This is a genomic window from Clostridium beijerinckii, assembly GCF_018223745.1.
GTDB classification, from domain to species: domain Bacteria; phylum Bacillota; class Clostridia; order Clostridiales; family Clostridiaceae; genus Clostridium; species Clostridium beijerinckii.
This window is the reverse complement of sequence record NZ_CP073653.1, coordinates 2,815,073-2,872,743: the sequence shown is the minus strand read 5'-3', so window position 1 is coordinate 2,872,743 and position 57,671 is coordinate 2,815,073. Positions and strand designations below refer to the sequence as shown.

General features: G+C 29.0%; 50 protein-coding genes and 1 riboswitch (2 of these 51 running past the window's edge). Of the genes, 9 read left to right on the top strand and 41 right to left on the bottom strand.

Annotated features, from left to right (window positions below; genetic code table 11):
* The 8 genes from KEC93_RS13070 to KEC93_RS13035 all read right to left on the bottom strand — a co-directional run.
* A protein-coding gene (locus tag KEC93_RS13070; RefSeq protein WP_039770935.1) for a bifunctional 4-hydroxy-3-methylbut-2-enyl diphosphate reductase/30S ribosomal protein S1 crosses the window boundary here: on the bottom strand, positions 1–1,345 show its 5' portion. Its footprint begins 563 nt before the window's first position; the window shows 1,345 of its 1,908 coding nt (coding positions 1–1,345); its start codon is at positions 1,343–1,345; the stop codon falls past the left edge of the window.
* Between the two features lie 13 nt (positions 1,346–1,358).
* Positions 1,359–2,012 carry a (d)CMP kinase gene (gene cmk, locus KEC93_RS13065; RefSeq protein ID WP_039770933.1) on the bottom strand — a complete coding sequence of 218 codons (654 nt, stop codon included), beginning with the start codon at positions 2,010–2,012 and terminating at the stop codon, positions 1,359–1,361.
* Positions 2,013–2,105: 93 nt separating this feature from the next.
* Positions 2,106–3,323, bottom strand: a complete 1,218-nt coding sequence (locus KEC93_RS13060) for a BaiN/RdsA family NAD(P)/FAD-dependent oxidoreductase (RefSeq protein ID WP_023976902.1) — start codon at positions 3,321–3,323, stop codon at positions 2,106–2,108.
* An 85-nt stretch (positions 3,324–3,408) separates the two neighbouring features.
* A complete protein-coding gene (queF, locus tag KEC93_RS13055) occupies positions 3,409–3,912 on the bottom strand; it encodes a preQ(1) synthase (protein ID WP_041897047.1) in 504 nt (167 codons plus the stop codon).
* A 37-nt stretch (positions 3,913–3,949) separates the two neighbouring features.
* Positions 3,950–4,603: a 7-cyano-7-deazaguanine synthase QueC gene (gene queC, locus KEC93_RS13050; RefSeq protein WP_012058752.1), complete on the bottom strand. Its 654-nt coding sequence runs from the start codon at positions 4,601–4,603 to the stop codon at positions 3,950–3,952.
* Positions 4,604–4,674: 71 nt separating this feature from the next.
* Positions 4,675–5,268 (bottom strand): GTP cyclohydrolase I FolE, encoded by a 594-nt coding sequence (gene folE / locus KEC93_RS13045; RefSeq protein WP_017211627.1) that lies wholly within the window; start codon positions 5,266–5,268, stop codon positions 4,675–4,677.
* A gap of 89 nt (positions 5,269–5,357) precedes the next feature.
* Positions 5,358–6,023 carry a putative 7-carboxy-7-deazaguanine synthase QueE gene (queE, locus tag KEC93_RS13040; RefSeq protein WP_065417946.1) on the bottom strand — a complete coding sequence of 222 codons (666 nt, stop codon included), beginning with the start codon at positions 6,021–6,023 and terminating at the stop codon, positions 5,358–5,360.
* A 12-nt stretch (positions 6,024–6,035) separates the two neighbouring features.
* Positions 6,036–6,464, bottom strand: coding sequence for a 6-pyruvoyl trahydropterin synthase family protein (locus KEC93_RS13035; protein ID WP_012058749.1), 429 nt, complete (start codon positions 6,462–6,464; stop codon positions 6,036–6,038).
* Between the two features lie 354 nt (positions 6,465–6,818).
* Between KEC93_RS13035 and KEC93_RS13030 the strand changes: the two genes are divergently transcribed.
* Complete coding sequence (locus KEC93_RS13030) at positions 6,819–7,778, top strand: DUF1189 domain-containing protein (protein WP_077869882.1); 960 nt, start codon at positions 6,819–6,821, stop codon at positions 7,776–7,778.
* A gap of 303 nt (positions 7,779–8,081) precedes the next feature.
* On the opposite strand, the gene KEC93_RS13025 is transcribed toward KEC93_RS13030, so the two are convergent.
* The 6 genes from KEC93_RS13025 to KEC93_RS13000 all read right to left on the bottom strand — a co-directional run bounded on the left by KEC93_RS13025 (position 8,082) and on the right by KEC93_RS13000 (position 13,485).
* Positions 8,082–8,603, bottom strand: coding sequence for a metal-dependent hydrolase (locus tag KEC93_RS13025; protein WP_065417945.1), 522 nt, complete (start codon positions 8,601–8,603; stop codon positions 8,082–8,084).
* Between the two features lie 150 nt (positions 8,604–8,753).
* Complete coding sequence (locus KEC93_RS13020) at positions 8,754–8,942, bottom strand: FeoB-associated Cys-rich membrane protein (protein WP_077306835.1); 189 nt, start codon at positions 8,940–8,942, stop codon at positions 8,754–8,756.
* A 78-nt stretch (positions 8,943–9,020) separates the two neighbouring features.
* Positions 9,021–10,829, bottom strand: coding sequence for a ferrous iron transport protein B (gene feoB, locus KEC93_RS13015; protein WP_077869881.1), 1,809 nt, complete (start codon positions 10,827–10,829; stop codon positions 9,021–9,023).
* Positions 10,830–10,882: 53 nt separating this feature from the next.
* Positions 10,883–11,107, bottom strand: coding sequence for a FeoA family protein (locus KEC93_RS13010; RefSeq protein ID WP_017211634.1), 225 nt, complete (start codon positions 11,105–11,107; stop codon positions 10,883–10,885).
* A 610-nt stretch (positions 11,108–11,717) separates the two neighbouring features.
* A complete protein-coding gene (locus KEC93_RS13005) occupies positions 11,718–12,536 on the bottom strand; it encodes a C40 family peptidase (RefSeq protein ID WP_017211637.1) in 819 nt (272 codons plus the stop codon).
* 34 nt (positions 12,537–12,570) lie between these two features.
* Entirely contained in the window at positions 12,571–13,485 is a 915-nt protein-coding gene (locus KEC93_RS13000; RefSeq protein WP_077869653.1) for a S66 peptidase family protein, read from the bottom strand.
* Between the two features lie 802 nt (positions 13,486–14,287).
* On the opposite strand from KEC93_RS13000, the gene KEC93_RS12995 reads away from it, so the two are divergent.
* From KEC93_RS12995 to KEC93_RS12980, 4 genes are all read left to right on the top strand, one after another.
* Positions 14,288–14,695 carry a GtrA family protein gene (locus KEC93_RS12995; protein WP_077869652.1) on the top strand — a complete coding sequence of 136 codons (408 nt, stop codon included), beginning with the start codon at positions 14,288–14,290 and terminating at the stop codon, positions 14,693–14,695.
* Positions 14,696–14,839: 144 nt separating this feature from the next.
* Complete coding sequence (locus KEC93_RS12990; protein ID WP_077869651.1) at positions 14,840–16,576, top strand: ATP-dependent metallopeptidase FtsH/Yme1/Tma family protein; 1,737 nt, start codon at positions 14,840–14,842, stop codon at positions 16,574–16,576.
* 50 nt (positions 16,577–16,626) lie between these two features.
* Positions 16,627–16,713, top strand: a riboswitch (glycine riboswitch).
* Positions 16,714–16,862: 149 nt separating this feature from the next.
* Complete coding sequence (locus KEC93_RS12985) at positions 16,863–17,465, top strand: trimeric intracellular cation channel family protein (RefSeq protein WP_023974678.1); 603 nt, start codon at positions 16,863–16,865, stop codon at positions 17,463–17,465.
* A 167-nt stretch (positions 17,466–17,632) separates the two neighbouring features.
* Positions 17,633–18,235, top strand: a complete 603-nt coding sequence (locus tag KEC93_RS12980) for a DUF2238 domain-containing protein (RefSeq protein WP_023974677.1) — start codon at positions 17,633–17,635, stop codon at positions 18,233–18,235.
* Between the two features lie 97 nt (positions 18,236–18,332).
* On the opposite strand, the gene KEC93_RS12975 is transcribed toward KEC93_RS12980, so the two are convergent.
* The 4 genes from KEC93_RS12975 to KEC93_RS12960 all read right to left on the bottom strand — a co-directional run bounded on the left by KEC93_RS12975 (position 18,333) and on the right by KEC93_RS12960 (position 24,027).
* Positions 18,333–20,798 carry a bifunctional diguanylate cyclase/phosphodiesterase gene (locus tag KEC93_RS12975; RefSeq protein ID WP_077869650.1) on the bottom strand — a complete coding sequence of 822 codons (2,466 nt, stop codon included), beginning with the start codon at positions 20,796–20,798 and terminating at the stop codon, positions 18,333–18,335.
* Between the two features lie 520 nt (positions 20,799–21,318).
* The gene (locus KEC93_RS12970; protein WP_077869649.1) at positions 21,319–21,894 is read right to left on the bottom strand and encodes a 3D domain-containing protein; all 576 of its coding nucleotides are present in this window, start codon (positions 21,892–21,894) and stop codon (positions 21,319–21,321) included.
* Positions 21,895–22,233: 339 nt separating this feature from the next.
* Entirely contained in the window at positions 22,234–23,019 is a 786-nt protein-coding gene (locus KEC93_RS12965) for a Cof-type HAD-IIB family hydrolase (RefSeq protein ID WP_077869648.1), read from the bottom strand.
* Positions 23,020–23,178: 159 nt separating this feature from the next.
* Positions 23,179–24,027, bottom strand: a complete 849-nt coding sequence (locus KEC93_RS12960; protein ID WP_039770907.1) for a ferredoxin-like domain-containing protein — start codon at positions 24,025–24,027, stop codon at positions 23,179–23,181.
* A 513-nt stretch (positions 24,028–24,540) separates the two neighbouring features.
* Between KEC93_RS12960 and nrdJ the strand changes: the two genes are divergently transcribed.
* The 3 genes from nrdJ (at position 24,541) to KEC93_RS12945 (ending at position 29,966) form a co-directional block, all read left to right on the top strand.
* On the top strand, positions 24,541–26,634 hold the full coding sequence (gene nrdJ / locus KEC93_RS12955; protein WP_077869647.1) for a ribonucleoside-triphosphate reductase, adenosylcobalamin-dependent: 2,094 nt from the start codon (positions 24,541–24,543) through the stop codon (positions 26,632–26,634).
* Positions 26,635–26,968: 334 nt separating this feature from the next.
* Positions 26,969–28,501 carry a sigma-54-dependent transcriptional regulator gene (locus tag KEC93_RS12950; RefSeq protein ID WP_077869646.1) on the top strand — a complete coding sequence of 511 codons (1,533 nt, stop codon included), beginning with the start codon at positions 26,969–26,971 and terminating at the stop codon, positions 28,499–28,501.
* A gap of 97 nt (positions 28,502–28,598) precedes the next feature.
* On the top strand, positions 28,599–29,966 hold the full coding sequence (locus KEC93_RS12945) for an MATE family efflux transporter (RefSeq protein ID WP_012058731.1): 1,368 nt from the start codon (positions 28,599–28,601) through the stop codon (positions 29,964–29,966).
* A 121-nt stretch (positions 29,967–30,087) separates the two neighbouring features.
* Here the strand turns inward: KEC93_RS12945 and KEC93_RS12940 are convergent, their stop codons facing one another.
* Positions 30,088–30,492 (bottom strand): hypothetical protein, encoded by a 405-nt coding sequence (locus KEC93_RS12940; protein WP_039770901.1) that lies wholly within the window; start codon positions 30,490–30,492, stop codon positions 30,088–30,090.
* A 444-nt stretch (positions 30,493–30,936) separates the two neighbouring features.
* Here KEC93_RS12940 and KEC93_RS12935 point away from each other — a divergent pair, with 444 nt between their 5' ends.
* Positions 30,937–31,569, top strand: a complete 633-nt coding sequence (locus KEC93_RS12935; RefSeq protein WP_023974668.1) for an aldehyde dehydrogenase family protein — start codon at positions 30,937–30,939, stop codon at positions 31,567–31,569.
* A gap of 404 nt (positions 31,570–31,973) precedes the next feature.
* Here KEC93_RS12935 and KEC93_RS12930 read toward each other — a convergent pair whose 3' ends face one another.
* The 22 genes from KEC93_RS12930 to KEC93_RS12830 all read right to left on the bottom strand — a co-directional run.
* Entirely contained in the window at positions 31,974–32,336 is a 363-nt protein-coding gene (locus tag KEC93_RS12930) for a TSUP family transporter (RefSeq protein WP_012058728.1), read from the bottom strand.
* Positions 32,337–32,767: 431 nt separating this feature from the next.
* Positions 32,768–33,130 (bottom strand): response regulator, encoded by a 363-nt coding sequence (locus KEC93_RS12925; RefSeq protein WP_012058727.1) that lies wholly within the window; start codon positions 33,128–33,130, stop codon positions 32,768–32,770.
* A gap of 51 nt (positions 33,131–33,181) precedes the next feature.
* On the bottom strand, positions 33,182–36,037 hold the full coding sequence (locus tag KEC93_RS12920) for a response regulator (RefSeq protein ID WP_039770899.1): 2,856 nt from the start codon (positions 36,035–36,037) through the stop codon (positions 33,182–33,184).
* A 15-nt stretch (positions 36,038–36,052) separates the two neighbouring features.
* Positions 36,053–37,123, bottom strand: coding sequence for an HD-GYP domain-containing protein (locus tag KEC93_RS12915; RefSeq protein WP_023974665.1), 1,071 nt, complete (start codon positions 37,121–37,123; stop codon positions 36,053–36,055).
* Positions 37,124–37,567: 444 nt separating this feature from the next.
* On the bottom strand, positions 37,568–38,440 hold the full coding sequence (locus KEC93_RS12910) for a cysteine ABC transporter substrate-binding protein (protein WP_017211655.1): 873 nt from the start codon (positions 38,438–38,440) through the stop codon (positions 37,568–37,570).
* Between the two features lie 24 nt (positions 38,441–38,464).
* Complete coding sequence (locus KEC93_RS12905) at positions 38,465–39,214, bottom strand: amino acid ABC transporter ATP-binding protein (RefSeq protein ID WP_077868732.1); 750 nt, start codon at positions 39,212–39,214, stop codon at positions 38,465–38,467.
* A gap of 11 nt (positions 39,215–39,225) precedes the next feature.
* A complete protein-coding gene (locus tag KEC93_RS12900; protein ID WP_012058722.1) occupies positions 39,226–39,903 on the bottom strand; it encodes an amino acid ABC transporter permease in 678 nt (225 codons plus the stop codon).
* Complete coding sequence (locus KEC93_RS12895; RefSeq protein WP_017211658.1) at positions 39,884–40,549, bottom strand: amino acid ABC transporter permease; 666 nt, start codon at positions 40,547–40,549, stop codon at positions 39,884–39,886. Before KEC93_RS12895 ends, KEC93_RS12900 begins: the two co-directional genes overlap by 20 nt.
* A 447-nt stretch (positions 40,550–40,996) precedes the next feature.
* Complete coding sequence (locus tag KEC93_RS12890; RefSeq protein ID WP_023974663.1) at positions 40,997–41,410, bottom strand: 3D domain-containing protein; 414 nt, start codon at positions 41,408–41,410, stop codon at positions 40,997–40,999.
* Between the two features lie 299 nt (positions 41,411–41,709).
* Positions 41,710–43,182: a protein adenylyltransferase SelO gene (locus tag KEC93_RS12885; protein WP_077868731.1), complete on the bottom strand. Its 1,473-nt coding sequence runs from the start codon at positions 43,180–43,182 to the stop codon at positions 41,710–41,712.
* 378 nt (positions 43,183–43,560) lie between these two features.
* Positions 43,561–43,860: a hypothetical protein gene (locus KEC93_RS12880; protein WP_012058718.1), complete on the bottom strand. Its 300-nt coding sequence runs from the start codon at positions 43,858–43,860 to the stop codon at positions 43,561–43,563.
* Positions 43,861–44,145: 285 nt separating this feature from the next.
* Positions 44,146–45,207, bottom strand: a complete 1,062-nt coding sequence (locus KEC93_RS12875; protein WP_077868730.1) for a galactose ABC transporter substrate-binding protein — start codon at positions 45,205–45,207, stop codon at positions 44,146–44,148.
* Between the two features lie 181 nt (positions 45,208–45,388).
* On the bottom strand, positions 45,389–45,517 hold the full coding sequence (locus KEC93_RS26705; protein ID WP_017211662.1) for a hypothetical protein: 129 nt from the start codon (positions 45,515–45,517) through the stop codon (positions 45,389–45,391).
* Between the two features lie 81 nt (positions 45,518–45,598).
* The gene (locus KEC93_RS12870) at positions 45,599–47,041 is read right to left on the bottom strand and encodes an ATP-binding protein (RefSeq protein WP_017211663.1); all 1,443 of its coding nucleotides are present in this window, start codon (positions 47,039–47,041) and stop codon (positions 45,599–45,601) included.
* Positions 47,042–47,578: 537 nt separating this feature from the next.
* Positions 47,579–48,625 carry a glycerol-3-phosphate dehydrogenase gene (locus KEC93_RS12865; RefSeq protein WP_023974660.1) on the bottom strand — a complete coding sequence of 349 codons (1,047 nt, stop codon included), beginning with the start codon at positions 48,623–48,625 and terminating at the stop codon, positions 47,579–47,581.
* A gap of 135 nt (positions 48,626–48,760) precedes the next feature.
* A complete protein-coding gene (locus KEC93_RS12860; protein ID WP_012058714.1) occupies positions 48,761–49,576 on the bottom strand; it encodes an HAD-IIA family hydrolase in 816 nt (271 codons plus the stop codon).
* Positions 49,577–49,748: 172 nt separating this feature from the next.
* A complete protein-coding gene (locus KEC93_RS12855) occupies positions 49,749–51,128 on the bottom strand; it encodes a sn-glycerol-1-phosphate dehydrogenase (protein ID WP_238892907.1) in 1,380 nt (459 codons plus the stop codon).
* Between the two features lie 226 nt (positions 51,129–51,354).
* The gene (locus KEC93_RS12850; RefSeq protein ID WP_012058712.1) at positions 51,355–52,629 is read right to left on the bottom strand and encodes a PTS galactitol transporter subunit IIC; all 1,275 of its coding nucleotides are present in this window, start codon (positions 52,627–52,629) and stop codon (positions 51,355–51,357) included.
* A 407-nt stretch (positions 52,630–53,036) separates the two neighbouring features.
* On the bottom strand, positions 53,037–53,321 hold the full coding sequence (locus tag KEC93_RS12845) for a PTS sugar transporter subunit IIB (RefSeq protein WP_012058711.1): 285 nt from the start codon (positions 53,319–53,321) through the stop codon (positions 53,037–53,039).
* 51 nt (positions 53,322–53,372) lie between these two features.
* Positions 53,373–53,849, bottom strand: coding sequence for a PTS sugar transporter subunit IIA (locus tag KEC93_RS12840; protein WP_077868729.1), 477 nt, complete (start codon positions 53,847–53,849; stop codon positions 53,373–53,375).
* A gap of 411 nt (positions 53,850–54,260) precedes the next feature.
* Positions 54,261–57,248 (bottom strand): sigma 54-interacting transcriptional regulator, encoded by a 2,988-nt coding sequence (locus KEC93_RS12835; protein WP_077868728.1) that lies wholly within the window; start codon positions 57,246–57,248, stop codon positions 54,261–54,263.
* A gap of 296 nt (positions 57,249–57,544) precedes the next feature.
* Positions 57,545–57,671 carry the 3' end of a copper homeostasis protein CutC gene (locus tag KEC93_RS12830; protein WP_023974656.1) on the bottom strand. 482 nt of this gene lie beyond the right edge of the window, so 127 of the gene's 609 nt are visible here — the last part of the coding sequence; its start codon lies beyond the right edge, outside the window; it ends in the stop codon at positions 57,545–57,547.

Below are 57,671 nucleotides of genomic sequence, written 5' to 3'. Positions count from 1 at the left end.
TCTTTAGAGAAAAATCTATCAATTTAACTTCTAATTTCTTCCCAACATATTCACTTTTATCTTTAGTAAACTTTATGTCAATTTGTGATGCTGGAATAAATATTCTAGCTCCCTTATAATCTGCTACTATCCCTTTTTCTCTAGCTTCTTTAACATTAACTTCAAATGTTGTTCCTTCTGAATATATTTTTTCAAGTTCTTTAAAAGCTTCTTCTCTTTCATATTCTAATCTTGATAATACTACATACCCATCATTATTTTGTAGTTTTATAACTTTTGCATTAATAGTATCACCTATATTAAGTTTATCTGCAAATGTTAGTGGATCTTCTTTTGCAGATAACTCTGTAAATGGAATCACTCCATCTGACTTGTATCCAACAAGTGAAACTATAACTGAATCTCTAGTCTTTGAAAGTATTTCTCCTTGTACCTCATCGCCAATAACAAATCTTTTGTCTAATTCGTTCATTAATGATAATTGATCTTCAAAATTATTATTTTCTGTGTTCATAATATCTAGTACCTCCCTAATAATCCAATCTGGTGTTGATGCACCAGCTGTAACTCCTATTTTGTTTATATTATTATTTTTTATAAAACTTATTGGTAGATCTTTTGCGTTTTCAATATGAATTGTATTTTCACAATTTTCTTTAGCAATTTGATATAACTTAGTAGTATTCGAACTATTTTTTCCGCCAATAACTATCATAGCATCTGTTTTTTGGGATATTTTATTCGTACTTCTTTGTCTAACATCAGTAGCTGCACAAATTGTGTTAAAAGCTAATATTTCTCTTGCATAACTTAAGTTTTTCAGTGTTTCTTCCCAATTCTTCATCTTTTCAGTTGTTTGAGATACAACACATACCTTATGCGGCATATTTTCTTCATCAAAAGTACCATCTTTAGTGATAATTGCTTTATCATCACACCATCCATTAATTCCAATGACTTCTGGATGATTTTTATCTCCTAATATTACTATATGATATCCTTCTTTTGAATATTTCTTAACTTTTTTTTGAATATTAGCAACAAAAGGACAAGTCGCATTTATGACTTTTAGTTCCTTTTGTTCAAGTGTATCTAAAACTGTTTCAGATACACCATGAGATCTTATAACAATAGTATCCCCTTTATTTAATTTATCTATTTCTTCAAATTCTATAGAAAATATATTATTTTCTTCTAAATATTTTACTACATCATTATTATGTATTAAAGGACCTAAAGTATAGATTTTCGAATTATGTTCTTTTTGAATCCGTATAGCTTCATTTACAGCTCTTTGAACTCCAAAGCAAAAACCTGAATTTTTTGCTAGAATAACTTTACTCATTACTATCTCCTTGTTACTTTCCTTTTCCTATGTACTCTGCAATTACATTAACAACACCATTAATGTCTAAATTAGTAGAATCAATCTCAATTGCATCCTCTGCTTTTTTCAGCGGATCTGTAGCCCTATGAGTATCCTTATGATCTCTATCTATTATATCTTTTAGTATTTGATCATAAGAACACTCTATATTTCTTTCTTGCAATTCTTTAAATCGCCTAGTTGCTCTTTGTTCTGGACTAGCTGTTAAGAAAAACTTAAAATTTGCATCTTTTAGAACAACGGTTCCAATATCTCTTCCATCCATTATTACACTAAATTTGCTTGACATTTCTCTTTGAAGTTTTACAAGAATAGCTCTAACTTCCGAAATACTAGCATATCCAGATACAATACTACTTATGTTTGGAGTAGTTATTTTATCCTGTATATTTTCGCCATTTAAAATCAAATCATCATTTTCAAAATGCATTTCCATAGTTTTTATTATATTACAAATTTCTTGAACATTTTCTGGTTCCAAGTTTTGTTCTTGTGCTTTTAGCGCCACAGCTCTATACATTGCTCCTGTATTTATATACATAAGATCAAACCTCTTAGAAACCAATTTTGCTATAGTGCTTTTTCCTGCTCCAGCCGGTCCATCTATTGCTACTGAAATTTTCAAAACTTTCTCCTCATTTCCAAATCCTATAAATTTATGCCTTCATTAAGATTATATAATTTTTTACCTTTCCAAACAAGGAAATATTTTTTTATATCAAATATTACTTCCTGCTATAAATCCTGTAGAAAAAGCTATTTGTACATTATAACCACCTGTAAAAGCATCTACATCCATAACTTCTCCTGCAAACGAAAGATTTTCTATTATTTTAGACTTCATGGTAGACGGATCAATTTCTTTTATATCTACACCTCCTGAAGTTACAATTGCTTCATCTATAGGTCTTAATCCTTTTATATCAAAGCTTAAATCCTTAATAGCATTTACTAAAGTCTTTCTTTCCTCTCTCGTTATTTCATTTACTTTTTTATTTTCTAATATTCCTGAGTTATTTATAATCACGGGAATTAATTTTTGTGGTAATAACTCGTCTAAAGAATTTTTGAAATCTTTATTTAAATATTTATTAAAATCCTTTTGGATACGTTTATCTAATTCTCCTAAATTTAATGCAGGTTTTAAATCTATATGCAAAGTATATCTTTTTCCTTTTTCTATAAATCTACTTCCACTTAATATAAGGGGCCCTGAAACTCCAAAATGGGTAAATAACATTTCACCAAAATTCTTATAAACTACTTTCTTGTCATTTTCTTTAATTATAACTTCCACATTTTTTAATGACAGCCCCATCAATTCTTTTGTTTTGGAATCAACAACTTCTATCGGAACAAGAGCTGGCATTAATTGAGTAACATTATGGCCAAGCACACTTGCGAATTTTTGCCCTTCTCCTCTTGAACCAGTAAGTGGATATGATGCACCACCTGTCGCAAAAATAAAATGATCTCCATATAATCGTTCTTCATTATTAATTTCTACTGCTATAATTCTATTACTTTTAAATTCTATATTAGTAACCTTTGACTTTAATCTTATTTTTACATTAGTTCTACTTAAAGCGTTTGATAATCCTCTTATTATATCTGAAGACTTATCAGATTCTGGGAAAACTCTGTCTCCTCTTTCGATTTTTAATTTAATTCCTTCGTTTTCAAAAAAATTCATTGTATCATTATTGGTAAAACTATATAATGAACTATAAAGAAAATGAGGATTACCTGGAATATACTCAAAAAACTCAGATATATCTTTTGCATTTGTAACATTACATCTGCCTTTTCCAGTAATAAAAAGCTTTTTACCTATTCTTTCATTACCATCTAATAATATTACATCATGTTTCTTTGCTGCTTGTATAGCAGCCATCATTCCTGCGGGCCCTGCACCTATAACTATTACTTTACTCAATTTAAATATCAGCTCCTTAATAAAAATGTATTGCAGTCATTACTTTGCTAATTAACATAAATCATTTATGCAATACATTAGGTTATTATCTATTATCTACTTTCTCAGGATACATATCATGATTCATCATTCTATAATTAGCCATTTCCTCAAACTTAGTTCCTTTCATTCCATAATTGCAATAAGGATCTATGCTTATACCACCTCTTGGTGTAAATTTTCCCCATACTTCAATATATTTCGGATCCATAAGTTTTATTAAGTCTTTCATTATGATATTCATACAATCTTCATGAAAATCTCCATGATTTCTAAAACTAAAAAGATATAGTTTTAGCGATTTACTTTCTACCATCTTTATGTTTGGTATATAACTTATATAGATTGTTGCAAAATCTGGCTGACCTGTAATTGGGCATAAACTTGTAAATTCAGGGCAATTAAATTTTACAAAATAATCATTATCTGGGTGTTTATTTTCAAAAACCTCTAATACTTCAGGGGTATATCCATAATCATATTTTGTTCCTTGATTTCCAAGCAATGTTATCCCTTCAAGTTCTTTTGATTTTCTTCCACTTTCACTCATTGTTCTTTCTCCTTAAATTCGTTTTATATTTTATATTTTAATTTTTCTTACTTTCTAAATACTTATCTAAACCATTTTTTCTAAGCTTACAAGCAGGGCATTCTCCACAACCGTCGCCAACAATTCCTTTATAGCAAGTAAGAGTCTTTTCTCTTATATAGTCTAACTTGCCAAAATCATCTGCCATCTTCCATGTCTCAGCTTTATCTATCCACATTAATGGGGTATGAACTACAAAATTATAATCCATTGCTAAATTTAAAGTTACATTAAGAGATTTTATGAATATATCCCTGCAATCAGGGTATCCACTAAAATCAGTCTCACACACTCCTGTTACTATATGTTTTGCGCCTTTTACTTTGGCCAATACTCCTGCAAAAGTTAAGAATAGCATATTACGACCTTCAACAAATGTTGATGGAAGAGAACCATTTTCTCCAGCTTTTATTTCTATATCATTTCTTGTAAGCGCATTAGGGGCTAATTGATTAAGAAGCCCCATATCTAATATATGATGCTCTATTCCTAACTCCTTTGCTATACTAGTTGCACACTCTATTTCTTTTCTATGTTTTTGATTATAATCAAAAGTTACCGCTATAACCTCATCGAATTCCTTTAATGCCCAAAATAGACATGTAGTAGAATCTTGTCCTCCACTAAATACAACTACTGCTTTATTACTCATATTCAAAACCTCCTAAAATAAATTAATTAAATAGAAATATACCAAATCACTACTGCTTCTTCGTTCGTTACTTATTTCATAATTAGTAAAGCTTCTTGTCTTAATAAATCATTGGTTTGAAATTTTCCTGTAAAAGTAGTTGTTGTAGTCAATGTTCCAGGTTTTTTTATTCCTCTTGAAGTCATACATCCATGCTCTCCAGTTATAAGTACACCAACATCACTACTTTTTGTAACCATAGAAACTATTTCTGCTATATCTGTTCCAATACGTTCTTGAAGTTGAAGTCTTCTCCCAACCATATCTGCAATTCTTGAAATTTTACTAAGACCAATTATCTTATCTTTGGGTATATATACTACTGTAACCTTCATATTATACATAAGCGCTAAGTGATGTTCACAATAACTATGAATTGGTATATCCTTAACCACAACCATATTATTATGAGTTTCTGAATCATAATCTTCATTCTCAAATGTGGTTCCAAACGCTTCTGCTATTTCTCTGTTTGAAAGTGTCATTCCTTGAAAAACTTCTTCATACATTTTTGATACCCTTTTAGGTGTATCTAGTAATCCTTCCCTATCAGGATCATCTCCTAAAGCAACAATAATTTCTCTTATACATTCCTCTATCTTTTTTGTATCTATCTTCTTTGGCATAACTTAAACCTCCTTGTATTTCTAAACCTTTTGTAAAAATAAAATTTACTATAAGCTAGTCTATATTATATATAATAACCACTCAATTATTAAACTCCGCGTGCATTTTTATCCCAGATAATTTTATGTAATTGTACTTGCAATCTTACTTTATTCAAATTTTTATCTTTCATAAATTCTACAATTTCTTGCATTTCTATATTTCCCGAAACTGGACTCAAATAAACAAAGCATTTTGATGTTAAATTGTGCTTACATATTATTTCGTATGCTATTTGTAAATCTTCCTTACTTCCTATCACAAATTTATAAACATCATTGGATTCTACAATACTTAAATTGTTGAAATCCATTCTATCCATCATATTACTGCTAGGAAGTTTAAAGTCTACAATATAGCTGATATTATTTATAAATTTATTTTTAAAAGGTCCTATGTTAACAGCACCATTTGTTTCTATATGAACTTTTAAGTTATCATCCGAGTTCAAAAGTTCTAGTAATTCATATATATTTTTTTGAATAAGTGGCTCTCCACCTGTTAAAGTAACATTAGTAACTTTATTTTCTTTTATATACTTGTAAATTTCTTCTGCAGTTAGAACTTCTGAAGTATTTTCTTTATCCCATGAATAAGTCGTATCGCACCAAGAACATCTTAAGTTACAACCTTGAAATCTTATAAATGTTGCAAGTTCACCAGAAGTAGGACCTTCCCCATCTATTGATAAAAATTTTTCAATTATATTAAACATAATTTCCCTCCATTAGTCCTCTGTATAAATGCAGCTATTATTAGGAGTTTCAAATAATTCTACTTCACACACTGACAATCCTTTAGCTTTTAATCTATTAAAAATATCTCTAGACATTTCTTCTGCTGTAGGTCTATAGTCAACTAAATAAATGTTGAAATTATTTTGTAGTTCTTCCAAATTCTTAACCAAAGCTTTCCCATCTTCATTATTTTCAATAATTAATTTATGGTCAAAAGTTTCTGCAATCTCTTTTAATATGTTTTTAAAATTTCCGAAATCATCTACCATTCCCCTAAGCTGACCATCTTGATGTAACTTTTCAGATTTTAGTTTTGCAATTAATTTATATCTATGGCCATGGATGTTAGAACATTTTCCTTCATACCCACTTAAATAATGTGCCATATCAAATTGTACTTCACTTTTTATTTTAAACATATTTTTCTCCTCACATAATTTCTATAAAATTTTCGAAATCAGTTTTATAAGGCTTATCCATAAATTAACTTTCCATTTAAATATAAAAAAGATTAATTTTGTAACATCTAAAACTAGCGCAACAAAATTAATCTTAAATTAAAATAATTCAAAATTAAAATGCCTAGTTTTTTTTAATGACAGGATGGTCTTAATGAACTGTCCGTATTTAATTTTTCATAAATTTTTTTGATATTGGTAATGATAACATATTTCATTTAATTATGCAAACTTTCTATTGTATTTTTATCCAATGTGTTATAATTATCAAGAATCAGTTAAATTTATCTAACTTTTCTTTTAGGAGGTCTTTTTTTGAAAAAAATAATGGGATTTAAAGATAAATTCGCTTATAGTTTCTTTAATTTTGAAGCATACAGCGAATTCTTAGCACAAGGGCTTAGAAAGTCAATATTATATGTTTTTCTTGTTACATTACTATTTTCAGTAATAACTAATGTTAAGGAAATAAATATGATTGCTAGCGAAATATCGGTAGTACAAAATGATCTTTCAAATAATGCACCAAATTTTGAATTTAAGAATGGCGTATTATCTGTTGATTCAGATGAAACTATTTACAATAAACATGAAGGTGATTTTCTATTTTATTTAATATCAAGTTTTATTGGAAACATAAATACAGTAAATTCACTTGACTCTGATGCCATAAGCATTCAGGACAACCTTGAAAATGATTCCTCAACTTTTAGTATCGATGACTCAATGCTAAGCGTAAGTACTGATCAATCAAATTATTATACTTTTATTATTGATACTAAAGGTAAAATTGACAAAAATATTCTAAATTCTTACAAAGATGCTGTGTTTCTTGATTCTAATAACATATATCTTAGAAAAGATTATAGAACAGTTGGAACTATCAACTTTTCTGATTTTTCAAGTATAAATATTAATAACGAAAATTCAGGATACTATCTTTCCATAATTAAAATACTTACACCGATAGTTTTTTTTGTTGTTAATCCTATTAATTCCTTTATTACTAATTTGATTTTAGGATTCTTAATATTTGGTCCATTTGCTGTTTCTATAGGTTCATTTATGGGAGTAAAACTAAAATACTCTAGAGCTTGTACTTTAAGTTTCTATGCGATGACTTTACCTCTTTTACTTGAAGCCTTAATACATGTTGCTGGAATAATAATGCCAGAATTTTTCCTTATATTCTCCATTATTACATTAATCTATTGTAGCTTGGCTATAAGAGAAATTAAAAATAGTGATAAATCTGAATTGAATTTTATGAAGTAAAATTATATCATATGCTATTAAATACTTAAAATATGCTACTTGTTGTTTCCAACATAATGCACCTTATAAAAATATCCTAAAGATTTACTAATCAATCTTTAGGATATTTTTATTCTTTAGGGAATTATAATGCAATTAAATCTGTTGATAACTTTATAGTAGTATATTTTACTAGGGTTAATAACTATAAAAGAATAAAAAACAAATCATATTCGCCTGCCAAATTTTTCTCACATGCGTTCGAAAAGGCAGATGCGTGAAAAAAATCTTCAGCTCCACAGTCGCCTGCGATTTTTTTATATTTTATCTATGAGTGAATGTAAATATTGAGGTTATGTGAAGCATGTCAAGTAGCATTACTATATTAATACATATAAGCATTCCACATAATATATCCTCAATTTTACTATTTGTCTTTATCATACAAATAGAAAACCTCTTTTTACTAAACGGGTAAAACCATGGCAATCCTCCAATCGTTAGGCTATCTAGAACTAAATGAGAAAATATTCCTAAGAATATCCCCTTTATTCCAATTAACATAAGCTTATCTGTAAACATACCAATGGCAGTCGAATATAAAAACAAATATACAAGTGGCGCATGAAATAACTTTCTATGACCAGCCAATTTATTTATTGCTTTTGATACCCCTTTAGTTTTTTTCCCAATATAACTATTTCCATGATCTATATCTGGGAATATACTACCAACAAAAGCTCCTCCAAGTAATACTGCCGTAGACATAAGTGGCATATTTGCCAATTGGCAATTCGTATACAATCCTACTAGTATTCCACCATTTATATGTGTTTTGTAATTCATTTTTTAATTCCTACTTTCGGTTTCTTATTTTATCTTAGGTTTAAATTTCTTCATTTTGTTATTATACTATAAATCATTTTATAGTTTAAAGAAAAATCCACTAAAACGCTATGCTTTTAGTGGATAAGTTAATATATTTAATATTTTTTATTATTCATTATTAGGCTTATTTGTTTGAACAATTTTTATACCTGTATTACTTTTGTCTGAACAGATTTTCTCAGATTTACAACCCTTACATCCACAGTTGCATTTTCCTTTTGAAGAATTCTTAAAAGATTTAAAGATTATAAATCCAGCAAAAGAAATTATTATAATCGTGATTAATATTTCTATCATTTAAGCTTCACCTACCTGCTATTATAAAAGTATGATTTAAGTCTTGATAATGATACTTAATCATATTCTTAACAATTATTAAAAAAACAAACTATTCATTTTTAAAAATAAATGCACAAGGTTATAAAGAAAACCACCCAAATTAAATACTAAGAAAGAAGCAATCCATGCGACAATTAACTGAAAGAAAATTGAAAACAAAGTTAATTTATTTCCATATTCTTTTTGCATCGTACCAATTGTTGATATACATGGAGTATATAGTAGTATAAAAACTAAAAATGCATATGCAGAAATATTAGTGAAATGAATTGGTAAAATCACCGATAAATCCCCTGCAAAAATTACTTGCATAGAAGCTAAAACTGATTCTTTAGCTAATAGTCCTGAAAGTAATGATACTGCGGATTGCCAATTACCAAAACCTAAAGGTTTAAAAACTGGTGCGAGAACATTGCCTATTGATGCTAATATACTATCATCAACTTGATTCACCATACCATGAAGATTAAAGTTAGATAAAAACCATACTACTACGCTCATTGCAAAAATAATAGTTGCAGCTTTTTGTAAAAAACCGCTAGCTTTATCTAATGTTTGTTTATATATAGATGATATTTTAGGCATCTTATACTCAGGAATTTCAATTATAAAAGGTTCTTCATCTTTTTTGAAATATGTATTTTTGAATAAAATACCAAGCAAAAATGCTACTAAGACTCCAAGTAAATATAGTGAAGATACCACTAATCCTCTATGAGATTCAAAGAATACAGCCGCGAATACAGTATAAACTGGAAGTCTAGCGTTACATGACATAAATGGAACTAGCAATGCTGTAAGTTTTCTATCTTTTTCACTTTCTAAAGTTCTAGCAGTCATAATTGCTGGAACTGTACATCCAAAACCTATTATCATAGGAATAAAAGCTTTTCCAGAAAGCCCCATCTTTCTCATCAATTTATCCATCATAAATGCGACTCTAGCCATATAGCCGCTATCTTCCAAAATAGTTATACATATAAATAATACTAATATTATTGGAAGCAACACTATAATTCCTCCAACACCTGAAATAATACCATCTACAATTAGAGAACTAAACCAATCAGAAGAATTGGATAATAGTTGGTGAGCAGTCGGTATAATAATATTATTTAAAAGGTCATCTAAGAAATCCGAAATCGGTTGTCCAACCCAAGAAAACGTCAACTGAAACATTAAAGCCATAAGTAAAAGAAAAATAGGGTATGCTAGAACTGGATGTAGAACAAACTTATCAAGTTTCTCAGTAACACTTTCTTGCAGGTTTTCCTTTATTGCCACACACGATTTTAATACATTTTCTATAAATTTATACGCTTCTTTTTCAGATGAAAAATCAAACTTTCTATGATTCAATGGTTTAGTAAAGTTTCCTTCTTTAAGTCTTTCCTTAACTTTATCTACTCCTATATTTTTTCCTGCAATAATTGGAATTACTTCAACATCTAGTTCTTTAGACAACTTATCATAATCAATAACAATTCCTTTATTTTCACAAACATCAATCATATTTAAGGCTAATATTATGGGTTTATTAAATTGTTTAAGTTGAGTTGTAAGATATAAATTTCTATTTAGATTAGATGCATCAACAATATTTAATATTAAATCAACATCACCTTCTTCTAAAAATTGCTTGGACACTTTTTCTTCATTTGAGAAAGTGTCCATTGCATATATTCCAGGCAAGTCAACAATTTTTATACTTTCAAAAAGAAAACCCTCTTTTTTATCTACAGTTACACCTGGCCAATTACCAACATACTGATTAGAGCCAGTGAGTAAATTATATAATGTAGTTTTTCCTACATTAGGATTACCAAGTAAAGCTACGTTTATCATTTATTTAAGTCTCCCCTATTTTGCTAATAATTAAAATATTTAAGCCCAAATTATTATAATTTTTTTAATAGTATATTCTTAGCATCCTTTTTTCTAATAGCTAAATCAAAACCTCTAAAATTTATAATAATTGGATCACCAAGTGGCGCTGTTCTCCTAAGTTCAACCTCAGTTCCTTCGATGCATCCTAACGCAAATAATCTCTTAACTAATTTTGAATCTCCTTTAATAGATGAAATTATTCCTTTCTCCCCCGGATTTAAACTGCAAATACTCATAATAATGACACCTCCTAAATGAAATTATTTATCATATAATTAAGAATATCATTATTGTCTATAATAATCAATACGAAATTGGTATATTTACTCATATTTTTAATATATTTAAGTTGCTTTTTTCTCATACAGCAATGCGAAATTAATTTGCATACAATTTAGCATAAATAATATTTTAGATTAAATAATCAATTGTATATATTTAGCAATTTATATTGCTATTCTATTACTTATGATTCTATAAATCAAATATATAAGTATATTTAGAAAAATTGCTTAAAATTTATAATTATTTGATTTTCTATAAATAGATATATTTCAAAATTATTGATTAAATTACTAACTATTTCAAATATTTCAATGATCATTTTATTTAAAAATTAATATTTATTTAAGTACTTAAAAAAGGCGCCTTAATATTACAAATAGGCACCTTTCTTGAAATCTTTTTACTATTCTTTGATCTCGCTAATTATATGCTTTGATTCACTATAAGAATTTGCTAATTGTTTAAGTGGCGAATCATAAGGATTTATCCATCCTCTGTTAACAGCTCTTTGCATTGCTAATCCATTATACCATCCAAATTACATGATTTATGAAATCAGTTTTAAAATATACTTCCAAATCGTTTTAAACTTCTATCTAGATCTTCATTATAGTCATTTGAATTTTTATTAAAACTATTTATTTTTACTACATCATTACTTGTTGATGAATGTATATATTTGCCATCGCCTAAGTACATAGCAACATGTCCTGGAAAAAATATTAGATCTCCTTTTTTTATTTGCTTAAATGTTATTTCTTTAATAGGAAAACCTTCTTTAATCTCTGCATCTCTATAAATTAGAATCCCATTCAACATATATGCCATAAAGCAGAGGCCCGAACAATCAATTCCAAGAGGAGTTTTCCCTCCCCACCTATACTGTGTTCCAATATAGGATACAGCCGATGACACTAAATTATTCCTAAGACCTTCTTCATCATTTATATCATAACCGCTCTTCAAATTGGATATGAAACTACTTCTTATCCAGCCCATACTAAGATTAGGTAATATAACTTTTGTAAACTTATTGTCTTTGCTATATTCAGAAGTAGAAATTAAATTAGCACCTCTTGTCAAAGTTGCAATTGGAAATCCAGATGCTTGAGGATTATTAAGAATATCTGCAAAAGAATTAATAACTATTGAATTTTTTTCTGTTTCCCATTTTTCCGATAATTTATCATTTATTATTAAATCAATACCATTAATATATCCTTCGTATTTGTAGTGAGTTCTTACATAAAACCAATTATTAAACGCCTCTTTGAGTATTTCAACATTCATTCCAAATAGTACTTCATCTACGCTTTCCGAATTATTTTTTGGCTCACGTTTTAACATTCCTATAGTATTATTAACTATTGCATTTTTCATAAAATCACTCCAATGTATAATGTTTGATACTCAACTAAAGAATAACTATTTCGCTTCTTTCTCCGTTTATCTTTACTTTTGCTCCTAATGGAATACTTATAGTAGGAGAACAATGTCCGCAAGCCAAATTATAAATTGTCGGAGTATTTTCTGGCTTTATCAATTCTTCAAATATCTCCATTAATGTTAAACTGTTATTCCCTTCTATTGGATCACAACCAGTCCATGACCCTAAAATAATTCCCGCAGCATCTTTAAATTTTCCACACTGCTTTAATTGAAGTAACATCCGATCTATTTTATATGGATATTCATCTACATCCTCTAAGAATAGTATCTTTCCTTTTGTATCGAGTTCATATGGAGTTCCCATAGATGAAGCAACTAAAGACAGATTTCCTCCAACCAATTTGCCTATTGCTTTTCCATTTACTAAAGTTTTTATTTCTTGTCCATCTGGATTTTTTAATATTCCTAATGGCCTATCACTAAATATATTTTTTATAAAATAATCCATTGTGTAATCATCTACACCTTTATAAAATTCGGTTGATATCATTGGAGTATGAAAAGTTATAAATTTACATTTTTCATTAAATACAGTATGAAGAGCTGTAACATCACTATATCCTGCAAAAACTTTCGGATTTCTTTTTATCATATTGTAATCCAGCATGTCCAAAAGTCTTGCTGCTCCATATCCGCCCCTTATTGCAAAAATACCTTTTATAGTCTTATCATCAAACATTTTATTAATATCATTTGCTCTTATTTCATCACTTCCAGATAAATATCCATGATAACACTTGCAACTTTTCCCTAAAACAACTTCAAATCCCAGCTCTTCCATAGCTTTAATTGAGGGTTTTATTCTATCTGGTTTTGTTGGACTTGAGGCTGCAATTAATCCTATTCTATCACCTTTCTTTAAAGGCCTTGGTCTTATCATATATATACCTCACTTGTATATTTTTATATTCAAATTTAAATAAAACGATCATTGTATTTAATATTGTTTACTAAAAATTACATGAATGACATTTTGCAATACAATGATATTTCATAATCATTTGCCAAATCTATTTAATTATATGAATAACCAATATACTTTATAATATATACTTAAAATTTTTGTAGACTCTAAGACTCTAAGATGTAATATAACGTAGAAATATCATAAATAAAGCTAGTTCTTGAAATCTGTTCAGCGTTTATTCAGAAATAATGTATATAGTTAAAATATACATAAGTCTTTTAGTAATCTATGTTTAGGTTAACGCTACTGTATATTAATATAGATTTACAATAAATATATCAATTTTATTGATATATTTGTTTAACAATATTATAGTTGAAGTAATATTGATTACTGAATAAGACACTTCAGCCAGCGTAACTCTTTTCTTAAAATGGTAATAAACAACTTTAATTTCTATACACTGATAGAGTATCTTTGAGTTGATATAATGCATAATCATTATAATGATAAACCTATTGATAAACGCTCTTTATAATTATTAATACAAGTTTATAGATACTAGTTTATTTTTAAGGGGATTGTTCTATTGGACTTATGTTAATTATAAGTTCATTTTTTCATCAATATGGTTTATAGTAAGCTTCAACTCTTATTCACTTGAATAATACTAAAATATATTCAGAAAATACATAATGAAATTAAATAAAAAATAAGATTTCTCATCTTTAATAAATTAATTAGCATAGATGAGAAAATTTGCAGGAGGAAACTTATGGATAATATAGTTCAAAAATTCAAAAACACTTTCTATACAAAAGAATTTGTTACTTTTTTAATAATAGGGGTTATAAATACATTTAACGGAACTGTTTTTTCTTATATATATTCAAGTTTTTTAAATGAGAATATAGCATTTATAGTTGGCTATATTTCGGGTTTGATTATATCGTATTTATTGAATAGTCTTATAACTTTTAAAGAAAAACTACAATTAAATAAATTTATAAAATTTGCAATATCCTATATCCCAAATTTTATTATCCAAAATATAGTTGTAATAATAGTTTTTAATTTCATGGGATTAAATAAACTTATTGCTTATTTATTAGCCGCAATCATAGGCGTTCCAATCACATTTATATTAATGAAATTTTTTGCATTCAGAAAAAGAGTTGATTGAGTATTTCTCCAAAAATTACATTGGTAAAATCAATGAAAGAAATTAGACTTCTAATTTTAAACCTGTATAATCAATATTAGGCTTACAAAATAAGTTATAAATATGTATGCCTTAAGTCATCTTTTAAGAAATTGGAGGTACTTAATGAATAAGATAAAAAAATACTATATTATTATTCCTATAATAACAGCTATCCTGTCTCTTATAGTAATGGTAGTAACATCAATAAATTCAAAGGTAGTTAATAAAGGTTATTCTTATTTTACTGAAGATCTTAATTCTAATAAAATATCAACTGTAATAGTTGATACTTCTCCTAAAATGACTGTAATACTAAATAGCGGTGATAAATACTCTACAGATAATCCGCATACTGATACTTTAAAAGAAAAGCTATTACTAAATGGAATAGAAGTTAAGGACGAGACCACTCCCCCTATTTCAAAAACTATTCCTTCTGGAATTTTAGGATTATCACTTTTTGCAATAGTTGCGATGCTTGTATATAAATCAAAAGGTGGCGTTTCTTCTGTAACATCGATGGAAATGCAAGATTTTAGCAAAGATAAGAAAGCAGCCCTAAATTTTGATGCTGTAGCTGGAAATGAAGAAGCTAAAGAAAGTTTAATGGATGTTGTAGATTTTCTTAAGAACCCAGAAAAGTATCAAAAGTATGGTGCTAGAATGCCAAAGGGCGTTATTCTTTACGGTGATCCAGGTACAGGTAAGACATTACTTGCAAAAGCAGTTGCAGGTGAAGCGGGAGTTCCATTTTATGCGCTCAGTGGTTCTGATTTTGTCCAAGTATATGTTGGAGTTGGTGCTGCAAGAGTAAGAAATTTATTTAAGAAAGCAAAATCTCAAGGAAAAGCTGTAATATTTATTGACGAGATCGATGCTATAGGTAAAGCAAGAGGTAATGGAAAAAATGGATCTAGTAACGATGAAAAAGATCAAACATTAAATGCGCTTTTAACTGAAATGTCTGGATTTGGACAAGAAGAAGGAATTGTAGTAATTGCAGCTACAAATAGACTTGATATGTTGGACAAAGCTCTTCTTAGACCAGGAAGGTTTGATAGACATATAGAAGTTGCATTGCCAGATGTTAATGCAAGAGAAAAGATCTTATCTCTTCATTTAAAGAACAAACCACATGAAAATATTGATATTAAAGATATAGCTAAAAAAACAGTATATTTTTCTGGTGCAAAGCTAGAAAGTTTAGTTAATGAAAGTGCTATATTAGCAGCCAAAGACAACAGTGATTATATAACTTATGACCATATAGAAAACGCATATTCTATAACTTTAGCTGGCCACGAAAAAAAAGAAAGAAGTTATCTTAAAGAAGAAGATAAACTTCTTACTGCATATCATGAGGCAGGGCATGGATTAGTTAATATGCTATTACTTCCACAGGATAAAGTTTCTAAAATAACAATTATACCGACAACAAAAGGTGCTGGAGGTTATACATTATCTATTCCTGAAGATACCAATTACCACAGAATAGATTATTTGAAAAATAAAATTAAAGTTTCACTAGGTGGTAGAGCTGCAGAAGAAATAATTTTTGGTAAAGATAAAATTTCTACTGGAGCGCATGGAGATATATCTCAAACTACTGATATTGCTTTAAAAATGGTTACTGAGTATGGTATGGGAGAAACCTTAGGGCTTATAAATCTATCAAGTGTAGGTCCTTTATATAGTAGTTATGGAAATCCTGTTATTGAAGAATGTAAAAATATTGTTAACGATCTATACAATGAAACACTGAAACTTTTAAATAAAAATAGAGCTTCTCTTGATAAGATTGCTATAGAATTATTAGAAAAAGAAACTTTACACGAAGATGAATTGAATAAATTAGTTTGACATGCTATTAAAACTAATTTATAATATTTCTGATTAATTATAGTAATCGTGTGACGAATTTGGGAGATGCTACAAGCAATGTAGAGCCGAAGGTGAAATCGCAACAAACTCTCAGGCAAAAGGACCGAATTCTGACGAAACTCTGGAAAGTCTTATGACACCCAAGAAGCAATCTTTTTAGTTAACTATTAAAAGAGAATCTTTCAGGTAAAATAACAGAGGCGAATTGTTTATGCAATTCGTCTATTTTTATGCATAAAATTTAATTGAAAGAGGTGTTTGATTTATGAATGATATTAATATATTGGAGTATCTAGGCATATTTGCATTTGCAGCATCTGGGGCTCATGTTGCAATTGAGGAAAAATTCGACTTATTCGGTATATATATTCTCGCTACTGTCACAGCTATGGGAGGAGGAGTTCTCCGTGATATTGTAACGGATGTTGGAATTCCATTATTTTTTGAAAACTATACAACTATTCCTTTTATCATTTTAGGTGCAACAATTCCTGTTATACTTCGTGGAAAACTAAAATATAATAATATGTTTGTGATAATAGATGCAATAGGGCTTTCAGCTTTTTCTGTCTCTTCTGGAATTAAAGCTCTTGAAAGTGGCTATAATTTAATGCTATTTCTATTTGCTACAAGCATTACTGGGGTTGGTGGAGGCGTACTTAGAGATATAATTACCAATAGAAAGCCTGAAATTTTTAAAACTGATGTTTACTGCATTGCATGTATCCTTGGTTCAATTTTACTGTGGTTTCTATATCCTCTTTTAGGAACTCATGTATCCCAGCATATATCATTAATCGTTATTTTTTCAATCAGAATGATTTGTTATATAAAAAAAATAAATCTTCCTGTAATTCATAAGAATTAATTATAGAAAGGCCTCCTACTAGAGTAAATTAATATAAAAGCAATTTACTCTAGGACAAGCCTATTCCTAAATGCACATATTTTTATATAAAAAAGGAAAAGATATCATTAGATTTAGACTCCCTATAAATATTTATAAGTATATACATTAAAAAGGGGTTGATTTTAATGATTAACAAAAGCAGTAAAATTGGCGTAATATTAGCAATATTACTTGAAATATTAATTATTATTACGGCTATTAGGACCGCCTCATCAAATCCGTGGAGTTATCTACTTTTTTTACTCTGGGATGCTATAAGCATATTTATTCCTTTTATCGTTCTTAAAGTTGCTAATTCTAACAAAATAATCCTTCCATCTAGTTTTTTATCAGCATCAATAATATTTATATTTGCTACTTTATATCTAGGAGAAACTTTAAAGTTCTATAGTATGTTCTGGTGGTGGGATTTATTTCTTCATGGTATATTTGGTGTATATGGGGTTATAATTGGAGTACATCTTTTACAGGGAATTATAGAAAAAACTAAAAATACAACCAAGGAAAAATTTTCTAAATTCACCTTAATATTTGCCTTTTGTTTCACAATTGCAATAGGTACCATCTGGGAGATATATGAATTCTTAGCAGATTATTTTTTTAAAACTGATATGACAAATGGAAGTCTTGAAGATACTGCAACCGATCTTATGATAAAGATTACATGTGCCTTTATTACATGCTTAATATATTATTTTTCTAAATTAAAAAAGGCAAATAATGTTTAACAACTTAATAAGTTCATTAAACATTATTTCCCCAACTACAAAAAGTATTATTAATTATTATTAAGTCAATCATTCTTAAATATAGGGTGCCTAAAAATCACCCTATATTTTCTTTTGGTTCTGAAAAATAATATCCCTGAGAATAATCTACATTCAAATCTTTTATTTTATTATATATTTCTTCTTCAGATACAAATTCTGCAATAGTTTCTATCCCCAACTCTTTTGCAAATAATACTATAGTCTTTGTAACAATTTCTGCTGACTTATCTTTATGAACATTTTTAATAATTGATCCATCAATCTTTATATAATCTACATTTAGCTTCATAAGATAGTTAAAATTTGAATAACCAGTTCCAAAATCATCAATTGCAATTTTTGATCCATATTTTTTTACTTCTTTTATAAATTCAGTAACTTCATTAAAATTTTCAATACCTTCCGATTCAACTATTTCAAATACAATCTTCTCAGGGTTTCGTACCTTCTTTAATTTTTTTATAATTAGGGCTCTAATTTCGCTGTTCATTATATCCTGAAGAAGAAGATTTATAGATATTTCATAATTAGTTTTATTTAAAACTTCAAAAGTTTTTTCTAGCATTATTATCGTTAGTTCTTTATATAATCCAGCTTTTTTTGCTATATCCAAGAAAAAATATGGAGATATAACTTTTCCGTTTTCATCAATCATACGAATTAAAGCCTCGCATTTCTCAATTGTCTTTAAACTATTATTAACTATTGGTTGAAAAAATGGAACTATTCTATTTTCAGCTATAGCATCTTTAATTTTTTTAGTCCATATTATATTTTCCTTGATTCCCTCATATATGTTAAGATCTTCCCTATATATTTGAAATAATTCTTTATTTTTTTTTGCATAATTTAAAGCCATTTCTGCTTTCTCAAATAATAATTCTTCTTCTAACGCAACTCCCATTACAATTGTTAAGAAAATCTTACCTTCTTCGTAAACGAAACATTGATTGTTTATTTCATTTTGTAAAAATTGTATTCTTGCAATGAACTCTTCTTTTGCTATATCACTACTTGCTATAGCAAATATATCCGAATTCACTCTGTAAGAATTTAATTTATTCTCATTACAGTAACAACTAATTAACTTAGAAATATCCTTCAATACCTTATCGCCTATTGTATTTCCATAAAAATCATTTATATCATTAAAGGACCTTATATCAATAATTGTAAGTTTAGTGTATTTTTCTACACACAAGTCATTAATTAGTTTATTTCTATTTTCTAAACCCGTCAACTTGTCCGTATAATATTGTTTTTCTAACTCATCTGTTTTTTCTTTTATTTTTTCCTCTAATTTTATATTTAATTGATTTAATTCTTCCCCAGTATTCTTTATCAGGTTGTATAATGCTGAATCCTCCTCATTAAAATAAGAGTATTCATCATCAATTTCTGATATAATTTTAATTCTTGCATTGACATCTTCTGAAAGTACTAATACGGTCATTGTTTCAGTGTAAAACATATTTTTATTATTAACATTATTAAATTCACCAAAGGTATAAAAACCACCTACAGATAAATCTTTAAACGGTATTATTTCCTTTGCATTTACTTTCTTAAATATATTTTTTCTTGAATCACATGAATATATTAATAAACTCTCACATGGGCACCTTGTAATCTCGCTATACATTTCCTTTGCACTTTGCAAAATCTCTCTTAAGTCACCAAAACCAATCCTTATTTTTTCACCAATATCCAGCTTTGTAGATATAAGCGCTTCTTCTGCATTTATGAATTTTAATATGTGAGCACTAAAATATCTGTTATTTCTTTTTACCATTAATGGAAACTTATTTCCCATACGTAGAATTTGATCATTATTGTTAGTACCTAAATACTTGTTATAAAATTCTTTTACTGATATAGTTCCTATCTTTTTTACTATGTTATCTTCTACCAATGTTATCTCGTGTTCTTTCCCTATAGGTATGCAATTAAAACTACTTCCGTTATTTACATTTAAAAATTCACCTTTTAATGCAACTGCAGCTACTGCGTTTTTTTCTACTCCCTCTTCTGTAAAAACATATGTTTCATACGCTGGATCGCTCTTCCCAGCAATTCCACCAGCTACCAGAACATGATCATTTACAGAATTTATCCCATTTAAAAGTTCCTCGCCCATAATGCTTGAATCGCCAAAAGATATTATTGCCTTCGTATCTGTACTAATTAGACAATTAGCTATTTTCACACCTTTACTAAAATCAGATATATTATCCTTAACTAAGATGGATTTAATTATGGTTTTCTCAAAAACACTTATGGAGATTATGCACTCCCGTTCAAATATATCTCCATTTAGTATTTCACCTGACGACGTAGCCCCAACTATTTTGCATTGAGGAATTAATAATTTTAAATTTCTTATTACTTCATTTATAAACTCTTTATTGCATATCCCAGAAAACACCTGTACTAATATATTATTATATTTCATTATGTCATTGCTATTTACATATAATTGTAAAGTTTTAAAGTCCCTATATTTAACATTATAGGTTTTCATAATTCACCTCAATAATCTGATATTAGATTTTTATACACATATATTCAATTATACCATTTAACGAGGTCTTATTCATTATTTTTCTACATAATTTAGCAGAATTTTCGTTTTGAATCATAAAAGTTAATACAACAATATTACATTTATTTATAATATTAAATAATTTGAGAAAGTTAGTCTTATTAAGATTATATTATTAGTATACTATGTACTATTAAATATTACATTATGCTTCCATTAACATATCCTTATAATATACAAAATTTATTATAAAACAAAAAGATATAAGCGAACATTCCACCTATATCTAAATTAATACATAGCAAATTCACTCTAAGCTTGTAATAATAAAATCATTATTATATTTTTTCTAAAAGTTCCTAAGGGTTTCATCCAATTGAATATTAACAATATTACATATAATTTTATAAATATTTAAATTGAAAGATGTAACTTCCCTTAGGATATTTGTGTAAATAAAATCACAGATATTAAAGTAATTTTAAATTTATACTTATTCTTATTCTAATAGATATATAGTAGTAGTTTTTCTACCAAATTGTTTAGCCTCTTCATATGACGGGACCCAAACATCTATTACATAAGTGCCATCTTTTTTTACCTTAATTGCTCCACCTCTATCTTCAACATCAAACATGCCATCAGGCTTATAACTTTCCAACTCCGGAATATACATCTTGCTTCCAAGCGGTATATTAGATGGGGCCGCAATAACACCTATTCTTGTTGTTGTCTGCATTGCTGTTTGTGACTTCCATTTTCCCGAACATCTAGGATCATCACTATATGCAGTTAATTCTGCTTTAATAGGTTTACCTATTTGCTTTTGCTCTTTTACCGATGATGCATTTACTGAATCAGATGAACCTTCATCTGATTTCTTTACTGATTCTGCATATTTCTCAATATCGGCACTTTCTTTTTTGAGATTAAAGTCTTCTTTATAGCTACCTGTAACAATTCTATTTATTTGAATATTTTTAGTTTGCTGATCTAAAAAGGTTGTTTCAAATCCTAGCAAACATACTCCTAGAAATATACAAGTTTTTATAACATTTATTTTTAATTTAATCAAATTACCACTCCTTGTGTTTTATTTGTGACCTAATAATATTCTAGGTTACTTTCCCCACCGATATGGTATTGCCCTATTATAGGATAAGAATGTATCAAACACAAAAGTAATTTTTGTTACATATAGATATAATTTTCATAATTGCATATGAAAAGGTTATATATGTTGTATTCTCGCATATTTCTTGGTAATATAGGCAGCAAATAATATTTGAAAAATTTTAATTTTAGTATTCTTTAGGTTCATTAAATAAATCATATGATTTTTTAGATTAGTATAAATAATAATAAAATTTACTAAAATAGACCTGCATTTTAATAAATAAAATGCAGGTCTATTTTAGTAGATAAATCGCTCTATTCCTAAAGCTACTCCATCATTTTGTACAGTATCAGTTACTTCCTTAGCGTGTTCTTTAACGTAATCCTCGGCATTCCCCATAGCAATTCCGCATCCTACTGTAGACAACATTTCTATATCATTCTTACCATCTCCAAAGGCATAGCTATTTTCTATTGGAATATCTAAAAAGTCCAATACTCTTAATATTCCAGTTGCCTTTGTATTTGATTTTGAATATAGTTCAAAAGATTTTCCCTCTATATTATGAATATAATCGTAATCATCATTCGCTAAATTCAAGCAATAATCCATTCCACTTTTATCATTATATAACATCTCAATTTTGTACGTCTCTACTTTTTCTAGATCATATTCAGATTGGAAATATTTTTTAGATATACTAAAAGAATCATAGAAAGAATGTAGTTTTTTATATTCATCTTTAATGTATGAATATGTTTCTCCTTGCAAAATATATTGAATATTACGCTGCTCAAAATTATACACTAATTCTTTTATGGAATCCCTTTTAAGACATTCTTTATATATACATTTTTCCTTAACTTTTACATATGCCCCATTGGTAAGGACAAAGCCATCAAATCCAAAATTATACAAAGACTCATTTAAAAAGGCATATGGTCTGCCCGTTGCAATAAATACATAATCTCCATTTGCTTGAAGTGAGCGAATTGTTTCTTTTACTCTAGGCCTAATATCTGTTATTCCATTTAAACAGTCCATTAAAGTTCCATCTATGTCAAAAAAAACTGCTTTATTCATGATTACATCTCCCCCATAGTAATTCATTCTCATTTAATATACTTTATTATCGTTTAATATCATTCTATTTTATTTATTCATCATTGTCAAACCATTTGATTATGTTTTAATAACATAATCATTAAAATAATATTAAACGAGAATTAACTATAGCAACATCTATATATCTAGTGCGTTCTTTATATGATTAAAACCTAGTCTACTTATTGTCATTCCTAATCTTTCACCTTTGATAGCATTATTTTTATAATACTCAATAACCATTTCTGTAATAACTTCCAATTCATCAGGCTGGTAAAGTTTTTTAAGACGATTTCCTATTCTTAAATTTCTTCCAAACTTGCCACCTAAATATACTGCAACTCCTTCATTATCTAACTTCATAGCTTTAAAAGGACATGCTTTGATACATTGCCCACAAGAAATGCATTTATCATAATCTATTACTGCTTTTTTATGTACCATTGATATCGCGTCAACTTTACAAGTACGTTCGCAAATCTTACATCCTTTGCACATATCTGTCTCAACCTTTGGTTCATTTTGAGCTAAAAAACCCAAATCACTGATTGGAGCTTTTACACAATTATTAGGACATGCTGCTACTCCAATTTTAAATTTACCTGGAAGATCTATTCCTAAAAACTTTCTATCGAGATTTTTAGCTATTTCTTGTGAATCTAATAATCCGAACCTACAAAGTGCTCCTTTGCAAGCAGCTACAGCTACAACCCTTGTACCAGTGCCTCCTGTCTTGATTCCTGCGTTTAATATCCTTTTCTTAACCTCTGGAATCAAATCTTCTCTAATCCAAGGTATTTCAACACATTGCCGTGTTGTAAATCCCATGTATCCATTTCCATATAATTCAGATATTTCTGCTAGACAAACCATTTCATTAGAACTTAAATTTCCTGCATCTGTCAATATTCTAAGTGAAAAATATTCTTTATCTTGTTGCTGCATGAAACCTTCTAATTTTAATGCTTCAAGCTCATTTTTAGTCATTGTTTTTTATCTATCCTTTCTGCGCAAGCGGTCTATGTGCTAATTTTAGCTAAAAGTAATAATTTATATTATGAAACTTTTGAGCGCAATAAAAAACCTACAGTTATACCTGTAAGTAACTGCATATAGCTTATATTTAGATCTATAGCTAAAGCCGCTTAAAATTTATATTACTAAATTACAGTATCACGATTTATTATATAAAACTGTGATTGATATCACGTTTATGCAATTACTCATATAATCTCTTTATAAAATTACATTTTATTTTATAAGTCCTTCCTTAAATATACTTAATTAAATTTTCATATTACTTGTCAAAATCAATCATTATAGCGAATGGGACAACTCTATATATTGTATGAATACTTTTTTATAAATACAACATATTGTATTTTATCATAAAATGATTTAAAATAATGTTATTATAAAACTTGAAGATATTATAATTCAAAAGAATATAAGGATTAGAAAGAAATTATTAGCTTATTAAGTAAAACTGGAGGAATATATATGAGCGAACTATTATCAGAATCATTTTTAAACAAATACAGAGAAATTAGGAATACGCCTTTAAGCAATATCGGTGAATTTGTTTATTTACGAACTTATTCTAGATATTTAAACAATAAAAAACGAAGGGAAACTTGGTTTGAAACAGTTCTTAGAACAACAGAATATAATATTGAACTTGGCATAGAATTTAAAAAGAAACAGGGATTAAGCATAAATTTACAAGATGAAGTAAAAGAAGCTGAACTGTTATTTGATAATTTATTCAATTTAAGGACCTTTACATCAGGTAGAACTCTTTATATGGGGGGAACTGATATAGTAAAAGAATATCCACTTTCAAATTATAACTGTGCATTTACAATGGTTGAAAAATTCCATGATTTTGTAGACATATTTTATCTTCTCATGATTGGTTCAGGTGTCGGTGTTAGAATAGATAAATCTCTAATATCAAGAATGCCTAATATAAGGAGAATATATCTAGACAGCGAATATAATGAAGATATTCATAAGTTCATTCCAAAAGAATATATGGAAAACACCAAACTTATTTTAGACGATGGAGATCCATCAGTCGCTAAGATTAAAATTGGTGACAGCAAAGAAGGCTGGTGTAACGCCCTAGAAACTTACTTTAATTTGATTACAAGTCCTGAATATATTAATATTAAGAAAATTACATTTGATTACAGTTATGTAAGACCTGAGGGTGAAAGATTAAAAAGGTTTGGTGGCAGAGCATCTGGTCATAAATCGTTAAAAAGAATGTTTGAAAAAATAAATAAGGTTTGCAGTAATCTTGTTAATGGAAGCTTAAGGTCCATAGATGTGCTTGATATAGCTACTATAATAAGTGAAAATGTAGTTTCTGGTGGAGTTAGGCGTAGTGCAATGATGATAATTTGCGATGAAAATGATGAAGATGTTATAAATGCAAAAAGTAAACTATATACAATAGTCAATGGAAATTGGATTGAAAATTCAGAAGTATCTCATAGGAAAATGAGCAATAATTCCGTTTTATATAAAGAAAAACCATCGCTTAATAAAATAAAGAAAATCCTAGAATCCATAAAGATAAATGGTGAACCTGGTTTTATTAATGGAAGTGAAGCTATGAGAAGAAAAAGTACATTTAAAGGTTGTAACCCCTGTGGAGAAATTTTACTTAATTCACATCAATGCTGCAACCTATCAACTAACAATTTAGCCTCATTCGTAAATGAAGATAATAATCTAGATATTGATAAATTAGAAAAAATAATAAAACTATCTACTAGAGTAGCTATTAGAATGACCCTAGTAGACGTAGAACTTCCAGATTGGAATAAAATCATGCAAAATGATAGAATCGTTGGAATATCATTAACTGGAATGATGGATATGGTAAATAGAACAAACATGACTTATAAAAATTTAGGTTTATTGCTAAAGCGTTTACGAGATGTAGTTAGATGCGAAGGGATTAAATACTGCTCAGAACTTGGAATTTCCATTCCTGAGCTTATGACAACAATTAAGCCTGAAGGATCTCTATCCACACTTCCATGTGTAAGTTCAGGAATACATTATTCACATTCTAATTATTATATTAGGAGAGTTAGAATCTCTACATCTGATCCTCTATATAAAATGATAGAAAAGCTAAAATGCTATCCAATTTATAATGAAAATGGTCAAAGTGATGAAAATTGCACAACAAAAGTTATAGAATTTCCGATCAAAGCTCCTTACGGAAAAACAAAATATGATGTTGGAGCTATAGAACAACTTGAACTTTATAAATTATCAATGATAAATTGGACTGATCACAATACTTCAATTACCGTACATGTAAGAGAAAATGAGTGGGATGATGTTGCCAATTGGCTCTATGAGAATTTTGACTATGTGGTCGGTATAACTTTCCTTCCTCTAACAGACGAAACTTACCCTCTTTTACCTTATGAATCTACAACAAAAGAAGATTATGAGGAGCGTATAAAAAATATTAAACCTATAGATTATGAATTATTAGCTGAACTTGATGATGATGACGAACATGAAATAATTGATAAAGAGTGCGCAAATGGAGTTTGTCCAGTAAGATAATATAATATTTTATATTATTATATTAAAAGAAACTACTAAGTAATTGAAAGAAGCCAGTGCTGTAAAAACACTGGCTTCTTTCAATTATAAACACAAACTTTTATTTTATAGATAACTGCCTTTTTAGGTGTCAATATATTATAGGGTTCTATAATGAGAGCCAGACTTATATGTATATCAGCGAAAATTGAATACATATTTACTCCATATATATGTTGCAATTAAGTGTCTGGATCTCCATACTTTTAAATATAGATAATATATGTAATTAATTAATTGATTTATATATTTGATATAATAGTATAATAAATTAATTAATGGAGTAAATAAAATTATGAAAGCAAAAATACTTTTTTTAGCACCCTACTTTGGCTTAAAAGAGATCGCAATGTCAGTTTCATCTGAATATAATGATTTTCAAATTGATGTGTATCAAGGCAATTATGAGCAAGGACCAAAAATTCTGAAACAAGTAAATATAAACAAAAAATATGATGTGATCATAACAAGAGGTGGTACTGCAGAAATTTGCAGGAAAATCACTCAAACTCCTATTGTTGAAATTCATATTAATGCCTTTGATATACTTAGAATTTTAAAATTATCTGAAGGATATAAAGGAAAAAAAATATTTTTATCTTATCCAAATATATTTAAATCATTTAAACAGTTAAGCGAACTTTTAGGTTATTCAATGGAATCAAAGTGTTATTTTCAACATAAAGATATTCCAGACATAATTAAAGAACTAAAACAAGAAAACTATGAACTCATTATTGGCGATAATATGGTATATGAAACAGCGCAGGAGTTTGGAATTAATAGCATACTTATTACAAGTGGAATTGAAGCTGTAAAAAGCGCTATTGATGAATCAATACGCTTATGCAACGCTCTTTTTAATAATAAAGACTTAAAATCCAAAGCAGTTGACTATACATATTATGAAAAAAGAGAAAAAAATAATATTGATGATTTTATAAAAATATTAAATCCTGATGAAATATCACCAAGCTTTGTACATACAGTATTTCCTCAAACAATTCTTTCTCAAATATCATATCTAAGTAACACACCACTTCCAACAATTATTACTGGCGAAGACGGAATGTGTAAGAATGATATCGGATATTTATGCACTTACTATGGTCCTCAAAAAAGAAAAAGCTTAATATGTATAAGCTGTCACTCTATTCCTGAATATTACAACTACGACTTTCTATATAAAATCATAATTGATAATTTTAAAAACGAAGGCGGCACATTATTTCTGGAGGATATTGATACGTTATATACAGAAGGGCAAAAAAAGATAGCTAATATTTTAAAAAAATTATCTATAAACAATACTATTAAAATAATTACATCTTGCGAATTCCCTGTTGAACTCTGTGTTAGCAATGGAAATTTACTTAGACAACTCCGTTCAATAATTGATGAAGTTAGAATTGAATTAAATCCTTTAAAAAATTACAGTAATGAAATCAGCAATATGGTAAGTATGTATCTTTCAAAACTAGATTTAAGATGTGCAAGTCAGGTTGTAGGTATAAAAGAAGGTGGTATAAAATTACTATCTGAATACGATTGGCCTGAAAATATACGACAATTTATGAGAGTTGTAAACCAATTAGCACTTAAATGTAATGGCTCTTATATTAATGTTGATGAAGTAAAAACAGCCTTAAAAGTAGAATTTGAAAATCACAAAAATGCTTCTCTAATCCCTATTAATTTAAATGGAAGCTTAAAAGAAATAGAAACTCGTATTATAAAGCATGTAATGGAGGAAGAAGGAATGAATCAGGTCAAAGTTGAGAAAAGATTGAAAATTAGTCATAGTACATTATGGAGAAAGTTAAAATGATTTCAAAATGAAACATTTTCTCTAATTAGTTTGTTGAATACGTAATCTAACCTTTAGTATAATAACCTAATGAAGAAATATTAAGGAAGTGAAAATTATGACTAAAGATATGACTAAAGGGAATATACATAAGCATCTTATAAGCTTTTCTATTCCATTAATACTCGGAAATCTGCTCCAACTTACTTATAATGCCGTAGATTCGATCATAGTAGGAAGATTTTCTGGTACAGATGCTTTGGCAGCTGTTGGAACGGCTAATCCTGTAATGAATATTGTAATTTTAGGAATAACAGGTATATGTATTGGAGCATCAGTTCTTATGAGTGAATTTTTTGGAGCTGGGAAATATGAAGAATTAAAAAAAGAGATTTCGACAACTTTAATATTCGGATGTTTTTTTTCTCTAATAATTGTAATATTAGGCTTAATCCTCTCTAAGAATATATTAATCCTCCTTGGAGTTCCAAATGAAATTCTCGAATCTGCAACACTCTATCTAAGAATAATATTTGCCGCAATGCCTTTTACATATCTATATAATGCAGTATCTGCAGCAATGAGAAGTGTTGGGGATTCAAAAACACCAATAAGATTTTTAGCTATAGCATCTATTTTAAATGGATGTCTTGACTTTATTTTTATAGGAGGCTTTAATATGGGAGTACTTGGAGCTGGACTAGCCACAACTATCGCTGAAGCTTGCTCCGCTCTATTTTGTATAATTTACATATATAAAAAAGTACCATTGTTAAGACTATCTAAAAAGGATATAAAATTAGATAAAACGCTTTTAAAACAAACTCTCCAGCATGGATCAATAACAGCTTTGCAGCAATCTTGTCAGCCAATCGGCAAATTGTTAATTCAAGGTGCTATCAATCCATTAGGGGTAGCTACAATAGCAGCCTTTAATGCTGTAAACAGAGTTGATGATTTTGCTTTCACTCCACAACAAAGTATATCTCATGGAATGATGACTTTTGTTGCTCAAAATCGTGGTGCAAATAATAAAAATCGTATTAAAGCTGGATTTAGAGTTGGCTTATTCATAGAGTTTTGCTATTGGATAATAATCTGCTTGGTTGTATTAATTTTTAAGACACCCATAATGAAATTATTTGTCTCTTCTAATGATAATAACATGGTTGACTTAGGTGTGAGTTACTTAGGACTTATGGCATTTTTTTATTTATTTCCTGCATTTACAAATGGTATTCAAGGTTTCTTCAGAGGCATGGGAAACATGAAAATTACATTAATCTCTACACTTATCCAAATATCCTTTAGAGTAATATTCGTTTTTATATTAGTTTCTCATGTAGGGATGATAAGTATGGCCTATGCAAGCCTCATAGGATGGATATTCATGTTAGCTTATGAAGTTCCATATTACTTCATATTTAAAAGGAAGAATCATTTATTAAAAGATTACGACAAAGCTGAGAAGAAATTTCAAGTTTAAAGCTAAAATTTCACCTTAAAAAATCAATTAAAAGAAGGCATTAAAATAGTCTTAGAGATCATTTTAGTGCCTTCTTTTAATTAACTTATATATGAAGTCAAAAGTTATAATTTATACAATCCTATTTGACTTCAAAATTTTTATTTGCTTTTACTATATATCCATTGTCATCTATTTCTGAATATGTTAATACATTTACACATGCAATTGAAACAATACCCTGAGTTTTATCTTTTTCATTTGTTAAAGTATAATAGTTATACCCAGTGTTCTTAATCTTATCATTATAAAAATTTATTAAAGCTTCATCTGTTATTTTATCAGGATTATATGTAACTTCTCCTCTTTTTCCTATTTCTTCTCCTGAATTATTTAGAACTGATCTCTCTTTTATTTCTTTTATATGTATTCCTGCATACTTATTACTATTAATATATTCATTTTTCACCTTCTCTGGAATGCCGCTATATCCAATTATTGAAAATAATACGAAACCAAATATTAATCTACTAACTATTTTTTTCATTTATAATTCCCCCTATATCCTAATAAGATAATTGTATATTGTTTGATGTTTTTGTCAATTATTACTTAGTAGAAATATTGATTACTTATGTTATATAAATAAATATCTATAAAAAAACAAACTATATTATGTATCTATATATACTTTTAAGATTGTTAAATAATTATTTTTTATTATGATAATTTATACATATTCTTCAAATTGAACTTATAATTAGCTAGTTTTTTAACAATATAAAATAAAATTCAGAAAATTCACAACAACCACTTGAATAATTAGTAACATATTGTTATAATACTTAATAAGATAGTGATATAAATATCTATATTTTTTTAAATCTTATTGTTAAATAATTAACGTTAATTATTTAACTTCTTCTACTTCTATGTTAGTAGAAATCATAGTAAAAAATTAAAATCTATAAATATGAGGGGGATAAATACTATGATAGTAAAAAAACCAATTCAATATGCAGTTATAATCGATAGACAAGGAGATTGTGGAGTTTTTGACACCATGGAAGATGCCATTAAATTAGCTCATGTTGCTTGTGAAAAATATAAGCAATACAGTGAACAAAGAAAGAATGAAATAGTAGATTCAGTAATTAAAGAATTAGAATTGCACTTAGAAGAAGTTAGCTTAATGACTTGTAAAGAGAATGGTGCTAGCTCCTACAATAATATTCTTTACAATAATACTAATGCATTAGATAAATGTTTAAATGATAACTATCTTGAATCTAGGTTCTCTATAATTAACGGTGATAATTCTTATACTGTAAATGGCGTTATTGTTGAAGCATCTAATCCTATCGAAACAATAATTAGAAACAGCATTCTAATGCTTAAAGCTGGACATGCAGTTGTATTTTCATCAAATGAAGATGTAAAAGAAGTATTTTCTTATACTATTAAACTTATAAATAGAGCTATAGAGGCAGTAGGTGGCCCAAGAAATCTTGTAGTAACAGTAAAAAAACCTAGCGTTGAAAGCACTGATATCTTGATTTCACACGAAAGAATAACTCTTATTTCTGCAATAGATAATCAAGATACTAGAAAAATAGCTCTTTAGTCAGATGGTATTTAAATTGTTGAAAGGCACACACTTAAATAAATTTAATTCGATCTATAGCTTTGAGTGACTATATGATGGTATATATTCCAAACCACATTCATTTAAATATTTATCACCTCCATTGTATTTTCACTCATTTTGTTTAATTAAAGCACCCCAATTGGGGCTTTTTTATTTTTCTTAATTTATCATCTAATATATCAAAACTGCACCAATATGCAGAGATACCTGATCAATCGTTAATATTTTGCTTAAGTTAAGCACTATGTTTTTAGACTATTTATAATTGAAAATACAGCAATTAAATTATTAACATATAAAAAATAACCACTAACTTATAATAAATTAATGGTTATTTTAATGATATAGACTATTATTTTTTACTAATTAACTATTTTTCATTATTTACCTATAAAAGTTTTTATTCCAACCAAAATAATAAATATTCCAAAAGCTTTTTTCATTATACTTGCTGGAAGAATATTAGCAAGCTGGCCTCCAAATTTTGCACTAATTAGCATAGTAACACAAATAATTATACCAGCAGTTATATTTGTATTACCTTTCTTATAATATTCCATGAATGCAAGTAAGCCAACAGGTGGAAGCATTGCAACAAGAGATGTCCCCTGAGCTGTGAGCTGCGAAAATCCTTTCAAATACATCAATGCAGGAATTATAATTATTCCACCACCAATTCCAAACAAACCACTTAAAATACCTGCTGCGGCCCCTATTGCTATGTAAATTATAATATCTAACATCACATCATCCTCCAATAATATCAAATAAATTCTTACTTTAATTTTAAAATAACATTTATTCATTGTCATTTCATAGAATATATTTACTTTTAATAAATTAATTTATAGCTATTTATAATAGTATATTGCAATCGATTTTCTATATGCTAATATTAGTTAAATACTTAGCTTACCATATCTTTAAATGCACATTCATTATTACAACACATATTCTATTGATTATAATAAAATAAGATTCCCAATTCACTTTTTAGAATTATTTAATTATATAATGTTAGGTTGTTTATAAACACCTAAATTTATTCCTTATTAATAAAAAATTAAAGAATACATTTTCTATTAATAACTGCATTCTTTAATCTCAACTAATCTACTAAGCATATATATCTTTTCAGTATAAATAACGATTTTTCTATTTTTGTATTAAAATTTTATTTGTATTCTTCTAGTGTTTTTATTAAAGTTTGAGTATCAAATGGTTTCTTTATATAACTCTTAGCTCCTAAGGCTAAGCATTCATCTTTGACATCATCATATCCTACTGCAGATATAATAATTACTACTGCTTCAGGATCAATACTCATTATTTGGCTTAAAACATCAATGCCATCTTTTCTAACTTCAGACATATTTAAATCTAAAATTATAATATCAGGACTTTCAATCTTATATGTTTCTATTGCATCATCTTTACCTGATGCTTCTAAGATCATATAAGTTCCCCTTTTTTGAATAATTTTTCGTATAAACATTCGCATATACGATGAATCATCAACTATCAAAATCTTCTTCATATTAAAAACTCCTTCATCCTCATTTTTCAGAATTTGACTGCTATTATTAAATTATATTTTATAAAACAAATCTTTTATTTGTCCAAAAATCTCATTACATTCATCTAACTTTTCTTCTAAAGCTTTTTTATCAAGCATTTTAGCTAATTCGTGAACAGAATTTATTCTTAGTGTTCCAGATGAACCTTTTAACTCATGAGCAAACTTTGCTAGTTTCTTTAAGTCCTTAGTATTAATGGCATCATTAATTCCATTTAACAAATCAGGTAAGCACCTTATGTAGTCTTCAAATATTTCTAATGCATCTTCTATATCAAGACCGGTATCTCTAGAAAATTCATTAATATAGTTATCTATTATTCTTGAATAGTCTATAGTATTATGTTTTTTATCTATGATACTTTCTTCAATCATCTTAAATACAATACCAAAATTAATAGGTTTAGTAATGTAATTATCCATTCCAGATTTAATACACTTTTCCGAATCACCTTCCATTGCATTAGCAGTTACTGCAACAATTTTTGTGTGCTTTCTATTTTCTTCAATTCTTCTTATTTCAGCAGTAGCTTCATATCCATCCATTACTGGCATCTGACAATCCATGAATACAATATCATAATCTTCTTCCGATACTTTTCTTAATGCCTCTTTACCATCTAATGCCACATCGCAAGTAATACCACGAGATTTAAGCATGCTTATAAAAATTTTTCTGTTAACTTCATTATCTTCTGCCAGTAAAATTCTAATTTCTGATAAATCATAAATGTTTTTAACTACATTTTTATTTGAGTCTTCAAAATGTTCTTCATCTTCTTTCTTCAAGCCTAAATTTACAGCAATACAATCAAGTAAATCATCTCTTTTTAGTGGCTTGGTCAAATAAGACGAAAAGCCATACTCCATTGCTGCCTTAAAGTCTCCTTTATACCTCGACATTAACAGTATTAACTTGATATGTTTGGCTATTGGTATATTTTTTAACGTTCGTGCAAGTTCATAACAATTCATTCCTGGTATCTCGCACTCAATGATTACAATACTTATTTTATTTTTTGTATCATTATTAGAAATAATTGTTGAAATTGCTTCACCAGCACCATCAACCTCAATTATATGTAATCCAGTTCCTTTCAGGTAAGAACTTGTAATCTTTCTACTATTTTCATCATTGTCAACAATCAAAATATTCACGTCATTAACCTTTTCGAAAATAGAGATATGTTCAGAAGCCCTTTTAGATATTTTTAATCTTACACAAAATCTAAAAATAGATCCTTTATCTAATACACTATCAACGGTTATTTCACCATCCATCATATTAACCAGTTCTCGGCATATAGAAAGTCCAAGTCCAGTTCCTCCATATTTTCTCGTTGTAGATGCATCTGCTTGGTTAAAAGATTTAAAAAGTTTTTGTATATCCTTTCCGCTAATTCCAATTCCAGTATCCCTCACTTCAAATGTAAGAAGTGCGATATCATTTTCTTCCTCAAAATAATCAACCTTAATTGCAATTTCACCCGCATCAGTAAATTTAACACCATTGCTCAAAAGATTAGTTAATATTTGCTTAAGTCTAGACGGATCACCTATAACCTCATCTGGAATAGTTGGATCAATTATTGTATAAAGCTGAATTCCTTTTTCCAAGGTTTTAGGAACAAAAAGTGAAACAGCATCTTCTATAACAGTTCTCAAATTAAAGCTTATTTTTTCTAGTACTAATTTTTTAGCCTCAATTTTTGAAAAGTCCAATATATCATTAATAATATTTAGTAAAATATCTGAAGCAGATTTTGCTTCGCGTACAAATTCTTTTTGTTCCAGAGAGAGATTTGACGATTCCAATAATTCTAAAAATCCAAATATTCCATTCATTGGAGTTCTTATTTCATGTGACATATTTGCAAGAAACTGACTCTTTGCTATATTTGCAGATTCAGCCTCTACTTTTGCTTTATATAATTCAGCTTCTGCAATTCTTTGCTCCGTAATATCCTGTGCTGTACAAACAAGATATTTAATGTTACCTGATTCATCTTTAATAGGTTTACTTTTAACCTGAAGGAGCCTGTCCTCGCCTTTCCAATTCTTAATTTTAAGCTCTTTCTCTGCTGGCTCATCATTCCTAAATAATTCCCAATTATTTTCAGACAACTTATTTGCAGTATTAACATCAAATATGTCATATAGGTCTTTATATTCTAAATCGCTCTTTTTCTTACCAAAAAATTCTGCATGAGCCTCATTAACAGTGGCATATGAAGTAACATTGCTTAGTGCCCAAATCTGTGATGCAGCATTATCAAGTAAAATGGTCTGACCATTAAGAAGCGATTCGTATTCTTTTAATTTTGTAATCCTAGCTTTTATGAATTCTAAAAACTTTGAAATATTATTTAATACTTTTATCTGTTCCGATTGCCATATTATTGATTCCGATAAGGTTTCAAATCCTATAAAACCTATTAATTTGTTTTTATCTTTTAATGGAAGTATAAGAGACGATTTTATCCCCTCCATATTAAAAGCTTCTAATTCAAATGTTGCATCAACCGGAAATTCAGTTATATTATTTAAAACAATAAAATCCTTACTTTTAATTTGACGGATTAACCATGGAAAAGCGTAAACTACTTCATCCTCTATAATTTCCCTTTTTGGTTTTATAAACTTTTTATTCCATTGACATTCTATTTTCATAAAAGTAGGGTCTTTAGAAAAATGATATATATATATTCTATCTAAATCAAAAAATTCTCCAATTTCCTCTAATGATTTTCTTAATAACTCATTATAGTTTATAGAATTCACCTCTAAAAATCTCACATGAATACTATTCATTAATTTTAGGAAATCATTAGAATAAATATTTATTTCATCCTTGTTTTGATTCTTCATATTATCCTCCTAAAATTAAATTTCACTAGTCTTCGTAATAAAAAGGGTTAATTCTTTCAGTAGATCGACTTCATAAGGTTCAGATAGTAAACTTCCTGTTTCATCATACAACACCTTTACTACAGGGCGCATTGGCATTGAGTTGTTTTGTTTTACTACTAATCCCTTTTCATTTGAATTTAGAATAACACCACTTCCTGTAGGAAAAGCTGCTATATTCATAGTAAATTTTTTCACTATTTCTTCATCAAAATAAATATTACTCATACCTATTAGATATTCAATTGCTTCATACACAGTTTTTCGTTCATTTTCTTCTCTGCCGGATATCATATTGTCAAACGTATCACAAATCGATACAATTTTCGCCAATTCATTTATTTCGTCTCCTTTTAGCTGCAAAGGATATCCACTTCCATCATTTCTTTCATGATGCATTAAAACAGCCACTTTAACATATGCACTCCAAACATGCTGGTCCCCTAGCAAATCATACCCAATCTTAGGATGCATTAATTCCATATATCTATTGAATTCATTTTCATCTTTAAATTCAGACGAAATTTTTTTATCGTTCATAATTGTTATTTTGCCAATATCATGCAAAAGTGCACCTGCAGCTATATCTTTTAATTTTGACATGCTGTATCCCATATGAGTTCCTATTATTGTAGCTAATACGCATACATTTACAGAATGAGAATATATATTATTATCACTAGCACTTATTTCTGCAACATTTATTAAAACATCTTTATTTGATAGTATATCTTCAATAACTGAGTTGACAGAATTCATAACGCTGTTATTATCAGTTTTTCCTTCACGGCAATATCCGTCTATCATTTTTTTTACTGCATGTTTGCTCATTTGCCGTGTCTTATCAGAAATACTTTCTTCAATATCAAGATTTTTTGATATATCATCATCAATATATACCGAATAAATACCAAGTTCTTTAATTTTTTCGATATAATAAGGTTTCAGCCTAACTCCAACACTAAGTAAAATTCTACCCGATTCATCAAAAATCTGTTTTCCTAGTATTTCATCTCCCTTTAGGCTGGAAACACTAACAACTCTCATATACACCTCCGAATGAAATAATTAAATATAAGTTTGCTTACAACACAACTTCTAAAGAAAGCAAATTCATACTAAAATCTATTTGGATTTTTATTAACTATACTTAAAAGAAAAAACTTTCCCAAATAGGTATTCATATTTAAATATTAGCATAATCTTACACATTTGACTACCTAAAAAATATCGATATTAATCGATTTAATGCCCATGAATACAAACTTCGTACTCGTATATTCAGATCCTCAAAACAAGAACAAAATCCCAGGCGAATGTATCTTCTTTTTTATTCTCTTTACAAACCATAACTTTCTTATAAAACTTTAATTAAGCGCTTTAAAATACTAGCTGAGCATAATACTTCTTAAACATTGATTACAGTGTATAATTCGGGTGTATAAAAATAAAGGATGAAGATTGCATTGCATCCTCATCCTTTAAAAAATCTTATTGTATTTTTCCACCTTCAACTACAAGGCTATCTTCAAATTCAGCACCATATACTGATTTTAATGTTTCATCATAAGCTTTGTGAACAAAGTTCTCTTTACCTAAGTTTTCAAGTTCAGTATTAATCCAATCTCTAAGTTCTGTATTACCTTTAGTAACAGCTGGAGCAATGGTATCTGTGCTTCCAAGTGATGGTATACCAACAGAGAATCCTGGGTTATCTTTAGCCCATGCAATAACTTCTGTGTTATCACTTAATATAGCGTCACCACGTTTATCTTTTAATGCTTGGAATATTTCTGAATATTGTTCATATTTCACAAGTTCAACGTCTGGATGATTTTTAGTCATATAAGTTTCAGCAGTTGTTCCCTTAGCTACAATAACCTTCTTGCCTTTAAGTTGATCTTCCGAAGTAATTTTAGCGCCATCTGGTGAAACTACACCAAGTGATACTTTCATATAAGGATTTGCAAAATCAACTTTTTCTTTTCTCTCATCAGTAACAGTAAAGTTAGCCATTATTATATCCACTTTTTTAGATTCTAAATAAGAAACTCTACTTGCTGCATCAACTAAAACAAATTCAACTTTTGACTCATCTCCAAGTAAATCTTTAGCAAATCTCTTTGCAACATATACATCAAATCCTTGGTTTTTTCCTTCTGAGTCAACATATCCAAATGGAGCTTTATCACTAAACACACCAATCTTTATAGTTCCACGTTTTTTTATGTCTTCTAAAGAGCTAGACGCTGCTTTATTAGAATCACCTTTATTAGTTTGTGCTGAATTACCACAGCCAACAAAACTTCCAACTACTACAGTACTTAAAAGTAAAGCTGCTACTATTTTTTTTATGCTTTTCATATTTTGTCATCCCCCTATTAATAATTAAAATTGAAATATATTTAGAAAGTGCTTAGCACGTTCTGTCTTTGGATTTGTAAAGAATTCTTTTGATCCCGACTCTTCACATATTTTACCCTCATCCATAAAGATTATTCTATCTGCCACTGATTGAGCAAATCCCATTTCATGTGTGACAATTACCATAGTCATGCCTTGCTTAGCTAAGCCTAATATAACATCTAGTACTTCCCTTACCATTTCTGGGTCAAGAGATGCTGTTACTTCATCAAAAAGTATTATTTCTGGATTCATACATAATGCCCTAACTATAGCTATTCTTTGCTTTTGGCCCCCCGAAAGTTGACGTGGATATGAATCTTTCCTGTCAAGTAATCCAACCTTATTTAAAAGTTGTTCTGCTTGAGCAAGTGCCTCAGATTTCTCTCTTTTCTGAACCTTTAAAGGACCTAAAAGTATGTTTTCAATAACTGTCATATGAGGAAATAATTCATAGTTTTGAAAAACCATTCCTATTCTCTCGTGAATCTTTTGCCAATCGGCATTTTTATCTGTAAAACTTTGTTCCTTAAATTTAATATCTCCACCTTGAATTTTTTCTAGTCCATTAAGACATCTCAAAAAAGTACTTTTTCCACAGCCTGAAGGTCCTAAAATAACTAATACTTCTCCTTTGTGAAGGCTTAAGTTAATACCTTTCAATATTTCTTTTTCATCGTATTTTTTGTGAACATCCTGTATTTCAAGCAAGACAGGATTATTATTCTTATCCATGTATGTTCCTCCTAATTATTCCACTTTGATTCTAGTCTTTTCGATATTTTTGATAGTGGATAACATATTATAAAGTACAAGAAGAATATAAAACCATAAATCCAGAAAGAAGCAGTAGGAAACTGAAATCTTGAACTTTCAATAATCTGCTGACCCATCTTAACTACATCTATAACACCTATTAAAACTACAAGCGAAGTAGTTTTAATCATTCTAGTTGCTAAATTGATGGTTCCAGGTATCATTCTTCTTATAGCTTGAGGCATAAGTACATATCTATATATTTGATAATAATTTAAACCTAAAGCCTTCCCCGATTCAATCTGATGTTTTGGTAATGATTGAAGAGATCCTCTTACTATATCTCCCATTTCTGCTGCGCCCCAAAGACTGAATACAATAACAGAAACAACTTCTCCACTAAGGTTTATATTTAATGCTGTAGTAACTCCAAAGTAGAATACAAATAACCAAACTAACGTTGGTATTATTCTAAAAGCTTCTAGGTAAACTCTGTTAATAAAAAGTATCGCCTTCGATTTTGTAGTCCTACTCAAACCTATAAGTATTCCTAGTATAGATCCTATAATAATAGATATAAAAGCAATTTCTGCTGTTACAAACAGACCTTCAAATAAACGCTTAATATTGTTTTCTTGAAAAATAACACTAATTGCCGAATTCTGCATATCGAACCTTCCTTTCTATCCAAGACATTAGAAATGATAAAGGTAGAATCATGATAAGATAAATCAAAACTAGCAATGATAATGATTCAAAAGTTCTATAGTACATTCCTATTAAATCTTTTGTTAAATTTGTGAGATCCATTATTGATATAGCTCCAAGCACAGAAGTTTCTTTCAATAAAAATATGCAATTTGCACTTATTGAAGGCATACTTACTGAAAAAGCTTGTGGAATTATGACATATCTAATAAGTTGGCCATTTGAAAGACCAATACTTATGCCAGATTCAATTTGTGTTTTACTTACAGCTTCAACTCCGCTTCTAAAAGCTTCAGCCATATAACTACCACCAAGAAATGCTAAACCAATTATAGCACAAGTAGCTTCGCCCATTTTAAATCCTAATTTAGGCAAACCAAAATACAGAAAAAATATCTGCACAAGTAGTGGAGTATTTCTCGAAAGCTCAATATAAGCTTGTACGATTTTATCCAAAACTCTTACTTTAAAGTATAATATTATTCCGCATAGTAATCCTATTACCAATGATAAAAGTATTCCTACAATAGCTAACTTTAATGTGAGCCATGCAGCTTTCTCATACAAAGGCAAATTAGTCACTACGAAATTCCAGTCAATATTCATTTAATTATCACCTTTTAATTCTTTTTTTAATTCATACAATTCTTGTAGGAATACTTTTATACTAACAACTATTTACTAGTTTGTCAATCTTATTACTTTATATTATTAATTAGTTAATATATAGTGCATTATTTTTATTTTTTATCTTTATAAAGAACATTTTATTGATAGACCTTCAAAATAATTAAGATATTGTTGATATTTTATCAATAATACTATATTAATTTTCCTCTTTTCAAATAAAAAAAGTGTCCCTATATTTAGAAACACTTCCTTTTAGATATTATAATAATTGAATATTCTCTTTATAAATTTAAGTATCACTGATCTCTAAACAAGCTTGTCTAACTCAATCTGAATTAATTGCTTCCTAGATTTAATTATTAGAATTGCGATTATCAATTATTTTAACACTTATTTAGATTAGTTAAACATTTTCATTTTTCTTTAATTGTCGGATTTTCCAAATACCGTAACCTTAACAGTTTTCCTACCCCAATTATCACATTCACTATCGCTATCAAAATAAACATCAATAGAATTGCCTTTTATAGCACTTCCACTATCTGCAGCTATTGCATATCCATAACCTTCTATATATAAATATGTTCCAAAAGGAATTACGCTTGGATCCACTGCTACTGTACTTATCCCACTTGCATTTCTCTTTGCTATTTTTCCGCTTGCTGTCACACTTCCTGACTCCGCTGTGTACGCTGTTGTTGAGCAGATTATATCTTTATTTTGTGTCGTAGCTGCTTTAGCTGAAAAAGCAGTTCCAATACCTAAATAAATACTCAAAGCTACAGAAAAAACGATTGATTTTTTTGCAACTTTTATCCATTGATAACTTTTTGACATCAAATCTCTCCTTTTCAATTTCCAGAATACGTTTTTTATTATACCATAAATTTCATTAGTTGTTAAGTGTAAACGTATAAATTTTATGTCTTTTTTATTACTTTTTAAATTTTTTATATGATTTTTTATTAAAATTAGTTTTAGTTTTACATAATAATTCTAATATTTTTATTATCTTAAATACATAATCCCAATGATTTATGTATATTTCACAAAATGAAAAAAGGGCTATATTATGTCTCGCCCTTTTTTAGGTATTTTTTATTTTATTAAAAATTTATTAATATTATTATTTAAAATTAGGTTCCACAATAAGTTCGATACGAGCCGCAAGATTTTGGAGGCAATTTTTCATATTCAGATTGATTATCTGAATATGCGTAAGGATTAGATAGTACATTTAATAGTTTATTCATAACGGTATAGTCGCCTTTTTCCGCAGCCGACAATGCTTCCTCAACTCTATAATTACGCGGTATCACATAAGGATTTGAATTTTTCATCAATATATTTGAAGACTCTTTAGATTCCTTCTGTCTATTTAATCTTGCATTCCATAATTCATGCCATTTCTCAAATTCTTTAGACTTAAATAACTCTATATCAGAATACTTATCTAAAGTTAAAGCACTAAATGTATTAGTATAATCTGCCTTATATTTATACATAATACTTAGCAAATTTTCAATAAGAGCTTCATCTTGTGATTCTTTATTGAATATTCCGAGTTTTGATATCATTCCTCTAATCCAATTATCGTGATATAAATCCGCAAACTTTGAAAGTTCATTTTGTGCAATTTCTACTGATTTTTCATGATTGTTATGAAGTAATGGCAACAAAGTTTCAGCAAATCTAGCTAAATTCCATTCAGCTATAGGTGGTTGATTTCCATATGAATATCTTCCTTCTCTATCAATAGAACTAAATACTGTTTCCGGATCATATGTATCCATAAAGGCACAAGGTCCATAATCTATAGTTTCTCCACTAATAGCCATGTTGTCAGTATTCATAACTCCATGAATAAAACCGATTAATTGCCATTTTGATATCAATGAAGCTTGCCGTTTAATAACTTCTTGGAGTAAAAAAATATAAGGATTCTCTAAGTTATCAATATCAGAAAAATGACGTTTAATAGTATAATCAGCTAGTGATTTGAGTTCCTCTATAGTTCCCCACTTTGCAGCATACTGAAAGGTAGCGACTCTAATATGGCTTGAAGCTACCCGAGTTAGAATAGCACCTGAGAGCACTTTTTCTCTAATTACAGGTTCTCCAGTTGTCACTACTGCTAGACTCCGAGTTGTTGGAATTCCAAGACCTTGCATTGCTTCACTAATAATATATTCACGCAACATTGGTCCAAGCGCTGCTCTTCCATCACCACCTCTAGAGTACGGTGTTCTGCCTGATCCCTTTAGCTGAATATCAATTTTTTCACCACTTGGCGTAATTTGTTCACCAAGTAATATAGCTCTACCATCACCTAACATATTAAAATAGCCAAATTGATGTCCTGCATAAGCTTGTGCAATAGGTAAACTGCCTTCTTCTATTTTATTTCCAGCAAAGATTGCTACATTGTCACTATCGTGAAGAAATTCTGCCTTCAGCCCTAATGATTCTGCAAGCGGCTGATTAAGAATAACTAATTTAGGCGCCTTTACAGGTGTTGGATTTTGCTTGCTAAAAAGTGTTTTTGGCAAATCAGCATAAGTATTATCTAATTTCCATCCTGTTTCTGATTTTATTTTTATATCTTGCATTATATCTCTCCTTTCTTCTTTTGTATTTTATTTCTTTTATTTTATAATTAAAAACGATATATAACCAAAAGTATTTTTCTTAATTTCTATCATATTTACATAATTACAGCCCTTTTTATTATCTGCTTATGTCCAATTATTATACTCTTGTAAATAATCACAGCAATAATACTTTTCACTTTTTAAATAATTGCCGAATACTATTTATTCAATATAAGTTCAACTTCTACTAATTATCCTAATAATTAATATAGACAGTAAATCTAATTTAATAAATTTACTGTCTAACAAAGATTTATATTATCTAAACGTATTTTTCATCATTTTTCATTTCAAATATTTTTGTTATCTCTTATATTTATCTTGTTTAAATTGACATTAAGATTGAGATATAAGACTTCCTGTTACAGAGAATGTTCCATATTTTGTATCAACAGATGCTGACAATAGATTACCATTTAAAATACCTTTAGCAGAATATTTTAACTTGGCCAATAGAATTTTTATTTCTCCAGAAAATTCAAAATTGTTTCCATGAATTCTTCCGTTATTGAATTTGCTTTTAAATCCCATTCCATCAATTGCTCCTGTTAAAGATTCACCATTTATTACAAAAGTAATTCTGCCCTGCTGACTACCAAATGGAGCATTTAATACAACATCATATATTTTTGTCAATTTAGCTGCACCCCTTTTTCTTATCTAGATTGTTTATTATATATTAGAATATGATAATTATTCATTAAATTCTTCTATTAAAATAAAAATTTAATTTTAATTTCCTAAATTTAAATCACAATATGCCAAGGCAGCTAATTCTATAAGCAATTCTTTTATAAAAATATTTTACCAATTCTAAATTTAAATAATATTAATTCCATTTAAAATGCAAAAATCTTGAATTGTTTAGATTTCACACAGCACTTCGCATTATTAATTATTTTAATGCTAATTAAACTCTCATTACTTCAACCACTTTATGAATTCATTATACTTTAAATGAACTCTAAATCCAGTTTCATCAAATTTATATTTAGTGTTTTCAAGGGGTGATTTACCATAAGCCAAATTCATACCGATAGAATAAAGAGCTTCAGCAAGATCGCTAGGTTCTACAACAACAGTTCCCGACATAAAACCTTTTTTTATAAAATCTTTAGCAGTTGGCATGCCGTCAATACCTACAACTGGAATTGTTTTAGATTTACCGCCTTTGTTGTATCCATATTTCTGCAAAGCTTCAACCGCTCCTATTGCCATCGCATCATTATTTGAAACTATTGCTTCAATTTTGTCACCATATTTAAGAAATAATGACTCCACAGCACTTTGGGCACAATCTTCCATCCATTCACATGATGGAGAAGCAAGTTCCTCTGTTTTTATTCCAGCATCATTAAGCGCTAAAATTGAGTATTTTGTCCTTAACGATGTTAGAGGGCTTCCGATTCTACCTTTTAGCATAATATACTGCAATGCATCATCGTGATTTTTATCTATTATCTGCTTATTGGATCTCCATTCATTAACAAGAATACTCCCTTCCATAGTACCTGATTGTTCAAAATCAGCACCGACAACAACAAAACGTTTATATGGTTTAACAAAGTTTATTATTTCTTGTACTGGATCAGGGTTCAAAATTATAGGAATATCTTTTTCCATTATTTTGCGCAAAGTACTTTCTACATCTTTTAAATTGGGAGAGATTATACTTATAATAAAAAGATCAAAGTCTTGCGAAAGAGCTTTCTCTATGCTTTCATTTTGTTTAGCCTGATTGTCTTTAGCATCAAAAAACGTAAACTTGACTTTGTCTTCATTTTCTTTTTCAATACGTTCTAAATTTTCTTTAAGAAGAGAAATATACATAGCGCTAGAGTTATCCGAAAACACTGCTATTTTAATAGGAGTGTTTTTACTTAAATTGGGGATAGCACATACATTTTTTGTTGAAGTATCTAATGATGTAATTATTAATAAAACTAAAATTATAAATGTTATTATTTTTTTTAAGATGCTCATTATAGATCCTCCATTTTTTTCGCCGAGTTATAGTATTTAAATTTATCATGTGTTTTAATATAAAAAATATTCTTAATTTAAAGTAATTAGGTTATAATTATATAAACTTAAAAAGTGCAGTACCAAAACATATTTTTAGTACCGCACTTTTTTCATTCTACAAACTTATAGTTGCCATTTATTACATTTCAGTTCTAGGAATTCCTCTTACAGGTTTATGTCTTTTCCTATTTTTTGCTGGCATAGATGTATTTGTGGTATTTGACGAATCATTTTCATTATTATTTGTAATAAATTTATAGTTTGTCATTTTTTCTCACCTCATTTTTTAGTTTATACCTTTTCTAATTTTTATATTCATGATCAAAAATGAAATACTATCTAAATATTATTAGAAATATATATCAGAAAATTCAACATTAATGGCATTTATTAACCTGTTATCATATCTTTGTGATATTTTACTTTCTTCATTAACTATCTCCTCTTTAATAGGTAAAGTTATAGTAAACTTACTTCCACATCCGACTTCACTCTCAACTTCTATTTCTCCTTCTAATATAATTACTAACATCTTTACAAGAGCTAATCCAATACCACTACCTTCTGCTAACCTCGAAAGATTATTTTCAACTTGTCCAAATCTATGGAATATTACCTTATGTTTCTCTTTTGGTATGCCAACCCCAGTGTCAGTTACAGATATATCTACTGTTTTATCATTGCTATTTTCTTTAAGCTCAACAGTTATTGAGCCTCCTTCAGGTGTAAATTTTATAGCGTTTGATAATAAATTTAAGATTATACGTTCGTATTTTTCATCATCTATTGAAATATTTTTATTATTAACATTAGTTTTAAAATAAAGGTTAATTCTCTTTTGATCCGCATAAACTTTTATTGATTCTGTAATTAATCTTGTTAAAAACACAATATCCAAATATTTCAAATTTAATTTAAACTGATCCGATTTTAATTTTGTAATATCTAACAAATTATTCACAAGTCTCAATTGTCTAAATGTATTGCGTTTTATGCTTCCAATAAGTTTATTCACTGATTCAGGAATTTCACTAATATACACATGTTCAATCAATTGTATAGCTGAATAAATAACATTTATTGGCGTTTTAAATTCATGTGTGATTAAAGTTATAAATTCATCCTTCATTGCTAAATCTTTTTCAAGAAACTCTCTTTGTCTCTTTTCTGATTCATATAATAATTCTTTTTGTTCGGTTATCTTTAGATTTTGCTTTCTTAGCAATAGTTCACGCTCTATTGCATCAACTACAGTAGTTAATGTCATTAAAAAAAATGGATTATGAAGTATAATCGCAGTCATAATACATATACTTCCTAATAAATTACCATCATCTGAATAATGAAATGGAACTCCATAACATGCACTGTCTTGAAAGCATTTATGATAGTGATTGCTTCCTATTAGTTGTATTGGATGGTTTTGCTTAAGTGTTAAACTAACTACATTTGTACCCATTTCCTCTTCTCGAAATTGTATACCCGGCTTAACTCCAAATTTAGACATTGTTTCCCTAATAGATTTATCTCCAAGAACATCTAGCAAATATCCATCTTCATCTGTAATTGTTATCAATACAGGCGTGCCTTCTAATAATTTTATCATCTTATTACTAAAAAATTTGACAACTTCTAGAATTTCGTCATAGGCATCTCTTTTTTGTCCTAATTCCAATTCAGACATAATATTCTTAGGCATTTTAGGATTATTTGAGTCCAACCCTAACTCAAGACATTTCTTTTTTGATTCTATAATATAACTTGCTTCTTGATCGCATTCGCGTTGAAACATATATTGCTACCCCCTGAAAAAGAAAATCAGTAACTCAATATATACTCATTAAAATAAGATTCCTAACTACTTTACTAATTAAAAAAACTTTATGTATTAATAATATCAAATATGTATTAGTGTTATTAACATAGAAACTTATCTTAAATTAAATGGAATTTTGATTTTAACGAAATAAAATTTTATGAGTTACTATGAAATATAGTAAACAAAAAGAAATTAATATACATACATGTATATTAATTCACTTTTTTACACAATTTTCTTATGTAATTATAACACTAACACTCTTTAACTGGAATAACAATTTTATAAAAATAGGAAAATGGTCAACTTATCCTTTAAAGATTATATCATATATTGTTGAAGAAGCTTATAAAAAGTACAGCACTAAATTTAAATCTAATACTGTACTCAAAATATGATATCAATAATATTTACTACATACTCATTTTCTAATCATGGTAATTTAACTTTAAAATTTTAATTAAAGTTATTGAACTTTACATTCCAAATTTTCAGCTAGTTAATGATAAATTATAATATTTTTTCAGACTCGAATGCTTTCCATGGAATATTAACCTTGCCATCTGAATTTATAATTTCATCAATATGAGTTATCATTGGAAAATCACTAAGTTTAACTACTCCTCTTTCTGCTAGACAACGCACGTATTTTGCAGCACGGGTAGCAATAACTACTGATTCTAATGTAACTCCTTTTAATTGTTCCATAGCTTCCTCAAATGAAAATCCTTGGCCTAATAAGGTTCCTATTCTACGAGTACGTCCACCAAATACAGTTACATATAAGTCGCCGCCAAAATATATAATGTTTTCTTCTCCTCCACCGACTATTTCAAGAATACGTTTGGCTTCCTTTATGCTTTGTCCAAAAAGTGCAGCCTGAGAATTATAATGCTCTTTTCCGGAACCATCAGCTCCAATGGCTAACCCAATAGCTAGCGATACGCCTAAAGCATAAGCATTCTTTAGAGCTACTGCACATTCAACACCTACAATATCTGTAGATAAGCTAATATGGTAGTATGATGTTTCAAATAAACTCTTAAACTTTCTAAGTAAATTTATGTCATCTCCGCAAAATACAACTTCAGAATTATCTTTATCTGCAAGTTCATAACTAGTACATGGGCCGCCAACGGCGCTAATAGATAGTTTTTTATTAGAAGGAAGTTTACTTAAAAAGTATTGAGGATAATTTATCATTTTGCCATCCTCTTCGGTAATCATTCCTTTTGTTATTGAAAGAATAGGAATCTCTTCAGGTATAATAGGTAATATATTGTCTGCAAACCAGTCGACACCAAAGCTGCTGACTCCGCAAATAATAAGTTCTGCTCCATCTATTGCTTCATTTACATCTTCAATTTGATAGTATTCAATTCCTGTTTCAGGTAATTGACGTTTTAATGTCGAATGAAAACCTGTAGCCTTTGCTGTATTTATGATTTCTCTATCTAACGGTGTACCCACAAGTCTTATCTTATTATTATTTTCGGTTGCTGGAAAAGTTAGTGCAGATGCCATTTGACCTGCTCCAATAATTGTTATAATGCTCATAATATTGCCTCCTAATTTTGAATATTAACTTCTTTTTAATTTTTCAAAACTCATAGAATACAATTACTTTCCATGAATTTTCAATACTTTTTTAACATACAATGACTAGATAAAATTCTTCTAATCATCAAGGTCTTAAATAAAGCTTTCATAAAACTGCATCAGCTCTTCACCAATATATTTAATTGATGAGAATACATAATCTGCAGTTATGTCAGATTCTCTGTACATAGCTTCTGATGTCTCACCACTTAATACAAGAACGCTAGTTATTCCTGCATTCACTCCAGTTTTAATGTCAGTGTAAAGTCTATCTCCTACAATTGCCACTTCTTCTTTTTTAAGCCCATACTTTTCAATAATAGCCTCTACTATATATCCATATGGCTTCCCTATAACCACAGGAGAAATACCTGTGGATGATTCAAACATTCTTATCATAGAGCCAGTATCGGGCATATATTTGCTATTTTCAATTGGACAATTGAAATCTGGATGAGTAGCTATAAATGGTACTCCATCTCTTATATAATCACAAGCTGTCCATATTTTTTCATAAGTTAGTGTAGTGTCAAACCCAAGAACTACATAATCCGGTTTGTCATTTTTGTCCTTAACTAGTATAAAGCCAGCCTTTTCAAATTCTGCCATAAGTGGTTCTGTACCCATGAGATATATCTTGTTACCTATGCAGTTTTTCTTCATATACCATATGGTTGCTTCACCAGATGTGTAAATCTGTTCTTCATCAACATAACAGCCAAGTGCTGAAAGTTTTTGCTTATAAGTTGATTTATTTTTCGAAGAGTTATTTGTTAAGAATATAAATTTCTTTTGTTGACTTTTTAAAATGTCTAGAAAGTCTAGAGCTCCATCAATAATTGTATTTCCAAGATAGAAAGTCCCGTCCATATCTAATAAAAAACATTTAATATCTTTTAACTCATTCATTTTTACCTCCATATTAAAACGCATAATTGTCTTATATGTTGTTGGATTTAGGCACATGAAAGAAAATAACAAGTCCAAAATGCCAAGCCTATTTTTGATTGGTCTCATAGCAAGTCTATTAGGTAATCTGCTGAAGAAGCATGATGGAAAATAGGCTTGGCAGATGAATTTGTTATTTTTTTGATTGTGCCTTATACAATTTATCAGCAATTAAATTAGCAATTTCATCTGTTAATCCAAGATTATCGATTAAATGCACAACGCCATATCTTGTTCTTATGTCCTTTGCAGCAATAAAAGTCTTAATAAATAAATTCTTATCTATTCCAATCTCTTCTGGATGCCATACACATCCACCATCCTGTAGTATTTTCTTTACTTTCTCAGAACTTGGAACTAGAGTATGTCCAATATCAAGAATTTCTTTCCAGTTTGCTGCTATCTTTTCTGCATTTTCTTGTCTCCTATCAGGATCCAATTCAATTGCATCCTTTTTATAGTTAATTACATTAACTGCCACTTTACCAAATACGCTTTCAATATTTTGTCTCCATTTATTCATATCGTAGTATCTGAATCTTTTCTTAGCCATAACACTTTCTATATCTATATCCTTTAATGCTTCAAATAACATAGCCATTACAACTGTACCTACTCCAACAAAATTTCCATGTACCCATTTTTCTTCACTATTTCTTGTATGAAACATTATTTCCCATCCATGAGCAATATGATGCTCAGAACCTGATGCAGGTCTTGAAGAACCTGACATTCCTATAGTTATTCCCGACAATACTAGCGCATCTGTTATATTTTTTACTACTTCATCATCCCTTTCTGGAATCCTTGGTGCAGCAGCAACACACTTATTTACTGTAGATTGAACCATATCCGCAATAGTCTTACAATAATACTCCCCTGTTAAGAGGTTTGTAATTGACCAGTCTGCGAGAGCAGTATATTTACCTAATACGTCCCCAAGTCCTGAACAAAGTAAATACATTGGAGCATTCTTCATAATGTCAATATCCGCATATATTCCATAAGCATAGGCTGCTTTATGAGATTCTTTGAATCCATCTGTAATTAAAGGCGATACTACAGATGCATATCCATCCATAGATGGTGCAGTACATACTATGGCATAAGGCACATGTGCTCTGTAAGCGACATACCTGCAAATGTCATTTATAACGCCTGAGCCTACACCAAGTATAAGTTCTGTATCATCTTCTATTTCTATTAAAACTCTTCCAAGAGCATATACATCAGGCAATAAGTGTTCCTGTGGAAACACATATTTCTTTAATAAAAAATCATTATTTAATGTTTCTTCAACTCTTTTTCCTGCTACATCATATGTGTGTACATCCTGTATAATTAATATTTTTTTATCCTTAAACTCTTTTAGGAATTCTGGAAGCCGTTCTATTATATTACTTCCTATTTTTACAGAATTAATTTCTACACTGTGCCTTTTTCCACATTCACACTTAAAATCCATTCCAATAAGTTCTTCTACTTTTAAATTTGTTACTTCCACTATAACCATCATCCTTTCCTTGTAAATATCCAATGGCATTAAAGAGTACTAATAAGCACTCTTTAACAAATTAGGTTATTTAATCTTATCTGATGTCTAGCCACTGTAACACTCCCATCTTCTATTAAAGTGAGAGATAACAGTGGCACGACCCTAGATAACTTCAACTAACCTTCAGTGGGAGGTTTACCCTCAAGGGGTACCTAGAAAACTCCCTCTGAAGCTAAGTTTCACTTTATAGACTTCCTGTGAATAATTGGAATATCTTAATTACTATCCAGTTTAAGAAATTTCCTCCCATATCTAAACTTGAAATAGTTGATGTTCCTGCCGGCATTGTAAATTGAGCCATTTGAGCCATTTGAGTATGGAATCCCGAAATATTTGTTGCCATTAGTAATCCTAATGCCATAACAATTGTACCTGATATAACTGAGTGAACTATATTACCTTTTGCTGCACCAACTATAAAGGCAACATAAAAACATATTGTAGCTAAATCTCCAAAAGGTAGAACTTGATTTCCAGGTAATATTACTGCTAAGAATAATGTAATAGGAACTAATACAAGTGCTGTTGCAATAACTGCTGGATGTCCAACAGCTACTGCTGCATCCAAACCAATTGTAAGATTTCTATCTTTCCCAAAATTTTTCTTTTGCAAGAATTCTCTAACTGATTCTGAAACAGGAATTAAACCTTCCATAAGTATTCTAACCATTCTAGGCATTAAGAACATGACACCAGCCATTGAAATACCTATCTGCAAGATTTTATCTACACCATAGCCAGCAAGAATTCCAAGTACAATACCAAGAATAAGTCCCATCATCATAGGTTCTCCAAAAACGCCGAATCTTTTTTGAATAGTTTCTGGGTCTGCTTTTAAATTTTTTATGCCTGGAATTCTTTTTACTACACTAACAATAGGAATTCCTATAAGACCACAAGCTGCAGTTGAACCGGTTGGCAATGATACTCCCTCAAGTCCAAAGAATTCTTGAACCATTGGAGCTGTTTTATCTGCAATTTTAATAACAGCAACTTCGTATAAAATACCAGCCAAAATAGCAAGTAACCAGTTACCATTAGTTAATACGTATACACTTGCACCAGCTGCAGTAAAGTGCCAATAATTCCATATATCAATATCAACTACATTTGTTGTCTTTGTAGCTAACATTACTAAATTTACTAGCATAGCTATTGGAATCATTATTGCTGCTATAGGAGATGCCCAGCTTATTGCAGCTGCTGCTGGCCAGCCTACATCTATTATGCTTAGCTGTAATCCATATCTAGTAACCATTTGTTGTGCTGCGCCACCAAGATTTGTTGTAAGCAATCCAACAACCAAATTTATACCAACAAAGCCGATACCAATTGTAATACCTGATCTAAATGCTTTTTTAAATCCTTGTCCAAATATAATACCAATGATAGTAATTGTTAATGGCAGCATAACAGTTGGTCCTAAGTTCAAAATGTATTGCACTACATTTAATAACATTTTCTTTCCCCCTATATTATCAAATTTTATTTACTTTTATAAATTTTCAATTAAGTGTTCATATTATAAATTTATATATACGATTTAGTTTTTGAAGAACAAAATCGCAGGCGACTGTGGAGCCGGAGATTTTTTTACGCATCTGCCTTTTCGAACGCATGTGAGAAAAATCTGGCAGGCGAATATATTTTCTTTTTTATTCTCTTTTAAAAGTCAACCTTCTGAATTAACCTTTCTTATAGGTTATCCACAGATTGTCCATTGATATAATTTACTAGAGAATAAAAAATACTATTAATTAAGATGTGTTGTCCTGAGCTTCAAATACATAATTTTATGTGCTATAATAATTAGTAGTCCAATTAAATTTTTTATATAGGTCCACCTTTAAAGTGGCCTATCTTTTTTTATTTCAAAGCATCTATAATTCCTTGGTCAACTTTTCCTGGATTAATGTTAGTTAGATAGTTCATAGCATTAATTACAGGGAATTTATAATTTCGTGATGAAATTGTAGTTGTTACTAAAAGATCTGCTTGATCTTCATAACCTGCCACCTCTGAAATCTTGCATTGTATAATTCTCGCATTAATCCCATTAGTTTTAATCAAGTCTTCCACCTTTTTACATACAACTGTTGAAGTTGCAATTCCTGTACCACAAGCTACTAATATTAATTTTTGTTTGTCCATTTTTTTGCCTCCTTAAAATAAAATCATATAATTTAAATAATTGCTCATTAATTATTCGCAATTACAATTAAAGCTTGAAACGATATCATACACCTCGTCGCTATTTTTTGCTTGAAGCATATTTTCGAGAATGCTTTCATTCTGGATTAAAAACATTAATTGCTGTAACATTACTATCTGACTATGAGGTTCATTTAAAGCCATAGTAAATACTATATTAACATCTACACTTCCATTTCCATCCATGCTATTAAATCTCACTGGATTTTTTAGTGTTGCAATGGCTATTGCTGGTTTCTTAACATGTATGGCATCTGTATGGGGTATTGCAACATTGTATTTTCCAAGTAATAAACCTGTAGGAAATTTACTTTCTCTATTTACTAACCCATTAAAAAAGGAATCTTCTACAAATCCTGCTTCTAATAATATTGGAGACATCTTCTTAAAGACATCCTCTGCTGATCTAGCTTCAAGATTATTTACTACTAAATCTCTTCTTAAAAATTCTTTAATACTTCTAGTCATTTAACTTCCTCCTTTTTTGTAAGTATTTTATACGTTTTCATCCATGATTACATCTTCATAATATTTACAAAGCAATTATCATGCCAAAACTATGTTGAAAAGGTAATAATATATATTTTTAAACCCAACTTTAAATTTAGCTTCAAGGTTATTTAACGCTAAATTTCTTCTCAAGAGTTTCTAAATGCTTCAAGTCATTAAACTACCTCCTTTTTTGTATAAAATTTCTTTAATATTTCTAGTAATCATACTTCTTCTTCACTTGATGTTGTTTTTATATTTGATTACATCTTCACAATATTTCTAAAGCAATCGCCGTGCCAAAACTATGCTGAAAAGGTAATATATATTTAAAAATATAAAGTTACAAGATAAAATTTTTACTTTTTACCTTGTAACTTAAAATAGTTATTAGATTTTTAATAATATGTCTGAAATCTCTTTTGGAGAATTTGATTTTCTTAATTTATTAGCTACTTCTGTCTTTGATAAGGTATCAAATAATTGTCTAACCACTTTTCCATCATTTTCTTTAAGTGCCAACATAATCACAACGTCTACCATACAATTATAATCCCATAAAATAGGATTATTAAGTTTAAAAATAGCTATAGATGATTTTTCAACGAATTCTGATAGGCCATGAGGTATTCCAAATGTTCCTTCAAACAAGGTTCCTCCAAGCATTTCTCGCTTATACACACTCATTGTAAAATTCTCACTAACTCTTCCTTTTGATATAAGAAGACTACACATCTCATCTATTAAATCACTTTTGGTAAAGCTATCATTATTAACTTTTATTAATTCCTCATCAATTACATTTATTAAAGGATTAAACTGTTTCTTATTTATTCCAAGGAATTCTTTTAATCTTAATTTACCTGATTCTTTTAAAATATCCTGAAAAGATATAAATGGAATACTTTCTAATTCAGGATCTATAGTTCCGACTATTGCAGCTATATCATGATCTCTACTAATTTTAATTATTTCATTTTGAGCATTATCTTTATTTATAATTCCAACTGATATAATTCTTAAGTTCTTATTTGTATTTCCTAGTACTACATCTTCAAGATACTTTTTTATTTTTAACGCGGTCCCTTCACCTGTTATACATATTGTAATTATAGTTTTAGTATATTTATTCGCCCCTTTAACTTTCCCAACGTAAGCCTTGTCTCCATCAAGAGCTTTAGAAATTTCGTATAAGTTACTATTCTCCATTAATGATCTTCTAACTGCTTCTAATACCATTACAGTATCTACCCTACCAATAACTCGAGTTGGAATTCCTGTTTCTTTTGTTATTATTTCCCCAAATGTAACCAGTGATCCCATATCAACCAATATCAAGCATCCTTTACCTTCATTAACTCTTTTAACCACTTCTATAGCTCTTTCAAGTAAAGTTTGAGGATTTTCATCTAGTGACATTTCAATTCCAACTGCAAGATTTGTACCTAATAGTTTATTTGCTACATCGACCATACCACAAGCAACATGTCCATGGCTTAATACAATAACAGCCACTCTACTTACATTTTTATCCACCTCAGAAAACGTTTTTAGGTACATGGCAATAAAGCCTATTTCGTCTTCTGGAAGTTCAATATCTAAGCTATTATTTATTTCTTTAGTTAATATTTTTGCAATTCTGTATTCATTGTAATATTCCTTCTTTATATAATCTGATTCAGGATTCCTTACTATTCTTCCCTGTTTTAGTCGTTCATAAGTTGAATTCAAATGCATTGCTACACAATAATAAAAATTTTCCTGGATATTTTCTATATATTGTTTTGCAATATCAGTTACTTTTTCAACCACATTTAATATTTTTTCATCTATTATATTTTTTAGTTCTTCCTTTGGAAAAAACATATTTGATTCTATATTTTTTGCAAACTTACTTAAATTGAATTCCACTTTGCTCCACAATATTTTATTAATTTCATCTTTACTTAACCCCTGCTTTTCAAGTTTATAATACTTTTCCTCTATATTACTATATATTCCATCAGGTAACATATATCTATCATCTTTGGATTTCTGTGTCACAACATCATTAGGATTAACAACCAAATCTTCATTAAAAATATCTTCTGACACTAGTTCTCTATCCTTAACACTTAATATTTCTAGAGGAACATGCTTAGGCAAATCTTTTATATCAATAGCAACTTCATTTGAATTATTACTTAAGGAATTACAAAAACCTCTTGCACATGCAACTTGTATATCACTTCGCAGCTGTCCTATGTTCCCTGGACAATTGTATAATAGTAACGATCTAATGACTTCATATCGTATGGTAATTTCCTTTCCAACTCTAGCTGATTCTTGTGAAAAAAAACTTTTAATCAAAACATATTTTTCATTAACGGGCCTGTTGTTAATAGACGGAAGTTCAATTATCATTGGAATTCTTCTTCTGAATGTTAGTAGCAAGGATGATTTTGGATCTTCTGTTGTTGCTGCAATTATCATTACATTTGCTGTCCTACTATTTTCAGTTTCACCAAGCCTTCTGTACTTTCCCTTATCCAACAGATAAAACAATATTTCCTGACCTTCGCTTGGTAATCTATGGACTTCATCTAAGAATAGTATCCCATTGTTTGCTTTCTCCACTAATCCAACTTTATCCGTGATGGCGCCAGTAAAAGCACCTTTACTGTAACCAAACAATTGAGAAAGAAGTAATTGTGGATTATCTACATAATCAGCACAGTTAAAAAGTACAAATGGTGCATTCTTATTAAAATGCGAAGAACTAATAGCAAAATTATACATAGCCTCTGCAAAAAAACTTTTTCCAACACCAGAAGCTCCAAGCAAAAGAGTATGGAGCCCATGAGGTGGATATAACACTGCTGCTTCTGCTTGACTAATTGCATTTTTTAACGAGCCGTGATATCCTATAATATTTCTTAAATAATTAGTGTTACTTTTATCGCCCTTATTTGAATTATCTATATTGGAGCTATTATTAATTTCAGTCCCATCTTTATCAACTACTGATTTAACTGTTATAAAATTTTTCGGTTGATTTTTATTTAAATTTGATTTTTCAGCAGCATTCTGCGGAAAAACTTCTGAAATTATACTTTTTTTAATCTGCGATACTGAATATCTAGAAATATCATATCCAAGAATAGATAGTCTTTTGCATAACTGCCTATCTGAAATATCTTTATCTTCAATAATTATTTCCTTTATATCACTATATAGAATTGCTTCTTTTCTTTGGCGAGAATTATTTATATTTTTTTCTGTTCTAAATTGAGTTATATATTCTCTAGTCGTATTTACTAATTTAGCAATATCACTGTCGGTTAATGGCTTTCTTTTATCCTCATTTTCAATTAAATCTAGTATTTTATTTTCCAGCAAAATTCTCCCCCCAGTATTAGTGTAATTATATATGTTACAAAAATAATTCTTCATCATAATTCTAAAAATATTTCAAGAATTTTAGCCATAATTGTGAATTGTGCATTGCAACATATATATTATTTAAAACTCTATGAATAATCGTTAGTAACAATTATATTATAAATCATTTTACTACTTTTTCCATATATTTAGGTTCACTTATTTTGCCATAATACATTAAATTTACAAAAATATTCCGACTTAAATGCAGTATTGTTAAAAAAGCTCTGCTTTTTGTATAGTTATTTATAATACTAAACTACTCTAGTACCATGTATTTCAACTGCACCTGTATATTCCAAGAGAAAATCTCTATTTTCCTTATTAACGCCTTTTCCTGGCATTATTGAAATTCTACCGTCTGCATATTTAACTAAATCT

Coding starts and splice junctions, on each gene's coding strand:
- KEC93_RS13020 (WP_077306835.1), bottom strand. CDS start 8,942: ATGATAGAAATATTAATCACGATTATAATAATTTCTTTTGCTGGATTT.
- KEC93_RS12895 (WP_017211658.1), bottom strand. CDS start 40,549: ATGAATATTGACTGGAATTTCGTAGTGACTAATTTGCCTTTGTATGAG.
- KEC93_RS12850 (WP_012058712.1), bottom strand. CDS start 52,629: ATGTTATTAAATGTAGTGCAATACATTTTGAACTTAGGACCAACTGTT.
- nrdJ (WP_077869647.1), top strand. CDS start 24,541: ATGAGCGAACTATTATCAGAATCATTTTTAAACAAATACAGAGAAATT.
- KEC93_RS26705 (WP_017211662.1), bottom strand. CDS start 45,517: ATGACAAACTATAAATTTATTACAAATAATAATGAAAATGATTCGTCA.
- KEC93_RS13035 (WP_012058749.1), bottom strand. CDS start 6,464: ATGTTTAAAATAAAAAGTGAAGTACAATTTGATATGGCACATTATTTA.
- KEC93_RS12945 (WP_012058731.1), top strand. CDS start 28,599: ATGACTAAAGATATGACTAAAGGGAATATACATAAGCATCTTATAAGC.
- queF (WP_041897047.1), bottom strand. CDS start 3,912: ATGAGTGAAAGTGGAAGAAAATCAAAAGAACTTGAAGGGATAACATTG.
- KEC93_RS12950 (WP_077869646.1), top strand. CDS start 26,969: ATGAAAGCAAAAATACTTTTTTTAGCACCCTACTTTGGCTTAAAAGAG.
- KEC93_RS13025 (WP_065417945.1), bottom strand. CDS start 8,603: ATGAATTACAAAACACATATAAATGGTGGAATACTAGTAGGATTGTAT.
- KEC93_RS12910 (WP_017211655.1), bottom strand. CDS start 38,440: ATGAAAAGCATAAAAAAAATAGTAGCAGCTTTACTTTTAAGTACTGTA.
- KEC93_RS12940 (WP_039770901.1), bottom strand. CDS start 30,492: ATGAAAAAAATAGTTAGTAGATTAATATTTGGTTTCGTATTATTTTCA.
- KEC93_RS12845 (WP_012058711.1), bottom strand. CDS start 53,321: ATGGACAAACAAAAATTAATATTAGTAGCTTGTGGTACAGGAATTGCA.
- KEC93_RS12890 (WP_023974663.1), bottom strand. CDS start 41,410: ATGTCAAAAAGTTATCAATGGATAAAAGTTGCAAAAAAATCAATCGTT.
- KEC93_RS12985 (WP_023974678.1), top strand. CDS start 16,863: ATGAATGATATTAATATATTGGAGTATCTAGGCATATTTGCATTTGCA.
- KEC93_RS12875 (WP_077868730.1), bottom strand. CDS start 45,207: ATGAGCATCTTAAAAAAAATAATAACATTTATAATTTTAGTTTTATTA.
- KEC93_RS13005 (WP_017211637.1), bottom strand. CDS start 12,536: ATGAAAAATGCAATAGTTAATAATACTATAGGAATGTTAAAACGTGAG.
- KEC93_RS12905 (WP_077868732.1), bottom strand. CDS start 39,214: ATGGATAAGAATAATAATCCTGTCTTGCTTGAAATACAGGATGTTCAC.
- KEC93_RS12900 (WP_012058722.1), bottom strand. CDS start 39,903: ATGCAGAATTCGGCAATTAGTGTTATTTTTCAAGAAAACAATATTAAG.
- KEC93_RS13000 (WP_077869653.1), bottom strand. CDS start 13,485: ATGATAAGACCAAGGCCTTTAAAGAAAGGTGATAGAATAGGATTAATT.
- queE (WP_065417946.1), bottom strand. CDS start 6,023: ATGTTTAATATAATTGAAAAATTTTTATCAATAGATGGGGAAGGTCCT.
- KEC93_RS12960 (WP_039770907.1), bottom strand. CDS start 24,027: ATGACTAAAAATGAGCTTGAAGCATTAAAATTAGAAGGTTTCATGCAG.
- KEC93_RS12860 (WP_012058714.1), bottom strand. CDS start 49,576: ATGAATGAGTTAAAAGATATTAAATGTTTTTTATTAGATATGGACGGG.
- queC (WP_012058752.1), bottom strand. CDS start 4,603: ATGAGTAATAAAGCAGTAGTTGTATTTAGTGGAGGACAAGATTCTACT.
- KEC93_RS12975 (WP_077869650.1), bottom strand. CDS start 20,798: ATGAAAACCTATAATGTTAAATATAGGGACTTTAAAACTTTACAATTA.
- KEC93_RS12915 (WP_023974665.1), bottom strand. CDS start 37,123: ATGAGAGTTGTTAGTGTTTCCAGCCTAAAGGGAGATGAAATACTAGGA.
- KEC93_RS12920 (WP_039770899.1), bottom strand. CDS start 36,037: ATGAAGAATCAAAACAAGGATGAAATAAATATTTATTCTAATGATTTC.
- feoB (WP_077869881.1), bottom strand. CDS start 10,829: ATGATAAACGTAGCTTTACTTGGTAATCCTAATGTAGGAAAAACTACA.
- KEC93_RS12965 (WP_077869648.1), bottom strand. CDS start 23,019: ATGAATAAAGCAGTTTTTTTTGACATAGATGGAACTTTAATGGACTGT.
- KEC93_RS12840 (WP_077868729.1), bottom strand. CDS start 53,849: ATGACTAGAAGTATTAAAGAATTTTTAAGAAGAGATTTAGTAGTAAAT.
- KEC93_RS12980 (WP_023974677.1), top strand. CDS start 17,633: ATGATTAACAAAAGCAGTAAAATTGGCGTAATATTAGCAATATTACTT.
- folE (WP_017211627.1), bottom strand. CDS start 5,268: ATGCCAAAGAAGATAGATACAAAAAAGATAGAGGAATGTATAAGAGAA.
- KEC93_RS12870 (WP_017211663.1), bottom strand. CDS start 47,041: ATGTTTCAACGCGAATGCGATCAAGAAGCAAGTTATATTATAGAATCA.
- KEC93_RS12930 (WP_012058728.1), bottom strand. CDS start 32,336: ATGTTAGATATTATAATTTACATAGCAATAGGGGCCGCAGCAGGTATT.
- KEC93_RS12990 (WP_077869651.1), top strand. CDS start 14,840: ATGAATAAGATAAAAAAATACTATATTATTATTCCTATAATAACAGCT.
- KEC93_RS12855 (WP_238892907.1), bottom strand. CDS start 51,128: ATGGTTATAGTGGAAGTAACAAATTTAAAAGTAGAAGAACTTATTGGA.
- KEC93_RS12885 (WP_077868731.1), bottom strand. CDS start 43,182: ATGCAAGATATAAAAATAAAATCAGAAACAGGATGGAAATTAGATAAT.
- KEC93_RS12995 (WP_077869652.1), top strand. CDS start 14,288: ATGGATAATATAGTTCAAAAATTCAAAAACACTTTCTATACAAAAGAA.
- KEC93_RS12865 (WP_023974660.1), bottom strand. CDS start 48,625: ATGAGCATTATAACAATTATTGGAGCAGGTCAAATGGCATCTGCACTA.
- KEC93_RS13010 (WP_017211634.1), bottom strand. CDS start 11,107: ATGAGTATTTGCAGTTTAAATCCGGGGGAGAAAGGAATAATTTCATCT.
- KEC93_RS12925 (WP_012058727.1), bottom strand. CDS start 33,130: ATGAAGAAGATTTTGATAGTTGATGATTCATCGTATATGCGAATGTTT.
- KEC93_RS12935 (WP_023974668.1), top strand. CDS start 30,937: ATGATAGTAAAAAAACCAATTCAATATGCAGTTATAATCGATAGACAA.